We start from the raw sequence: 57,671 nt of genomic DNA, 5'->3' as shown, positions 1-57,671 counted from the left end.
GAAAAAAGCCATGCCCCCTTATAAAAAGGAGTTTTTCAAGTTTTGCATGAATGAACAAGAGGAAGCTTTGAAAGAGGAAGTTTTTGCCGGTCTGGTTCCTGAATCAGGAAAAGTTTATACTCAGATGGCTCTTCATTGGTTTGATAAGACAAAGGCAGCTTATGTGGATTTTAGTAACATTTTATGTCCTGTTCTCGTCATTTCAGGAACCAAGGATAAGATGACTCATCCTAATATTGCTAGAAGAACAGCTAAGAACTACCGTGATTCTGTTCTCGTTTCCTTAACAGGTGCAGATCACATGTATGAAAGTGGCAAATACCAGCAGAAGACCTTGAAGGTTATTAAGGGTTGGAGTCAGCAAAATGATTTTGTGGATTAGTCACGAAAGATAATCAGAAGAAGTTGGAAGGCAATTCCAGCTTTTTTAGTTTTCATTTGAAACGTCTTTTTGAAAATTTAGAAAATTTAGTCACAAAGAGTCCTCACTATGGTATAATTGAAAAAAAGTATGTATTGGAGAACACCCATGGCGATAATAATGGATGGTAAGGCCCTAGCTGTTAAAATGCAGGATCAATTGCAAGAAAAGGTAGCACGTCTAAAAGAAAAGGAATGGATTGTGCCAGGACTAGTGGTAATTATGGTTGGAGACAACCCAGCTAGTCAAGTTTATGTGCGTAATAAGGAACGTGCTGCTAAAAAGGCTGGCTTCCATAGTCAGACGGTCAATCTTTCTGAGAGTATTAGTGAGGAAGAGTTGATTGAAGTTATTGAGCGCTATAATCAGGATCCGCTTTTCCATGGTATCTTGGTTCAGTTGCCACTGCCGAATCATATTAATGAAATGCGTATTCTTTTGGCTATTGATCCTAAAAAAGATGTCGATGGTTTCCATCCTATGAATACTGGTAATCTTTGGAATGGTCGCCGTCAAATGGTTCCTTGTACACCGGCTGGGATTATGGAAATCCTTCGTGAGTACAATGTTGAATTGGAAGGTAAGACAGCAGTTATTATCGGACGTAGTAATATTGTTGGTAAACCTATGGCTCAGCTTCTTCTAGAAAAGAATGCAACAGTTACCTTGACCCACTCACGAACACCGCATTTGGCTAAGGTTTGTAGCAAGGCAGATGTCTTGATTGTAGCTATTGGACGTGCAAAATTTGTAACAGGAGAATATGTCAAAGAGGGTGCTGTTGTCATTGATGTGGGAATCAACCGTGATGAAGAAGGCAAACTTTGTGGTGACGTTGATTTTGATCAAGTGAAAGATAAGGTTGGCATGATCACGCCTGTTCCAGGTGGTGTAGGCCCTATGACTATTACTATGTTGATGGAACAGACCTATCAAGCTGCTCTTCGTAGTGCGAAAGGATAGTTTATGAAAGTTGATGACGATTTAGCTAGGCAAGTGATAACACCTCGCTTGAGAGAGTCTCACAAGGGTTCTTACGGTCGAGTGCTTTTAGTTGGTGGGCTTTATCCTTATGGTGGTGCCATCATTATGGCTGCCATAGCTTGTGTCAATAGTGGGGCAGGCTTGGTCACAGTGGCTACGGATCGTGAAAATATCACAGCCCTTCATGCTCATCTCCCTGAAGCCATGGCTTTTGACCTTAGAGAGACTGAAAGATTCCTTGAGAATCTTAGGGCAGCTGATGTGGTATTAATCGGTTCTGGCCTAGGTGAAGATGGTGTAGCTAGTCAGGCTATGGACTTGGTGCTGGCAAATATTAGGGCAGATCAAAATTTGGTTGTTGATGGTTCAGCTCTCAATCTTTTGGCTAAGAAAAATAAGAAGGACCTACCAGATTGTCACCTTACTCTCACCCCACATCAAAAAGAATGGGAACGCTTGTCAGGTTTAAGGATTCCAGGGCAGACAGTTTCCAACACTCAAAAAGCCTTGGGAGAGTTCCGAGCTGGGACAATCCTGGTTGCCAAGAGTCACAAGACGGCTGTCTATCAGGGTGAAAAAGTAGCTCATTTAGAAGTTGGTGGGCCTTATCAAGCCACAGGAGGAATGGGAGATACCTTAGCTGGTATGATTACTGGTTTTCTGGCCCAGTTCCCTTCAATTGATCGCTATAATGCTGTCACAGTAGCTACCTGGCTTCACTCAGCTATTGCTGATGATCTGGCTAAAAATGCCTATGTGGTTTTGCCGACACATATCAGTAAAGCCATTCCTAGCTGGATGAAAAAGTTGTCAATATAATCTAAAAAACGTGTCTTATATTGAGGCAAGTTTTTTTAGATTTCGACATTTTTTTAAGTTTGCTAAAGCTTATTTGTGATAAAATAAAAGAGAATTTTTATGAGAACATAGAGGAAAAAAAGTGACATCATTTTCGAAAAAACTCAGTCAAAAATGGGAAAAACGGCGCCAAAAACAAAAAGAAAAACGAGCGAATAAACCTAGAAAGCCAGTAAACATTTCACGTCGTGTTTACTTGCTTTTTGGTGTAGTCTTTGTCCTTTTTTTGTTGCTTTTTGCACGTTTGACCTATATGCAGGTTTATAACAAATCGTTTTATACTAAGAAATTAGAGGATAACTCCAAGTATACGGTTAGAATTGCAAGCGAACGTGGGCAAATCTTTGATGCTAAGGGGGTCGCTCTTACGACCAACCAGAGTAAGGACGTTATCACCTTTACACGTAGCAATTTGGTGTCATCAGATACTATGAAGAAGGTCGCTGAAAAGTTAGCGACCATGGTAACACTAACGGAGACGAAGGTAACAGCACGCCAGAAACGCGATTTCTATCTAGCAGATTCTGCTACCTACAAACGTGTGGTTAATGATCTTCCAAAGGACAAGAAAACAGATAAGTTTGGTAATAAATTAGCTGAAGCTACTATTTACAACAATGCTGTTGATGCCGTTCCTGATGAAGCAGTGGATTACACTGAGGATGAGCTTAAGATTGTCTACATTTACTCACAGATGAATGCTGTTTCTAATTTCTCAACAGTCACATTGAAAACAGGAGACTTGACGCCTGAACAAATTGCGATTGTAGCAGCTAAACAGAAGGAACTTAATGGTATTACGGTTGCTAAGGATTGGGAGCGTCATACGGTTGATTCAGCCTTGTCTCCTCTCATCGGGAAAGTCTCAAGTTCAGAAGCAGGTTTGCCACAAGAAGATGCTAAGGAATACCTCAAAAAAGGTTATGCCCTTAATGACCGTGTAGGAACTTCTTATCTAGAAAAAGAATATGAGGAGAAGCTACAAGGGAAACATACTGTTCGTGAGATTACAGTAGACAAGGAAGGCGAAGTTGCTAGTGATAAAATCACTCAAAAGGGAAGTAAGGGTAACAATCTGCAGTTGACCATCGACCTTGATTTCCAAAAGGGAGTTGAAGATATCCTAGGTCAACAGCTTTCTTCAGAGATTTCAGAGAACAAAGCTACCTATTCTGAAGGAATGTATGCCGTTGTTATGAATGCTGAAACTGGTGCTGTACTTGCCATGGCGGGGCAAAAACATGAACAAGGAGCACAAGATTTTAAAGCAAATGCCTTAGGAACAATCACTGATGTCTTTATTCCAGGATCTGTTGTTAAGGGAGCAACCCTAACTGCTGGTTGGCGTTCAGGTGCCATCTATGGAAATCAGGTCTTGACTGACCAACCAATCAACATTGCTGGTTCAGCCTCGATTACGTCTTGGTTTACAGATCAAGGTAGCCGTCCTATTACCGCGACACAGGCTCTAGAATATTCATCAAATACCTATATGGTGCAGATTGCAATCAAACTACTTGGCCAACAGTATGTTCCAGGCATGGCCTTGTCGACTGACAATATGGATAAGGCCATGACGACACTTCGTGATACCTACGCTGATTTTGGTATGGGGGTATCTACAGGACTTGATTTGCCTGGAGAATCAGAAGGGTACATTTCTAAGAATTACAATGTAGCCAACGTTTTGACAGAGGCCTTTGGTCAGTACGATTCTTATACAACCATTCAGCTGGCTCAGTATGTTGCTTCAATTGCAAATGGTGGTAAACGTGTAGCACCTCATATTGTGGGAGGTATTTATGATGCTGGTACTAATGGTAGCTTAGGAGCTCTAGCTTCAACGGTAGATACACGTGTATTAAATACCTTACCTCTTGATTCTGAGCAGATGGGGATTATCCAACAAGGCTTTAATGATGTCGTTAATTCTGGTTCTAGCCTTGCGACTGGTAAAGCTATGGCAAGTTCTATCATTCCAATTAGTGGTAAAACAGGGACAGCCGAAACCTATACGACAGACAGCTCAGGTAACACAGTAAAAACATATAATCTTAATGCCGTAGCCTATGCGACCGCCAAAGATGGTACGAAGTTGGCTGTTGGAATCATGTACCCACATGTTCTTGATTGGAAGAGTAAAAGCCCCCAAGTTGCAGTCAAAGCTATCATGGAACTTTATCAAAATACTCACTAAATATGAAAATCTCTCGTGCCTTGCACGAGGGATTTTTCTGTGATATAGTGTTTGAGTATTTGTTCTTGGGTAAAGACATATCCATGACAGTGACAAAAGATAAGAGATGAATAAAATCATATAAAGAACAGGAGACCTTCATGCTTTATCCTACTCCAATTGCGAAGCTGATTGATAGTTTTTCAAAACTCCCTGGAATTGGGGCTAAAACAGCGACACGCCTAGCTTTTTATACCATTAGCATGTCTGATGAAGATGTCAATGATTTCGCAAAAAACCTCTTGGCAGCCAAACGTGAATTGACTTATTGTTCGGTCTGTGGTCGTTTGACAGATGATGATCCCTGTAACATTTGTACAGATGAAACGAGAGATCGTACTAAGATTTTGGTTGTTGAAGACTCCAAAGATGTTTCAGCTATGGAAAAGATTCAGGAATACCGTGGTCTCTACCATGTGCTTCAAGGGCTTATTTCCCCTATGAATGGTGTTGGACCAGATGATATTAACTTGAAAAGTTTGATTACTCGTCTTATGGATAGCGAGGTTGACGAAGTTATCATTGCTACTAATGCAACAGCAGATGGTGAGGCAACATCTATGTATATTTCACGTGTCCTCAAACCTGCGGGAATCAAGGTGACTCGTTTAGCGCGTGGTTTGGCTGTTGGTTCTGACATTGAGTATGCTGATGAAGTGACCTTGCTAAGAGCTATCGAAAATCGAACAGAACTTTAGGAAAAGTGTTGGTAAGTCCAGCGCTTTTTGTTTGCAGTAAGTAGGTTTCTCATTAAAAATTTGGTAAAATAAAGTAAACGCTTTAATGACGAGGGATCATGATGCAAATTGAAAAGATTTTAAACAACAATGTTGTTCAGGCTTTGGATAATAATGTGGAATACATTGTCATGGGCAAGGGACTGGGCTTTCAAAAGAAGGTCGGAGACTTTGTTGATAAGGAAAAGATTGAAAAGACTTTTGTTTTGGAAAATACAGAGGCATTAGATGAATGGTCTCGTGTTTATGTCAATTTGCCTGAAGGTGAAATGCAGGTCTTTTTGAATATCCTTACTTTTGCTGAAGCTGTCTTACAAACCAAGTTTGACCCCTCTTTTTTCATCGCCCTAGCTGACCACCTACATTACGCCATTGAAAGAAGTGGAGAAGGTATTTCTCTGCAGAATCCCTTGGCTTGGGAGGTTCGAAAATTTTACCCTCGGGAGTATGAGATTGGAAAACAAGCTCTTCGTTTGATTGCCAAGGATTTAGAAGTTAAATTGGCAGATGATGAGGCTGCCTCTGTCGCTTTACATTTTGTCAATGCACAAAAGGATGCGGGTCTCCATGAAAAAGACCGGCAGATGACTCAAATTGTGGTTGGAATTAGTGACATTGTCCGTCTTCAATTTGGTTGTGATTTGGAGGAGGATAGTTTCTCTTATAACCGATTTATTACACATCTTCGCTATCTAGCGCAACGGATTGTGAGTGGGGTTAGTGGTGGTAAAAATGATGCTTTTCTTTACGAGCAGGTTAGGGTAAATTATCCAGAATCCTTTATCTGTACCCAAAAGATTGCTAACTATATTAAGACAGGTTATACTTTTGAATTGAGTTTGGACGAACAGGTCTATTTAACCATTCATATTCAACGTCTTAAGGATAGTTTGGATAAGTAAGCGATTCACGGAGAGGCCATACAAAAAGCAGACAATTAGGCTTAAGTCTGCTTTTTCTGTGTCCTTATGGTATAATGAAGTGATTAATATTAAACTAAAAATACTCAAAGTTAGGATTCTATGTATTTGGGTATTTCTATAAAAAGCTAATGAGTTAGTGAAAGGAAGCGAGCGGTTCTGTGCTTGAAGTGAGCATAGCCGTTCCTAAAGAATCTTATGTATATTGAAATGATTGACGAGACTGGACAAGTCTCTGAGAAATTAAAAGAACAAACCTTGGAGTTGCTAGATTTTGCAGCACAAAAACTTGGTAAGGAAGACAAGGAAATGGCGGTTACATTTGTAACCAACGAACGCAGCCACGAACTAAACTTGGAATATCGTGATACAGACCGTCCAACGGATGTTATTAGTTTGGAGTATAAGCCTGAATTAGATATTAGTTTTGATGAGGAAGAATTGGCTGAAAATCCTGAATTAGCTGAAATGATGGGAGAGTTTGATAGTTATATCGGTGAACTCTTTATTTCCGTTGATAAGGCTCATGAACAAGCTGAGGATTATGGACATAGTTTTGAACGTGAGATGGGTTTCTTGGCTGTTCACGGTTTTCTCCATATCAATGGCTATGACCATTACACCCCAGAAGAAGAAGCGGAAATGTTTGGCTTACAGGAAGAAATTTTGACTGCTTATGGACTTACGCGACAATAATCCACAAAAAAAGTGGAAAAATAGAGAATTTACAGCTAGTTTTGAGTTTGCTCTGACAGGAATAATAACGGCTTTCAAAGAAGAACGCAATATGCGCAAGCACTTGGTTTCAGCTATTTTGGTGGTATTGGCTGGCTTGATTTTCCGTGTGTCTGCGACAGAATGGCTCTTTCTTTTGATGGCAGTTTTTCTCGTAATTGCCCTAGAGATTGTTAATTCTGCCATTGAAAATGTTGTCGATTTAGCTAGTAATTATCACTTTTCGATGCTAGCCAAAAATGCCAAGGATATGGCCGCTGGAGCTGTTTTAGTGGTTTCTTGTTATGCAGTCATTACGGGGATGATTGTTTTCATACCTAAAATTTGGCACTTAATTTTCAATTAAAACGAAATAGGAAAGAAGTTATATGACATTTAAATCAGGATTTGTGGCTATTCTCGGCCGTCCTAATGTAGGAAAATCAACGTTTTTGAACCATGTTATGGGGCAAAAGATTGCTATCATGAGTGATAAGGCTCAAACAACCCGCAATAAAATTATGGGAATTTACACAACCGATAAGGAACAGATTGTCTTTATCGATACCCCAGGGATTCACAAGCCTAAGACGGCTCTTGGGGATTTTATGGTGGAATCTGCTTATTCAACCCTTCGTGAGGTTGATACAGTCCTCTTTATGGTACCAGCGGATGAGCCTCGTGGTAAGGGTGATAATATGATTATCGAACGCCTCAAACAAGCTAAAGTTCCAGTTATCTTGGTAATCAATAAGATTGACAAGGTCCATCCAGATCAGCTCCTAGAGCAGATTGACGATTTCCGTACACAAATGGATTTCAAGGAGATTATTCCGATATCTGCCCTCCAAGGGAACAATGTTTCCCACCTTGTGGATGTCTTGAGCGCTAACCTTGAGGAAGGGTTCCAATATTTCCCAGCGGACCAAATCACCGATCACCCTGAGCGTTTCTTGGTATCAGAGATGATTCGTGAAAAAGTCCTTCAGTTGACACGTGAAGAAATTCCACACTCCGTTGCGGTTGTCATTGATGAGATGAAGCGTGATGAAGACACGGATAAGATTCATATTCGTGCGACAATCATGGTTGAGCGTGACAGCCAAAAAGGGATTGTTATTGGTAAACAAGGTTCCATGCTCAAGAAAATTGGTACCCTTGCTCGTAAAGATATTGAAGTCATGCTCGGGGACAAGGTCTTCCTTGAAACCTGGGTTAAGGTTAAGAAAAATTGGCGTGATAAAAAACTTGATTTGGCCGATTTTGGTTACAATGAAAAAGAATATTAAAAAGCTGGGCACTTGCTCGGCTTTCTTGCTAGAAGGAGGAGCAGATGCCTGAGTTACCTGAGGTAGAAACTGTTAGACGAGGTTTAGAACGGTTAGTAGTAGGTCGGACTATTTTGTCGCTTGAGGTCAAGGTTCCCAAAATGATTAAGACCTCCTACGATAGTTTTTTGACTGATTTACCTGGTCAAACCATTCAAGCCCTGCGACGAAGAGGCAAGTACTTGATTTTTGACTTTGGACAGTTGATTATGATTTCCCACTTGCGTATGGAGGGGAAATACCTGCTGTTTACAGATCAAGTTCCTACCAACAAGCATTTTCACTTATTTTTTAAGTTAGATGATGGCTCCACCCTCGTCTATCAAGATGTCCGTAAGTTTGGGACCTTTGATTTATTGGCTAAAAGTCAAGAGGAGGCTTATTTTACAAGGAAAAAGCTTGGTCCTGAGCCTACTAAGAAGGCCTTTAAATACGCTCTATTTGAGAGAGCCTTGATGAATTCTGCAAAGCCCATTAAAAGTCTCCTCTTGGAGCAAAAATTGGTGGCTGGTCTAGGAAATATCTATGTTGATGAGGTGCTTTGGGCGGCCAAGGTTCATCCTGAAACGCCAGCAAAGGAACTCAGCAAGGCAGCCATGAAGCGGGTCCATGATCAAACGATTGCCATTTTACAGCTTGGCATTGAAAAAGGCGGCTCAACCATAAGGACCTATCGTAATGCCCTTGGTGAGGACGGAACCATGCAGAACTATTTGCAGGTTTACGGAAAAACGGGACAGCCTTGTCCACGCTGCGCAAGCACAATTGAGAAAATCAAGTTAGGAGGGAGAGGGACACATTTGTGTCCTCATTGTCAGAAACGATGATTATTGGGTTAACAGGTGGTATTGCTTCAGGAAAATCAACGGTTGTTGAAATGATTAAAGAGGCAGGTTACAAGGTCATTGATGCTGATCAGCTTGTCCACGATATGCAGGCCAAAGGAGGCCGTTTGTATAGTGCCTTGCTTGATTGGTTGGGAGAGGAGATTCTCCTTCCTAATGGAGAATTGAATCGTCCTAAACTAGGGCATCTGATTTTTTCGAATGAGGAGATGAGACATCGGTCTGCTGAGATTCAAGGGACAATTATTCGAGAGGAACTAGCAACTCAAAGGGATTGTTTGGCCAAGAAAGAAGATGTTTTTTTCATGGATATTCCCTTACTTATTGAGAATGGGTATCAGGACTGGTTTGACCAGATTTGGTTGGTGGCAGTGTTACCTGAGGTCCAGCGCCAACGCTTGATGAAACGTAATCACTTAAGTTTTGAGGAAGCTAAGATGCGTATTGATAGCCAAATGTCTTTAGAAGAGAAAAAGCCTTATGCCAGCTTGGTTCTTGATAATAATGCTAGTCTCGATGATTTGAAGGAGAAAGTGAAGAGCGCAATAAATGATTTACCTAGCTCCTCATAGCTAGTCATTGTGATATAATGGATAGTGAATTTTAGAAAGAAGATGATTATTTGCGCCAAAAAGAGCTTAAGAGTACTGATTGGCAACGTAACCTTAAAATTGCATGGATAGGAACCTTTTTTACTGGAGCTAGTTTCTCCATTGTTATGCCTTTCATGGCCCTCTACATTGAGGAACTAGGTGTTAAAGGAGACATGGTTGAATGGTATACTGGTTTGTCTATTGCCATCTCTGCTTTAGCCTCAGCCCTGGTTTCTCCTATTTGGGGACGCTTGGCTGACCGTTATGGCCGAAAGCCCATGATGATTAGAGCCAGCATGGTGATGACTTTTACAATGGGAGGTCTTGCCTTAGTCCCAAATGTTTTCTGGCTGCTTTTCTTAAGAACGCTGAATGGTTTGTTTGCGGGGTATGTCCCAAATGCCACAGCTTTAATTGCTAGTCAGGTTCCTCAGAACCGTTCTGGCTATGCCCTGGGGACCTTATCTACGGGTCTAACGGCAGGTGTTCTGATTGGCCCTTTGTTAGGTGGTACCTTGTCTGAGGCGTTTGGTATGAGAGGGACCTTTTTATTGGTGGGCCTCATTCTATTTATCTGCTGCCTCTTAACTGTCTTTGGTTTGCGAGAGAATTTTCAACCTATCGAAAAGGGAGAGATGATGACTCTTTCTCAGGTTTTTGCGAAAATTCCCAGCAAATCTATGTTGATTGGTCTTTTTGTGACCAGTATGATTATCCAGATTTCTGCCCAATCGATAGCGCCTATGTTGGCCCTTTATATTCGTTATTTAGGTCAGAGGGACAATATCCTTTTTTACTCAGGTTTAATTGTTTCTGCTATGGGCTTCTCTAGTCTCTTGAGTACCCCTTTTCTGGGAAAATTGGGAGACCGTATTGGGAATCATCGCTTGCTTTTAATGGGGCTATTTTATAGCTTCCTCTTGTATTTCCTTTGTGGTTTTGCCGGTTCAGCCTTGCAATTGGGTATCTTACGTTTTGCCTATGGCTTCGGTGTGGGTGCCCTTATGCCTAGTGTCAATTCTTTATTGACCAAGATGACACCCAAGGAAGGAATCTCAAGAATATTTAGCTTTAATCAAAGCTTTTCATACATTGGACAAGTTTTAGGTCCTTTTGTTGGTTCAGCAGTTGCGACTGGACTAGGTTATCGCTGGGTCTTCTTTGTGACCGCAATAATTGTCTTTGGAAATTTTGTCTGGTCCTTAATCATCTTTAGAAAATCGCTAGGAGTCAAGAATATAGGTGAGAGTTAAAATCAATTTAAAGTGTAGTGAATGTGGGAGCATCAACTATCTCACAAGTAAAAATAAACAAAATCATCCTGAGAAAATTCAGGTACCCAAATTCTGCCCCAAGGATAGAAAAGTAACCTTACATGTTGAATCTTAAAGGGTTCTATGGTAGAATAAAAAGGACTTTTTCGGAGGAATAACTATGTACGACTTATTATTAACGCTGCTCTTGGTGATGTCAGCTATTATTGTGATTGCGGTATTCATGCAGCCACAAAAGAATCCAAGTAGCAATGTCTTTGATGGTGGTGGGTCAGAAGCACTATTTGAACGTAGTAAACCACGTGGTTTTGAAGCCTTTATGCAACGCTTTACAGGAATCATGGTTTTTCTATGGATTGTAGATGCAATCGTCCTTTCCATTCTCTCAAGTAAGTAATGAGCTGACTGAGGTTGGCTCATTTTTTGCGTTATAGTCAATAAATAAAAGAAAAGGAAATCATGAAAGAATCTATTATAAATTATTTGAAGGAGCATGGGAAATCCAGTGTAAACGACATTGCCCAGGCTCTTAATCATGCTGGGGGAGAAAAGTTTCCTCAGCTCATCAAGGCCATATCAGCCATGGAAAGTAAGGGGCAGTTGCGTTTTAATCGAGATGGCTCTGTTTCCTTGCGTCCTAAGAAAGAAAATCCAAATCAGGTGACTGTTGAAGGTGTTTTCCGTGCCAATAAGAACGGTTTTGGTTTCTTGCATGTCGATGACAGTGAAGATGATATGTTCATTGGTCGTAATGATGTTGGCCATGCCATTGACGGTGATACTGTTGCTGTTGTTATCAAGAAGCCAGCGGATCGTTTGCGTGGGACGGCAGCAGAAGCACGAGTTGTTGAAATTGTAGAACGTTCGCTTAAGACTGTTGTAGGAAAATTTATCCTTAGCGACGAGAAAGAACCTTATGCTGGTTACATTAAGTCTAAAAATCAAAAAATTCAGCAGCCAATTTATATTAAGAAAGAACCAGTTGCCCTAGACGGTACTGAAATTATCAAGGTTGATATTGAAAAATACCCTAACCGTCACTATGATTATTTTGTAGGAAGTGTTCGTGACATTATTGGTCATCAGGGGGATACTGGTATTGATGTCTTGGAAGTCTTGGAATCAATGGATATTGTTTCAGAGTTCCCAGAAGATGTCATGGCGGAAGCAGAAGCTGTGCCAGATGCACCTAGTCAGGAAGACCTCCTTGGTCGTGTTGACCTTCGTCAAGAGGTGACCTTTACTATTGATGGAGCTGATGCTAAGGACTTGGATGATGCGGTCCATATTAAACGTTTGCCAAATGGTAATTTTGAGCTTGGTGTTCATATTGCCGATGTGTCCTACTATGTCACTGAAGGTTCAGCTCTTAACCGTGAAGCCGTAGCACGTGGGACTTCGGTTTATGTGACAGACCGTGTGGTGCCAATGTTGCCTGAGCGTCTTTCAAATGGTATTTGTTCACTAAATCCCAATGTTGATCGCTTGACTCAGTCAGCCATTATGGAGATTACTCCAAAAGGTAAGGTGGTTAATCATAAGATTTGTCAATCTGTGATTAATACAACCTTCCGTATGACCTACAGTGATGTCAATGAGATGTTGGCTGGAAATCCAGAAAAGATTGAGCAGTTTAAGCCAATCATGGACTCTGTATCAGCTATGGCAGAACTGCATAAGATTTTAGAAGACATGCGTGAGCGTCGTGGTGCCCTTAACTTTGATACATCTGAAGCTCGTATCTTGGTAAATGAGAAGGGGATGCCAGTGGATATCGTGGTGCGTGAACGTGGAACAGCCGAGCGAATGATTGAATCCTTCATGTTGGCTGCCAATGAATGTGTGGCGGAGCATTTCGCTAAGGCTAAGTTGCCATTTATTTATCGAATCCACGAGGAACCAAAAGCTGAGAAATTGCAACGCTTCATGGATTATGCCTCTATCTTTGGTGTTCAAATCAAAGGAACTGCCAATAAGATGGATCAACTAGACTTGCAAGAGTTCATGGCGCGAGTTCAAGGCAAACCTGGAGCAGAGGTCATGAATATGATGTTGCTTCGTTCTATGCAACAAGCCCGCTATTCAGAACACAACCATGGGCACTATGGACTTGCGGCTCAGTACTATACCCACTTTACTAGTCCAATCCGTCGTTACCCAGACCTCTTGGTTCACCGAATGATTCGTGAGTACACTAACAATATGTCTCAAGAAACACGTGAACATTTTGAAGAGGTTATTCCTGAGTTAGCGACATCATCTTCAACCCTTGAACGCCGTGCCATTGATGCCGAACGTGTCGTTGAAGCGATGAAAAAAGCGGAATACATGGAAGAGTTTGTTGGTCAAGAATTCGACGGTATTGTTGGAAGTGTGGTTAAATTCGGTATGTTTGTGGAATTGCCAGACACCATCGAAGGTTTGGTTCACATCACGACCCTTCCAGAATTTTACAATTACAATGAACGCACCATGACACTTCAGGGTGAGAAAACTGGTAAGATTTTCCGAGTTGGTCAGCCTATCCGTGTCAAATTGACACGTGCGGATAAGGAAACCGGAGACATTGACTTCCAATACCTTCCAAGTGAGTATGATGTCACTGAAAAAGTGGATCACAAGGCTCGTCAGGAACGTGAAGAGAAGGCGAAAGCCTTCCGCAATAGAGGTCCACGTCGTGACCGTCAAAATGGAGACTTCGAACGTCGTGGTAAACGTGGGGATAACCGTAACCGTCAAGATGGTAATGGTAGTAAAGGCTCTTATGACGAAAAACGTAAGTCATCTAAGAAACCAGACAAACGTAAAAATCAAAACCGTCCTCATAATGATAACAAGGGACGTGAGAGTGGTCGTCGTAAGAAAAAAGGGAACAAACCTTTTTACAAGGACGTTGCTAAAAAACGAAAATAGGATGAGAATGGAGGGACTGCTATGCCAAAGGGTGAAGGCAATGTTGTTGCTCAGAATAAAAAGGCTAGACATGACTATAGTATCGTTGATACTATTGAAGCGGGTATCGTACTGACAGGGACAGAAATTAAGTCTGTTCGTGCGGCCCGCATCCAACTTAAAGATGGCTATGCCCAAATCAAAAATGGTGAGGCCTGGTTAATCAATGTCCATATTGCTCCTTTTGAGCAAGGAAATATTTGGAATCAAGATCCAGACCGTACGAGAAAGTTGTTGCTCAAGAAGAAACAGATCACCAAACTTCAAAATGATCTTAAGGGGACAGGAATGACCCTAGTTCCCCTTAAGGTCTACCTAAAAAACGGTTTTGCTAAGGTATTGCTCGGTATTGCCAAAGGGAAACACGATTACGATAAACGTGAGTCTATCAAGCGTCGTGAACAAGAGCGTGATATTAAACGTATTATCAAGAGTGTTAACCGTTAAACCGCCTATCATCTAAGACTACTATAGTCCTAGATGATTTTTTGTTTTTGGCTTTAAGACATGATATAATGAGAGTACCATGCGGTCTTTAGTTAGGATACTAGCTATACCTGACTCTAGCTGTGATACTGTAAAGGAGATTAGCGATGCCAGTAGATGCTAAAACAAAATACAAGGCCAAGAAGACTAAGATTGTTTTCTTTGACATTGACGACACCCTTCGTGTTAAAAAGACAGGCTACATTCCTGAATCTATTAAGGCTGTTTTCAAAGGGCTTAAAGAAAAAGGAATTTTGACGGGGATTGCCACAGGACGTGGCTACTATGGTGTCGTTGAGGATATTCGAGACCTAGAGCCCGATTATTTTGTAACCATCAATGGAACTTATGTGATTAATCGAAAAGGGGAAGAAATTTATAACCAACCCCTCGCTCGTGAGGTTACAGAAGCTTTTGTTGCTTGGTGCAAAGAGATTGAAATTGCTTGGGGCTTTGCTGGTAAGGATAAGCCAGTTGTCTCAGAGCGTTCAGATTTGATTGATAATGCTATGAAACCAGTCTATGGTCTTTGTGATGTGGAGCCAGACTTTCACTTGTCGAATGATGTTTACCATATGTGGACTTTTGCGGAAAATGATGGTGACCTTGAATTACCAGAAGAACTCGCATCCCATGTCCGTATGGTACCCTGGCACGAACACTCCTCTGACGTCGTAGCAAATGGTATCTCAAAGGCCTCTGGTGTCGAGCATGTCTTGGAGCATGAAAATCTTAAACCAGTCAATGCCATGATGTTTGGTGATGGTCCAAACGATATGGAAATCTTTGACTATGTTGGACTTAAGATTGCGATGGGTAATGCCACACCAGAATTGAAAGAAAAAGCAGATTACGTTACAGGAACAATAGAAGAAGATGGCATTTTCAATGCCTTGGAGGAACTCGGATTGGTAGAAAAAGAACTTCATTTCCCACAACTTGACTTGGATACAGTAGAAGGTCCAGTCGCAACAATTAAAACAAATCATGGTAATTTGGTCATCAAACTCTTCCCTGATCAGGCACCATTAACAGTTACTAACTTTGTCAATTTGGCCAAGAGTGGCTACTATGATGGTGTAATTTTCCACAGAATTATCAAGGACTTTATGATTCAAGGTGGTGACCCAACTGGTACTGGTATGGGTGGTGAGTCAAGCTTTGGTGGTAGCTTCCAGGACGAATTTTCTGAAGAGCTCTATAACCTCCGTGGTGCGCTTTCTATGGCTAATGCTGGACCAGATACAAATGGTAGCCAATTCTTCATCGTTCAAACGTCTGAAATTCCTTATGCTAAAAAGGAACTCGAACGTGGTGGATGGCCAGCACCAATCGCAGAAGCTTATGCTGAAAATGGGGGAACACCTCACCTAGACCGTCGTCACACAGTTTTTGGTCAATTAGTAGATGAAGACTCTTACAAGGTGCTTGATGAAATTGCCAATGTTGAGGTTGGGGCTCAAGATAAGCCACTTGAGGATGTTGTAATTGAAACAGTTGAGGTAGCAGACTAAGATGAAAATTGGAGACAAGCTTAGGGGTGTTATCACAGGCATCAAGCCTTACGGTGCCTTTGTTTCATTGGAAAATGGTACCACAGGCTTGATTCACATCTCAGAGATTAAGACAGGTTATATCGACAACATCTACAATACCCTCAAGGTAGACCAGGAGGTCTTGGTTCAAGTTGTTGATTTTGATGAATTTACACAAAAGGCCAGTCTTTCTTTGAGAACCCTTGAGGAAGAAAAAAATAAAATCCCTCATCGTCATCGTTTTTCAGATAGTCGTTTGAACTATGGCTTTAAGCCTTTGGCAGAAGCAATGCCAGGATGGATTGAAGAAGGCCTTGATTATCTTAGACAAGAGCATGAGGAGAAATAGCAAAAGCTGACTCACGATGAGTCAGCTTTTTATATGGCTTTTGAATTTGAGTGCAAACGAAAAGGTCCTCAACTTAATTGAAGACCCTTCTGGATTAATTAAACATCAAAATAGAGCAATTCTTTTGGTGTGTGTGTGAAGACTTCAAAGCCGTCTTTTGTAACATAACCACAGTCCTCGATACGAACACCAACTTTTTCAGGAATGTAGATACCTGGTTCAACAGAGAAGCACATACCTTCTTCGATAACCAAGTCATTTCCTTCCATGATTGAAGGAAATTCGTGGACATCCATACCAAGACCATGTCCTAGACGGTGGTTGAAGTATTCGCCGTAACCAGCCTTTTTAATAACATTACGTGCTGCAGCATCGACTTCGCTGGCAGTTACACCTGGTTTAATCATATCTAGGGCAGCCTGTTGAGCTTCTAAAGTCAAGTGGTAGATTTCTTTTTTGAAATCATCGGGTTTTCCAACAGCGACTGTTCGCGTCATATCTGAAGCATAGCCATTCACCATACAGCCCAAGTCGAAGAGAAGAAGAGCATCTTTTTCAATTTTGTTGCTTCCAGGAATGCCGTGTGGGTTGGCTGCATTGTTACCAGTCAAGACCATAGTTTCAAAGCTCATTTCATAGCCCAAGCGTTTGATGCCAAATTCGATTTGAGCAATGATGTCTGTTTCAGTAACATCGAGAGAAATATTGTCGAAACCGATATTAACAGCTTTATCAGCATAATCACCGGCAACAAGCATTTTTTGAATTTCATCAGCTGACTTGATAACGCGCATTTTTTGAATGAATGGTGTCAGGTTTTCAAAGCGACCTTCAAAGACCGATTGCAATCCTTGGAACTTGGTCACATTAAGATTGTCAAACTCTGCATAAATAATAGGGCTGTCTGTGCTTGCTAGGCCAGCTTTGATTTTTTGCCATGGATTTTCAGAGTCTACATAACCAAAGACTGGGAAGTCGAGTACAGCAGAGGCACGTGCAACCTCAAGAGCAGGTACAAATAGGGCAGGCTCACGATTTTCATAGACGAAGAGGAACATTTGGCGTTCATGTGGGTCACAATCAAAACCAGTAAGATAATTGACAGTTACAGGATCTGAAACAATAGCTAGCCCTGCTTTATTTTCATTCAAAAAATGACGAATGCGATCAAGTTTAGACATAGAAAAAAACTCCTTTGTATTTGTTACACTCATTCTGTCACTTTTATAAGGAAAATGCAAGCTGTTTTTTTGGCTTTTCATTAAATCATTTACTTTCATTGAGACTTTTTTAGGCTAGTTTTGTAAGCGATGGATAGTCTTGGAAACACGAAATGAGAGGCCTTTTTCTGAAATGGCTTTCTTCCTCATAACCACAAAGAAGGAATCCCTTTCATTTTTTTGTAAAAAATCAGTCAAAATAATTGAAAGTGTTTTCAGAATCTGATACAATTAGCATGAAAGAGTGAGCGTAAAATGAGAAAGGAAGTGTTTTTATGAATACTGATGAAACAATCACTATTTATGACGTTGCGCGTGAGGCAGGCGTTTCGATGGCGACTGTGTCTCGTGTGGTAAATGGAAATAAAAATGTAAAAGAAAACACCCGAAAAAAAGTGCTTGAGGTCATTGATCGTTTGGATTATCGTCCAAATGCGGTTGCGCGTGGCTTGGCGAGTAAGAAAACCACTACTGTAGGAGTTGTCATCCCAAATATTGCAAATAGCTATTTTGCTACTTTAGCAAGGGGGATTGATGATATTGCAACGATGTACAAGTACAATATTGTCCTTGCTTCTAGTGATGAAAATGACGATCACGAAGTTACCGTGATTAACTCTCTATTTGCCAAACAAGTAGATGGTATCATCTTCATGGGTTACCACTTGACGGAAAAAATTCGTGCAGAATTTTCTCGTACCCGTACTCCGATTGTCCTAGCAGGAACAGTGGACCTCGAGCACCAATTACCGAGCGTTAATATCGACTATAAAGTTGCCGTTGAGGATTCTGTAACGCAACTTGCCAAGAATAATGAAAAGGTTGCCTTTGTATCAGGACCACTAATTGATGATATTAATGGCAAGCTTCGTCTAGCTGGTTATAAGGCTGGACTTGAAAAGAATAATTTGCGTTACAATGAAGGTCTTGTCTTTGAAGCCAAATATAGCTATAAAGATGGCTTTGATTTAGCACAACGTGTTTTGAACTCTGGTGCCACTGCTGCCTATGTTGGAGAAGATGAATTGGCTGCAGGTCTCTTGAATGGCCTCTTTGCTGCAGGTAAATCAGTTCCAGAAGACTTCGAAATCATCACAAGCAATGACTCACCAATTACAAGCTACACACGTCCAAACCTTTCTAGTATTAATCATCCTCTCTATGATTTAGGGGCAGTTAGCATGCGTATGTTGACTAAAATCATGAATAAGGAAGAACTTGAAGATAAAGATGTTATTCTTAATCACGGTCTTACCTTACGTCAGTCAACAAAATAAAAAAGGAGTTGGGACTTAAGTTTGTCTCAACTTCTCTTTTTTAGAAAAAGGGAGAACCAATGACTTTTGAGGATGCTTATTTTAAACAGAAGATCCTAAAACAGGATAGCCTAGAGCCTTTTGGTTTTACAACTACTAAGCAAGGTTATGAGTTCAGAAAAACACTGATAGCTGATGAACTTGAAGCTCGATTGCTTATTGATTTAGAAGGTAAGTTGACGGGACAGGTTGTTGATATCGATCTTGATGAGCCTTATGATATCTTCAGGAGTCCTCAGGCCACTGGAACTTACGTTGGTCAAGTCAGAGAAGCTTATGGAGAACTTCTCTCACAGCTAGCTGATTCTTGTTATGAAAATCAATTGTTCTCATCTCCACAAGCTAATCGCCTAGCTCAGTTTTTAGTTCAAGAATTTTCAGACCAAGCAGACCATCCTTTCGAAAAGGAACCAAGCTATTTGTCCTTTAGGGTTGATGGTAAATGGTATGCCTTGTTTTTTCCTCTTAAGGGAGAAAAACTAGGGCTTGATGGAGAAAAGGCGGATTTAATTTATGATGTGGTTAACCTGAAGGTTAATCCAAAGCAAATGGATAAGCTCTTGGAAATGGATGGGGTTTTTCCTAGCTACCATATGTCCAAGAAGACCTGGATTAGTCTTGTTTTAGACGAGACATTGTCGGACCAAACCATTATTGAACTTCTTAGTGACAGTCGCTTCCTAGTGGCCCCAAAACATCTTAGAAAGGCTTTTGAGCCTCATTATTGGATTATCCCGGTAAATTTGAAATACTACGATATTGGAGAGGAGTTCTCCGCAAATGAGGAGCTTCTTTGGACACAGAAAGCTAGTATGCAAAAGGGAGATTTGGTGGCTATCTATATTACGGCACCTACCAAGGCCATCCGTTACCTCTGTCAGGTTTTAGAAGCGAATATCCCTAATCAAGGTTATCGTGAAGAGGCGAGTATTAAGGAGTTGATGCGGATTAAACCCTTATACACCTTTAATGACACCGAATTTGACAGTGAAAGACTAAAGAGTTTAGGTATCAAAACTGTTCGAGGTCCAAGACATATGACAGATGAGTTAGTTCAGTCCTTATCCCCTTACCTAAAAGAAAAATAGAAGGAGGACATCATGCGAATTTTGATTGCACCTGATTCGTTTAAGGAAAGTTTGTCTGCAAAGGAGGTCGCCTTAGCTCTTAAATTGGGCTTTGAAAAGGCCTTACCCGACACTGAGTTTGATCTCATGCCAATAGGTGATGGTGGCGAGGGCACCTTAGATGCTCTTGCTGAAAATCTAAATCTTGAGAAGAAAAGTATCGAGATTCCTCATGCCTATACAAGTGACGGAAGTGTTTCTTTTGCCAGCAATGGCCAGACTGCCATTTTTGAAATGGCTGCGATTTGTGGCTTGGAACAGATTCCTAAGGATAAACGAAATCCTCTAGCTCTAACGACACAAGGCGTGGGCGAACTAATTGTTCATTTGGTTCAATCTGGCATCCGAGATTTTATCATAGGCGTAGGTGGGTCTGCTACCAATGATGGTGGTATTGGTATGGCATATGGATTGGGTTATCGTTTTTATGACTCTCAGGGACAGGAGCTTGAGCCAATAGGTGCTAATCTTGGTCTTATTAAAAAGGTATCCTCTAAAAATAAGATTGATTTGTCTGGTGTTACTATTCATCTGATTACTGACGTAGATAATCCCTTGTGTGGTCAAGATGGAGCGACCTATATTTTTGGTGGACAAAAAGGCCTAGCTCCTTCACAATTTAAAAAGGTTGACCAAGACATGACACAATTCTACGAAAACTTTGCTCCTGAGGTTTTAAAACTGGCTGGTTCAGGAGCCGGAGGAGGCATGGCAGCGGGTTTAGTAGCCTTTGCAGGCGCAGAAATTAAATCAGGGATTGACTTTGTACTTGATTGCGTTGATTTTGATCAACGTGTGAGGGAAGTTGATTTGGTCATAGTTGGTGAAGGACGTATGGATAGCCAGTCCTTGTCTGGTAAAGCACCGGTCGGGGTGGCTAGGCGGACACCATCAGCTATTCCCGTCATTGCTGTCTGTGGTAGTTTGAAGGATGACCTGCCTGATTTTCCAGTAGCAGGTATCTCAGCTGCTTTCCCTATCATTGGACAAGTATTAGAGTTAGACCAAGTTTTAGCTACGGCTAAGGAGAATCTCTATCGCACAGGACTCAATATTGGGAATCTCATCAAGCTCAGTAAAACATTGTGATATAAGAAAAAGCTGACTTTGCATCAGCTTTTATTTTCCGAATAGTTTAGCAAAAAATCCCTTTTTTTCAAGGCAAGGTTCAGTTTCACTAGGAGCAAGGATATCAGGATAGAGTTCTGAAAATAACACTTTATCAAGATTCTCTGCTTGATTACTATGTACGATAAGACCGTATGGCGAATGGGCCTTGGCCTCGTCAACGATAGTTGCAGAAATATTTAGTGCTTGAGCGGTCTTGATATAGGTAAATTGTGTCTGGTCAGCTAATTTTGGCGAAAGTTTGAGACTAAGATTAGGGTAAACGGCTAATAAGTCTTTTAATATTTGCGGAAAATTGTCAATTACAGTTTTCTTTTCGGTATTTTCCAATAGAACAGCTAGGACTACACGTTCCGCATAGGTTCCAAAATACTGACGAAGTTCATCGGGATTTAGGCGTTTTTCGCCACTAGCGCATTGGAGCACTTTGTTTTCAAGTGAAGTCATAGGAATCTCCTCTTAGTTTTCTACTTGTATTATACAATATTTTGAATTCCTTTTCATTTGAGTTGCTTTCTGAGATTTTCAAAAACAATTGAAAATATTAAAAAATAGAAAATCGCTAGAAAATTCTGGTTTTAATTTGCTTAAGCCTTGATATTATGGTAATATATAGGTGTAAAAAATTTTAACTCATAAGGAGAGTATTGTAATGTCAATTATTACTGATGTTTACGCACGCGAAGTCCTTGACTCACGCGGTAACCCAACACTTGAAGTAGAAGTTTACACTGAATCTGGTGCATTCGGTCGCGGTATGGTTCCTTCAGGAGCTTCAACTGGTGAACACGAAGCAGTAGAACTTCGTGATGGTGACAAAGCTCGTTACGGTGGTCTTGGTACTCAAAAAGCAGTTGATAATGTAAACAACGTTATTGCTGAACACATCATCGGATTCGACGTACGTGATCAACAAGGTATTGACCGCGCAATGATCGCTCTTGACGGTACTCCAAACAAAGGTAAACTTGGTGCCAACGCTATTCTTGGTGTGTCTATCGCTGTAGCACGCGCAGCTGCTGACTACCTTGAAGTTCCACTTTACAGCTACCTTGGCGGATTCAACACTAAAGTTCTTCCAACTCCAATGATGAACATCATCAACGGTGGTTCTCACTCAGACGCTCCAATCGCTTTCCAAGAATTCATGATTGTACCTGCTGGTGCACCAACATTCAAAGAAGCTCTTCGTTGGGGTGCTGAAATCTTCCACGCACTTAAGAAAATCCTTAAAGAACGTGGACTTGAAACAGCCGTAGGTGACGAAGGTGGTTTTGCACCTCGTTTCGACGGAACTGAAGATGGTGTTGAAACTATCATCAAAGCTATCGAAGCTGCTGGATATGTACCAGGTAAAGATGTATTTATCGGATTTGACTGTGCATCATCTGAATTCTACGATGCAGAACGTAAAGTTTACGACTACACTAAATTTGAAGGTGAAGGCGCTGCTGTTCGTACTGCTGCAGAACAAATCGACTACCTTGAAGAATTGGTTAACAAATACCCAATCATCACTATCGAAGATGGTATGGACGAAAACGACTGGGACGGTTGGAAAGCTCTTACTGAACGTCTTGGTGGTAAAGTTCAATTGGTTGGTGACGACTTCTTCGTAACTAACACAGCTTACCTTGAAAAAGGTATTGCAGAACACGCTGCTAACTCAATCCTTATCAAAGTTAACCAAATCGGTACTTTGACTGAAACTTTCGACGCTATCGAAATGGCGAAAGAAGCTGGATACACAGCAGTAGTATCACACCGTTCAGGTGAAACTGAAGATTCAACAATCGCTGATATCGCAGTTGCAACTAACGCTGGTCAAATCAAGACAGGTTCATTGTCACGTACTGACCGTATCGCTAAATACAACCAATTGCTTCGTATCGAAGACCAACTTGGTGAAGTTGCAGAATACCGTGGTTTGAAATCATTCTACAACTTGAAAAAATAATTCTATAGTCATATAGAATAAAAAGAGATTCCTTAGGAATCTCTTTTTTGTGTTTCTAAAGAATCTTAGATTGTGTTATGCATTGTCTCTAAATAGAAACTCTAAACATAAAAAGTCCCCTCAATCAATAGGATTGAGGGGACTTCGTCTTAGAATAGACCTTTAATCTTGTCTAGAGCTCCACTAACCATTTCGTTACCTGAAACAAGTGACTTAGCTTGGTCAAAGTATTCGCCCAAATCATCTTTATTGTCATCGACAAACTTTTTAGCAGCTTCGAAATCTTTCTTTTCGATCATTTCTTTTACTTGGTTAAATAGGTCCATTGGATTCATATCTGTTCTCCTTTATAAGTTTTCTTACAAACTCTATTTAATCACGCTTATAGTAAACTAGCAAGAAATATGTTTGAGGCGAGTGCTATGAGGATTATGATTTTCTAGTTAAGTACGATTGATAATTGTTTAATCTAAAAAGGCAGTCCAAATAGGACTGCTTTTAAGGCTTATTGTTGTTCCGTTGAAGAGCTACTAGACTCTGATTCACTTGAACTTGAGCTTGATTCAGATTCTGCAGGATGTAGTTCCTTGTAAGATGGGGTCTTGAATAGATCAGCTGTCGATTTATTGCCTTTTTGTTTGTAGAGGCTGGTTGATTTATCTTTCAGCTTTTTATTGATTTCTTTTAGTTGATCAATCTGTTTAGTGTAGGAAATCTTGCTAGAATCAACATGCTTCAAACCGTTTGGCGTATAGAAACGAAGAAGGTCACCTGTTTGAACAGCGTCACTCATCGAAAGCTGAGTTGCTACTGCCTTACGAATGGCTTCGTTATCTTTTTTAGTTGTCTCATCAGGGTTGGTAATTTCTTCCCCTGTTTGAGTGTTATAAAGTCGACCAGAGTAGCTGGTGTATTGAGGAGTAACATATTGACCTGAGGTTCTAAATGCGACGGTTTGCTTATTATCAGGAGATAGGAGGTCTTGTCCCATCTGGATATAAGAGCTAGTGTCAACGCCAAGAACGTGAAGGAGAGTTGGAAGGGCATCAACCTCACCACCAAAGGTGTTAGAGATACCACCACCAGTATAGCCTGGAATATGAATCATGTAAGGAACACGTTGAAGCATGGCTTTATCATAGTTTGACCAAGTTTCAGGGTTCTTACCGAGAAGTTCAGCAAGATTGCTGCTTCGTGTATCAGAGATACCATAGTGGTCACCGTACATGACAATAATCGAGTTGTCGTAAAGACCGGTTTCCTTAAGGTAATCAAAGAAGTCTTTGATTGCTGAGTCAAGATAGTTAGCTGTTGCAAAATATCCGTTGACTGTTTCGTCTTTTGTTTCAGCGAGTGGGAAACCTTGTTCCTTTTCATCGCCTGAGAGTGAAGTGTATGGGTAGTGGTTAGATACTGTAAGGTATTTAACGTAGAAAGGTTGTTGCATTTGTTCCAGATATTTGATGGAATCTGGGAACATGTACTTGTCATTTAGACCATACTGGAAGGAGTTTTCATCAGTTTTTTCAGTGAAGGCTGATGAGTCAAAGAAGTAATTATACCCCCATTGTTTATAGGTATTATTACGATTCCAGAAGGATCCAGTGTTTCCATGGAAAACAGCTGATGTATAATCGCCTGTTTGAGCTAGGATAGATGGTGCAGCATAGGCTGTATTGGTACCGCCATAGTTTACCATGTATGAGCCTGTGCTTAGTCCAAAGAGAGACGTTTCCATCAAGGTTTCAGCATCAGAAGTTTTACCTGATTTAACTTGGTGGAAGAAGTTTGAAAAGGCTAGAGTTTCATTTGAGTGATAAATGGAATTGATGAATGGTGTAACCTCATAGTCTTGACCGTCTACTTTGAGCTTGTAATCGATGAGGAACTGTTGGAAGCTTTCCAAGTGAATAACGATGACGTTTCTTCCTTTAGCAATTCCGTAATACTTAGGGTCAGGTGCCGCATAGTGCTCCTTAACGTAAGCCTCAACCTTTTTCATATCCTCAGCTGTTGCAGATGACCGAGCCTGTGAAGCTTGATAAGTTAAGTTACCAGAATAGGCTGTGAAGAAGGGAAGCCCCATAGCACGGACAATATAGTTATTTGAGAAACCACGTGTCAACAACTCGCCACGGTTAACTTCCGCTAAGAAGAGGTTAACTGAGAGTAGGAGTGTTGATAGTGCAGTAACTGCGAAACTAGCTCGTTTATTAAATGGCTTGCTGTCCATTTTAAGCTTCTTCCTGAAACCAGCATAGATGAAGAAAGGTACATCAATCAGGTAGAAGAGATAGCTTGGCTCAAGAAGGTTCTTGGCGGAGTCTCCTAGTCCTGCTGCCGAACTAGAACTTGCTAGGATGGTATTTACAGTGATGAAGTCTGTAAACTCTCCAAAGTAAATCACATTAGCGATAAGTAAGAGGTTAAGGATGACATAGATAGCAATGGTAATACTATAAAAGAAACGTCGTTTCTTGAAGTATAGTCCTAAACCTAGAAGCATTAATCCTAGTGGAATAGGGTTAATCAGCGAAAGCATAACCTGATATCTGCTTTCCAACTCAAGATTAATGTTGACGTAATAAGCGAATATGGTTTTTAGCCAGTAAAAGAAGAGTAACAAGAGGATAAATCCAAGTCTTGATGAAACTCCTTTCCAAAAGGCTTCAGTAATTTTTTTCAAAGTAATACTTCCTTTGATTCTATATTATCTTAATCATTATACCAAATAAGATAATGACTCTCAAAAATTTACTGCCATTGAGTGTGATATTCCTTGACATATAATTGATAAAATCTAGTCACGAAACAGAAATAATAGCATTTTTTTGGTATAATAGTAACATGAGTATATTGACGGTAAGTCCCTTTGCGGAGAAAAAAATCAAACAAGGAAAACAGCTTCTTTTAGCCGAAGATTTTCCAAATATAACTGAAAATAATCAGTTGGTTTATCTATATAGCCAATCCAAAGACTTTTTAGGAACGGGCTATTTGTCAAGTCAAAATAAGGGGATAGGATGGTTTCTGTCCCCTAAAAAACAACAATTGACAGTGACTTATTTTCAAGGACTTTTTGAAAGGGCTAAGGCCAAACGTCAATCCTATTATGATAATGAGTTGACGACAGCTTTTCGTCTTTTCAACCAAGATGGTGACGATTTTGGTGGTCTCACAATTGATTTATATGGGGATTATGCCCTCTTTTCATGGTACAATGCCTTTGTTTATTCCTTGAAAAATGATATTGTAGATGCTTTCCAAATGGTCTTTCCTGAGGTCTTGGGAGGCTATGAGAAAATCCGCTTCAAGGGTCTTGATTTCGAATCAGACCATCTTTTTGGGCAAGAGGCGGCTGATACCTTCACCATTTTAGAAAATGGGGTAACTTATGAAGTTTTCCTCAATGATGGGCTAATGACGGGGATTTTCCTTGATCAGCATGAAGTGCGTGATGGCTTAGTTAATGGCTTAGCTTTGGGAAAATCAGTTTTGAATATGTTCTCCTATACGGCAGCTTTTTCAGTGGCTGCAGCTATGGGGGGAGCGGTTGAAACGACATCGGTTGATTTGGCTAAGCGTTCACGTGAATTATCGACGGCTCATTTTGAAGCTAATGGCTTCAGTATGGAAAATCATCGCTTGGTCGTGATGGATGTCTTCGATTATTTCAAATATGCAAAGAAAAAAGGCTTATCTTATGACCTTATCGTCATCGATCCGCCAAGCTTTGCTCGAAATAAGAAACGCACTTTCTCAGCAAATAAGGATTACCACAAGTTAATTGCACAAAGTCTTGATATTTTATCAGAGCATGGGACAATCATCGCAAGTACCAATGCTGCTAATATGACAGTGCAACAGTTTAAGAAACAACTACGTAAGGGCTTGGGAGATGTTTCAGCGGACTTCGTTAACCTGCAACAATTACCAGCGGATTTTACCGTCAATCCTAATGATCCAACATCAAATTATTTGAAAGTATACACAATAAAGGTAAATAAATGAAAATTGTAGTTCCGATTATGCCAACTAGTTTAGAGGAGGCACAAGCGCTTGAACTGTCTCGTTTTGAGGGGGCAGACATTATTGAATGGCGTGCAGATTTTTTAGATAAGGATAGTATCTTAACGGTTGCTCCGGCTATTTTCGAGAAATTCGCAGGCTTTGAGATTATCTTTACCATCCGTACAACGCGTGAGGGTGGTAGGCTTGAGTTAACGGATGCGGAATATGTCGCACTGATTAAGGATGTAGCTGCGATTTACTCGCCAGATTATATTGATTTTGAGTATTTCACACGTAAGGCTGTCTTTGATCAAATGCTTGAATTTTCAAACTTGGTTTTGTCTTATCATAACTTTGAGGAGACACCTGAAAACCTCATGGAACTTTTGTCTGAGATGGCAAACTTGACACCACGAGTGGTTAAGGTGGCAGTTATGCCTAAGAATGAGCAGGATGTTCTCGACCTTATGAACTTCACACGTGGCTTTAAGGCCTTTAATCCTGAGCAGGAGTTTGTGACCATGTCAATGGGTAAACTAGGTCGTTTGTCACGTTTTGCGGGCGACTTGATAGGGTCATCATGGACCTTTGCCAGTCTTGATAATGCCAGTGCTCCAGGACAAATTAGTTTAGCAGACATGCGCAGAATCAGGGAGGTTTTGGATGCAGATTGATGGACACACACGCCTAGCAGCTGTTGTCGCCAATCCAATCAAGCATTCGATTTCGCCATTCATTCATAATTCGGCCTTTGAGAAGACACAAGTTAATGGTGTTTATGTGGCCTGGGAGATTCTGGAATCAGACCTAGCCGAGACAGTTGAAAATATTAGACGTTACGACATGTTCGGTATCAATTTGTCCATGCCATATAAGGAAGCAGTCATTCCTTTTTTGGATGAGATTAGTCCTGCAGCTCAACTGATTGGTGCTGTCAATACAGTTGTTAATCGTGATGGGCGTTTGATTGGTCATAATACAGACGGTTTTGGCTTTTTTGCTAGTCTAAAGAACTTTAGCCCTAAAGATGCCCATCTGATGATTTTGGGTGCTGGTGGTGCGGCTAAAGCTATTGTGACGCAGGCAGTTCTTGATGGTGCCAAAAAAGTAAGTGTCTATGTTCGCCCTCAGTCATTGGATAAGGCAAAAGAGAGCTTTAAGTCACTACTTGAACAGACAACTTGTCACTTGGAGTTTCATGCTTTAAATGATCTTAAGTATTTTAAAGAGGAACTAGGCCAAGCTCATTTATTGGTGAATGCGACGAGTGTAGGTATGGATGGCGCATCCTTGCCTATTCCTACAGATACAAAATTTCCTAAGGGACTCTTGGTTGCTGATATCATTTATCAGCCTTTTGAAACACCTTTCTTGGCCTTGGCTAGAAAACAGGGAATAGGGGCTGTGAACGGCCTTGGCATGTTGCTTCATCAAGCAGCAGGTGCCTTTAAATTGTGGACAGGCAAGGACATGCCAACAGACGCCATTTGGCAGGAATTAGAAAATATTTACAATAGCTAGGAGGGAACGACGATGAAACTAGAGGTAAATTTAACACATAACCCTTATGACATTATTATTGAAAAAGGAGCCCTTAAGACTGTCGGTAAATGGGTGAAGTCACTTTGGGAACCACAAAAGATTGCCCTTATTACGGACAATCATGTGGGAGCTCTATATGCAGAAAAAGTTAAGCTTAGCCTGGAGCACGAAGGTTTTGAGGTTGTCGTTTTTGATTTCCTAGAAGGTGAAGCGAGTAAAAATCTTAAGACTGTTAACAAGGCTTATGAGTTTTTGATTAAGAATGGCATGACTCGTAGTGATGGCATTGTTGCTCTTGGTGGTGGCGTTGTTGGAGACTTAGCAGGCTTTGTCGCTTCAACCTATATGCGTGGGATTCATTTCGTTCAGGTTCCAACCAGTCTAACTGCCCAAGTGGATTCATCTATTGGTGGTAAGACAGGTGTGAACACACCATTTGCTAAAAATATCGTGGGAACTTTTGCTCAGCCTGATGGGGTTTTGATTGATCCTAATGTTCTTGAGACACTTGGTAAACGTGAATTGATTGAAGGTATGGGTGAGGTTGTCAAATACGGTTTGATTGATGACCCTGAGCTTTGGCACTTGCTTGAAAGCATTGATGGTTCGGTTCACAGTATCCTAGAAAACTCAGAAACCATTATTTACCGTTCATGTAACGTTAAGCGTAAAATTGTGGTTGAAGATGAGTTTGAAGGTGGTGTCCGTATGTACCTCAACTTTGGTCATACGATTGGGCATGCCGTTGAACAAACAGCTGGTTACGGAAAAGTCATGCATGGTGAAGCGGTAGCTATCGGAATGGTTCAGATTTCTCGTGTTGCTGAGGAAAAAGGTCTAATGCCTCAGGGAATCACACGTCAAATTGCTGAGATGTGTGTTAAATTTGGTTTGCCAGTGGACTATGAGCCATGGCGTGTTGAAGAGCTCTATACAGCCCTCACACATGACAAGAAAGCCCGTGGTAATAACATTAAGACAGTTATCGTTCCCGAGATTGGTAAGGCAGCTATCAATCAGATTCCTTTAGTCGAAATGAAAGAGTACTTGGAGAAATAAATGAGATATTTAACAGCAGGTGAGTCTCACGGCCCACGTTTAACAGCAATTATCGAAGGTGTTCCAGCTGGTCTTCCCTTGACGGCTGAAGATATCAATACTGATTTGAAACGCCGCCAAGGTGGCTATGGTCGTGGTGGCCGTATGAAAATTGAGTCTGATAAGGTTGAAATCACTTCTGGTGTTCGTCATGGGAAAACAACAGGAGCTCCAATCACCCTTCACGTTATCAATAAGGACCATCAAAAATGGTTGGACATCATGGCTGTGGAAGATATTGAGGACCGTTTGAAAACCAAACGTAAAATCACTCACCCACGTCCAGGACATGCTGACTTGGTTGGCGGAATGAAATACCGTTTCGATGATTTGCGTAATTCCTTGGAGCGTTCTAGTGCGCGTGAAACAACCATGCGTGTGGCAGTAGGTGCTGTTGCTAAACGTATCTTGGCTGAGCTTGATATTGAAATTGCTAACCATGTTGTTGTCTTTGGTGGTAAGGAAATTGATGTGCCTGAGAATTTGACAGTAGCTCAAATCAAGGAATTGGCTCAACAATCAGAGATTTCAGTTGTTAACCAAGAACGTGAACAAGAAATTAAAGATTACATTGACCAAATCAAAAAAGAGGGAGACACAATCGGTGGTGTCGTTGAAACTGTTGTTGGCGGCGTCCCTGTTGGCCTTGGTTCTTATGTCCAATGGGATACCAAACTTGATGCTAAGATTGCTCAAGCAGTTGTATCCATCAATGCCTTCAAGGGTGTAGAATTTGGACTTGGTTTCAAGGATGGCTACCTCAAGGGCTCTCAAGTAATGGACGAGATTCTCTGGAATGAAGAGGATGGCTATACGCGTCGCACTAACAACCTTGGTGGTTTTGAAGGTGGTATGACCAACGGGCAACCGATTGTGGTCCGTGGGGTTATGAAACCTATTCCAACCCTATACAAGCCATTGATGTCAGTAGATATCGAAACACATGAACCATACAAGGCAACAGTCGAGCGTTCAGATCCAACGGCCTTGCCTGCAGCGGGTGTCGTTATGGAATCCGTAGTCGCTACAGTCGTAGCCAATGAAATCTTGGACAAATTCTCTTCTGACAACATGGAAGAATTGAAAGAAGCGGTAGCACGTCACCGTGCCTATGTGAAAAACTTTTAAGCAGCATCAGACAATAGATGGGAGTAGTAATGAGTAAGAAAACTATTTATATCGCAGGATTGGGCTTGATTGGTGGCTCCTTGGCCTTAGGGATTAAAAGGGACCACCCTGATTATGAGATTCTTGGATATAATCGCTCTGACTATTCCCGAAATATTGCGCTTGAGCGTGGTATCGTTGACCGTGCAACAAGTGATTTCAAAGAGTTTGCCCCACTTGCTGATGTGATTATCCTTGCAGTGCCGATTAAGCAAACTGTGGCCTACTTGAAGGAGTTGGCTGACTTGGAACTCAAAGATGATGTCATCATCACAGACGCAGGGTCTACTAAGTTGGATATCGTTGAGGCAGCTGAACGTTACCTAACAGGTAAAAATGTTCAGTTTGTAGGTTCTCACCCTATGGCTGGTTCTCATAAATCAGGGGCTATTGCAGCCGACGTGACACTTTTTGAAAATGCCTATTATATTTTCACACCGACAAGTCTAACAAGAGAGACAACTATTCCTGAGCTTAAGGATATCTTGTCGGGGCTTAAGTCACGATTTGTGGAGATTGATGCGGCTGAACATGACCGTGTAACCAGTCAAATCAGTCATTTCCCACATCTTTTGGCTTCTGGACTTATGGAGCAGGCAGCTGATTATGCTCAGGCTCACGAGATGACCAATCACTTTGCGGCTGGGGGCTTCCGAGATATGACCCGTATTGCAGAAAGTGAACCTGGTATGTGGGCTTCCATTCTCATGACCAATGGGCCAGCTGTTTTGGATCGTATTGAAGATTTCAAAAAACGTTTGGACCATGTGGCTGACTTGATTAAGTCTGAAGATGAGAATGCCATTTGGGAGTTCTTTGACAATGGTCGTAAGAAACGTAAAGAGATGGAAATTCACAAAAAAGGTGGCGTGGAAAGTGCCTTCGATATTTTCGTGGATGTGCCTGACCGAGAAGACGTTATCCTTAGCATTATGGAATTGCTACGAGGAACGTCTTTGGTTAACCTTCGTATTAATGAGGAAAATCGTGAGGATATTCACGGTATCCTACAAATTACTTTTAAAAATGAAAAAGATCGCACACATGCTAAGACTGTTATTGAAGCCAATACCGACTATCATGTGGTGATCGCCTAGGAGAATAAAATGACAAATATTTATGATTTAGCAAATGAGTTGGAACGTGGCATTCGTGCCCTTCCTGAGTACAAAACTTTGGTAGAGAAAAAAGAAGCAATTGCAGCTGATGCTGAAGCTAGCGCTCTTTTCAAAGAGTTTACTGATTTCCAAGAGGATTTCTATGCTAAAATGCAAGCTGGAACAATGCCAACAGCAGAAGAACAAGCAGCTGTTCAAGAATTGGGTCAAAAAGTAGAAGCTAATGCCCTTTTGAAAGAATACTTGGCTGCACAACAAGGTTTGTCTGTTTATTTGAATGATATTGAACGTATCATCTTCAAACCTTTGCAAGAATTGAATAGTTAATCAGAGAGGGTGTGTCAATTGACAGGCCCTTTTCTGCATTCAAAAGAGATTGTTTAAGGAAGAAACTAGAGACATTAAGGAGGAAAATGATGAGTCGTAAGATTGGAATTATTGGTATGGGAAACGTTGGAGCTGCAGTAGCTCATGGAGCAATTGCTAAAGGCTTGGCTGATAGTTATGTCTTTATAGATATCAATGAGAAGAAGGCCGAGGCAGATGCCCAGGATTTTAAGGATGCCATGGCAAATCTACCTAGCTATGCAAAAATTGTTGTCAATGATTATACGGCACTTGAAGATGCTGATGTGATTATTTCATCTCTTGGAAACATTCAGTTACAGCACAATGCTGGTGAGGACCGCTTTGCTGAATTTCCATTTACTCGAGAAGCTGTTTATCAGGTTTCTCAGGAACTTAAAAAATTGGATTTTAAAGGCATACTCTTGGTTATCTCGAATCCTGTAGATGCTGTATCAGCCCTCTATCAGGAATTCACAGGCTGGCCAAGAGAACGTGTGATTGGGACAGGGACTCTACTCGATACGGCGAGAATGAAGGCAGCGGTAGGAGACGATTTGTCAGTCAATCCCAAATCAGTATCTGGCTACAATCTTGGCGAACATGGGAATTCCCAATTTACTGCCTGGAGTCAAGTCAAGGTTAAAGGGCAAGACATTACAGAATTGACCAGCGAAGAAGAACGTCAAAATCTCTTTATGGCTTCCATGAAGGGTGGTCATAAGGTTTTTTATGGTAAGGGCTATACGTCTTACGGTATTGCCAGTGCTGCTCTTCGTTTGGTGACAATTATCCTTTCTGACGCTCAAGAAGAGGTGGCAGTATCTAGCTATCAAGAAGCTTATCAAACCTATCTTGGCTATCCAGTCATCCTAGGGCGTCATGGGGTGGCTGCTCCAGTTCGCTTGTCTTTGTCGGCTGAGGAAAATCGTCTTTTGGAGGAGTCTGCTAACTTGATTCGGAACCGTGTTCAAGAAGCAGTTGCCTTTCTGAAAGAAAAGTATGGCAATACTAGAGAGTGAATATTTTGACAATTCAGTCTATGGTTGGGCTTTCGATTATGGTATAATGAGAGTAACTATAAAATTTTCAGGAGTAACCTATGAAACTAGAAACCAAAGCCCAAGGTCTTCATGGCAGCTTGCGTATCCCTGGTGACAAGTCAATCAGTCACCGTTCTATCATGTTCGGAAGTCTTGCCAAAGGTGTGACAACTGTTCGTGATATTTTACGAGGTGAGGATGTCCTCTCAACTATGCAGGTCTTCCGTGATTTGGGTGTGACTATCGAGGATGATGGTGATGTGGTACGCATTCACGGTGTTGGTTTTGATGGTCTCAAGGCTCCTCAAAACAAGTTGGACATGGGGAACTCTGGAACATCGATTCGTTTGATTTCAGGTGTGCTTGCAGGTCAAGATTTTGATGTGGAAATGTTTGGAGATGATTCCCTTTCAAAACGTCCGATGGACCGTGTGACCATTCCCTTGCGTCAGATGGGTGTAGAGGTTTCTGGTCAAACAGACCGTGATTTGCCACCTTTGAAAATGCACGGTAGCAAGTCTCTTAAACCTATTCATTACCAATTGCCTGTGGCCTCTGCTCAGGTAAAATCTGCCCTTATTTTTGCAGCGCTTCAAGCTGATGGCGAATCTGTTATCATCGAGAAGGAAAAAACACGTAACCATACGGAAGATATGATTCAGCAGTTTGGTGGTCAGCTTCAGGTAGATGGCAAGGAAATTCGTATTTCTGGTGGCCAAACTTTCACTGCTCAAGAAGTTGTGGTCCCAGGTGACATTTCTTCAGCTGCCTTTTGGTTGGTAGCAGGACTTGTGGTACCTAACTCTAAGATTGTCTTGGAAAATGTTGGTATCAATGAGACGCGTACGGGTATCATTGATGTGATCAAAGACATGGGTGGTAAGATTACCCTTTCAGATATTGACCAGGTTGCAAAATCTGCGACCATTACGGTTGAAACTTCAGAACTTAAAGGAACTGAAATTGGTGGAGATATCATTCCACGTTTGATTGATGAACTTCCAATTATCACACTCTTGGCGACACAAGCTCAAGGTAAGACTGTGATTCGTGATGCTGAAGAACTTAAGGTCAAAGAGACTGACCGTATTCAGGTGGTAGCGGATGCCTTGAATGCTATGGGTGCTGATATTGTACCAACTGAGGATGGTATGATTATCACTGGTAAGACGGCTCTTCATGGGGCAGAGGTTAATACCTTGGGTGACCACCGTATTGGTATGATGACAGCTATTGCTGCCCTTTTGGTTCAAGATGGTGAGGTTGACTTGCAACGTGCGGAAGCTATCAATACAAGTTACCCAAGCTTCTTTAGTGACTTGGAAGGATTGCTCCATGGCTAAGGTTTTATTGGGCTTTATGGGAGTTGGTAAGAGTTCCGTCGCCCCATACCTGGATGGTCGTTTCGTGGATATGGATCAGGTCATCGAGGAGAAAATCGGCATGTCCATTGCTGATTTTTTTGCAAAAGAAGGTGAAGCAGCCTTTCGTCAGATTGAGTCTGAGACTTTGGAGGAACTCCTTCAAGAGGGAGATGACGTCATCATCTCTACTGGAGGTGGTGTCGTTGTGACGGAGCGCAATCGTCAGCTCTTGGCGAAAAATCGTAAGCATAACGTTTGGCTCCATGCTTCTTTCGATGTGGTCTATGATCGCATTGAAAAGGATACCAAGAATCAGCGCCCACTCTTTCTCAATCATTCCAAAGAGGATTTTAAGGCTATTTATGACGGTCGAATGGCACTCTATCAAGATTTAGCAGATTTGGTTGTCACAGTTGATAACCGAACGCCAGAAGAAGTAGCAAGGTTTATCAAATGTATGTAGGTTATTTGGGCCCTAGTGGGTCGTTTACGCATAATGCAGCCTTAAAGGCTTTTCCTAAGGCAGAATTGGTTTCTCTAGGTACCATTACCGAGGTTATCAAGTCTTATGAAGAGGGACGTGTGGATTATGCGGTCATTCCGGTGGAAAATTCCATTGAGGGCTCTGTTCATGAGAGTTTAGACTATCTCTTCCATCAGGCCGATATTCGTGCTGTGGCAGAGATTGTTCAGCCCATCAAGCAGCAGTTGATGGCGACGAAACATCATGAGAAAATTGAGAAAATCTTCTCACACCCACAGGCTATTGCCCAAGGGAAAAAGTATATTAAACAGCATTTTCCACATGCCAAGATTGAGACAACAGCCAGTACAGCCTTTGCGGCGCGTTTTGTCGCTGATAATCCAGATCAGCCATATGCGGCCATCGCTCCGCATGCAGCTGCTAAGGAATACGGTCTTCAAATCTTGGCTAAGGATATTCAGGAGATTGAAAAGAATTATACCCGTTTTTGGGTGTTGGGGAACACCGTTCCTGAGATTCCGCTCAATCAGATTGATTGCAAATTAACGCTGGCCTTGACCCTGCCTGACAATATGCCAGGGGCACTTTACAAGGCCTTATCAACCTTTGCCTGGCGAGGCATTGACTTGACCAAGATAGAAAGTCGTCCTTTGAAGACGGTACTTGGCGAGTATTTCTTTATTATTGATTGTGATTATACAAAGGAAAAGTTGGCTCAGTTCGCTCTTGAAGAGCTGACTGCAGTTGGAATTGGATATAAAATCTTGGGTGCTTACCAAGTCTATGAAATTTAAAGGGAAATCTTATGACCAAATCTAACAATGGACCGTTTACGCATCATGAACGGTTACGTTACAGCTATCTTTTAAAAAATCTTGCTCACCTGAATGGACAGCAGGCCTCAGAATTCAATTATCTTCAAGGAAAGTTGGATGCCTATGAAGCTGAGCGGCGGTATCAAGCGCAAAGAGAGGACTATCAAGCAGCATGGAGCCAGCCTTATGACAATCGTTCTGACTACTATCAAGAACGTGATTATGAGTCTGTCAATCAGCTAACTGAGGAAGGTTTGCCCGTCTATCGGGAGGAAGTCGCTCAAAGTAAACCTAAACGTAAAAAGGTTCAAAGACAAGCAACTCCTTCAGCAATGTCGGCTCCAAGGTCCAAGTCGCAAGTAGCCAAGAAGAAGCGACCAAAGAAAAAGAGAAGGCTCAAGAAAGTTGTTAAGCTGGTGCTTAGTTGCTTGAGTCTTGGAGTTGTGTTCTTAGTGATAGCCATGGCCTATCAATTTTACAAGGGAACAGACCTTTCTGCTGCAGGTAATAATGGTAAATCCTATCAGCCTGCCGTAGTTGAGACCTTTAATGGTAAGGATACCAAGGATGGGGTTAATATCCTTATTCTAGGTTCTGACCAGCGAGTTAGCCAAGACTCTACCGATGCCAGAACGGACTCCATCATGGTTGTCAATGTGGGCAATAAAGAAGGTAAGATTAAGATGGTTAGCTTTATGCGAGATACCTTGGTCAATATCAAGGGAGCTTCAGAAACCGACTATTCTCAGGACTTGAAACTTAATACGGCTTTCAATATTGGTGAGCAAAATAATCATCAAGGGGCAGAACTCATGCGTGAGACCCTCAAACGAAACTTTGACATTGATATTAAGTACTATGCCATGGTTGACTTTGAAACCTTTGCGACAGGGGTCGATACCCTCTTCCCGAATGGTGTGGAAATCAATGCGAAGTTTGCGACCATTGATGGTAAAAAAGTGTCATCAGTACAAGTCCCAGATGATTTGAAGATGGACAAGAATGGTCATGTGCCAAATCAAACCATTAAAGTTGGTAAGCAGGATATGGATGGTCGCACCCTTCTGAATTATGCTCGTTTCCGTAAGGATGACGAGGGAGATTATGGCCGTACCAAGCGCCAGCAACAAGTGATGCAGGCTGTTATGAAGCAGCTTAAGAATCCACTTAATCTCTTCAATGGACCTGAGGCTTTGGGGAAGGTTTACTCACTGACCTCAACCAATATGAGTATGACTGATATGTTGGATTTGGGACTTTCAAATGCTGGTAGTTTCAAAAAAGGGATCAATTCGCAAACCATTCCTTCGGATGGTGATTGGATTGACAGTTATGATTTGTATGGCGGTCAAGGGATTGAAATTGATTTTGATAATTATCAGTCAAAATTAAAAGAACTAGGATTTAGATAAGAAAACAAGCAGGTTCACACTGAACCTGCTTGTTTTTTGGTATTAAGAGCTTGTATAAGCGCCTTGTATAAGAGTTTTAGAAAATGATAGAGCAAATAGGTCATGATGACAAGAACGAAGACGAACTCTACCTTATAAACCAATTGGGTAGCTGGATTGACTAGTCCAAGACTGGTAGTGGCCGCCTTAAAAGCATTGACACTATTGACCAAGGGAAAGCTAAAAGCTGCAAAAAGTGGCATAAAACCATTTCTAACCAGTTTTACGAAGAGATCAAGAGCATAGAAAAAGAATGCTTGTGAGAATAAAAGTAGGGCAAGTAAAATGATAGTTGCAGGTCTTTGATTACTCTTGATTGAGCTGGTAATGAGAAGGGCCAGAGGTGCTGCTAAAATGGCAAGTATAGGCCGATATAGGTGAGGTATGGCTATCTGTCTCATTCTCCATAAAACAAGTGGAAAGAGGGCTAGAGTCGCAAATCCCGTTACTCCCAGAATAAGTCCCTTGATGCTAGTTGGAACACTAGCCGGTACTGTCACAAGACTGATAGCAGGGCCAACATAGACCACGAACCAGCTTGGATAGACTTGATTCAAAGAAAATGGGCGTAAAAAACGCAGACTGAAAAAAATAATATAGGCAATATAAAGTCCAAGGAGTCCAAGCCAAGTCACACTCAATCCTGTTTGAGCTAGTGGGAGGCGGCTGGCAAATAGAAAGGCAGCCATAAAGAAACTAGCAAAGGCCGAAGCAATGACTGGATTTCGCAAATCTTCTCTTATTTGTTCAAATCCAAGAATCAAGCGTCCCAGTATAAGTATAAAACCTATACTGGCTAAACACCAAATACCCTGAGCAATCAGGGTATAGTGGCTTATTTGATTGGATAAACTAAAGAGGGCAAGAACTAGACTAGATAGGGCCAAGGGAATTTTCTTAAAAAATACCATCATTGGTCCACCGGCCTTTCTAGCTAGCTGCAAGAATGTGACGAAGCTGCACCGCACTCGGAGATACAATTGGAAGGAAGACGCCTTCATTCCAACGACGGATAAAGCTTGACTCTGATTCTTTCAAATAGCCACGACCACCACTAGCCTGAAGTTCGAGGAGCAGGCTGTTGGCTACGACGTCGACAATATCGATACGCAATTGGAAAAGTTCACGTGGTTTGTCAATGAAATAATCGGCATCATTAAGACCTGCAAAGAGTTGGTCTTGGATAGCGAGAAGATTTTCACGTGTAGCTTCAAATTCCTCACGAAGAACGCTACGGTTACTGTTTAGACTAGCTTCAACCTCATCAAGAGAACGTTTGGCCAAACCAAAGGCAAGACCAAATTGGAAACCAAGGAAGTTCGGACGTGTTTTAGCAATATAGTCTGTACCTTCTTTTGAAAGGATCCAATTAGGATCTAACTTAACGTGATCGAAAGTAAGAGAGGCAGTGTTAGCACCTTGAAGGGAAACAAATTCCAAATCTTCAGAACGGCTGAGACCCTCAGCTTCAGATGGAATGGTGATAATCCAAGGTTGGCTACCATCTTTAAAGTCAGCAGCAAAGAGAGCAGCGAATTTATCAGAACGTAGGTTAGTTACCCAAGGCAAACGACCATCAAGATAGTAGTCATCACCTTCTTGACTAATGGTAACATTCAATTCTTCAATATCTGACAAGAATTTGACCGCATTTGACAAGCCAGTTCCACCAGCACGCTCACCGGTATACAATTCTTTCAACCATGTTTCACGAGGATAAGCATTGTCGCTAGCTAGGATATACTCGATGAAAGTACGGTGTCCCCAAGAAATAAAGGAAGCTGTCAAAGAGTGTTGTGCCAATTCATCAAGCACATCAACAACTTGAGTAGGACCACCACCTAGGCCATCAAACTCAGCAGGTACGCCGATTTTAAAGACGTCGTTTGCAGCAATTTTTTCAAGAAGTTGGTCCGCAATGGGTCCAGACTCTTGGTCAATATGGTCAGCGTTGGTATCCAACCAAGTAAGGAATTCTTTTGAAAAATGTGACATAGGCTTAGGTCCTCCTCTAGTTTATCCTTTGGTTTTGAATTAAGCGAATTCTTGAAGTTCAGGGTTGATCGGTGTTTGTGCGAGATTGTTAGCGTAGTTACACAAGCTAGCAAGGCTGACACCCAAGATAACATCAAGGGCATTTTGAGCAGTGTAGCCAGCTTCCAAGAAGTCATTGTAGGCTTCGTCACCAACAGCACCCTTGGTATTGATCACGGCAATAGTGAATTTAGCAAGGGTATCAAGTTTTGGATCGTCTTCGATTGGTGTACGGTTACGAAGAGCTTCCAAGAGTTGAGGTGTCATTTGGATTTGTTTGATTGAAAAGGCTGTGTGACCTGCCACACAGAAAGCACATCCGTTAGTAACAGCAGCTGTAATTTGAACAACCTCACGTTCAGTTGGTGTCAATGAATTGCGACGGTTGATTTCACCGACAGTACGGTAAGTTTCAAGCGCAGTTGGCGCATTAGCAAGGAGACCAATCAAGTTTGGAATGTATCCCCCATTAGCATCTTTGACTGTTTGAAGGACGTCTTTGACTTCTTCTGGTGCAGTTTCGATTGTATGAATGGTAATATCTGGCATGATTATTCTCCTTTATATAGAAACGACATCTAGACAAGTTGCTGAGTCGTTTAATTTTTTGTCATGGACCTATGATAGCACTGTATGACTTTTCTGAAAAATCTATATTATTTATGGCCAGCCATAAATTTAATTTATATGTGCTATAATGGAGGGTAGTAAAAGGCTTTTGAAGGTATGTTTAAGCCCCATAAAAGTAAAGAAAGTTGAATTATGTTAAATAAAAACGATATTGTAGAAGTTGAAATTGTCGATTTGACACATGAAGGAGCAGGTGTTGCCAAGGTGGACGGCTTTGTCTTTTTCGTGGATAATGCCCTTCCAGGTGAAGTCATCAAGATGCGCGTGCTTAAGCTCAAGAAAAATATCGGCTTTGGTAAGGTTGAGGATTATGTGACCCTTTCACCAAATCGTAATCAGGATATTGATGCGACCTACCTCCGTTCAGGGATTGCTGATTTTGGCCATATGACCTACGAGGAGCAGCTCAAGTTCAAGCGTAAACAAGTTGTGGACAACCTCTATAAGACAGCAGGTATCTCAGACGTAGAGGTCGCTGAAACATTGGGGATGGAGACGCCTTACGCCTACCGTAATAAGGCGCAAGTGCCCGTTCGCCGTGTTAAAGGTCAGCTTGAAACAGGTTTCTACCGCAAGAATTCTCACGACTTGATTCCAATTGAAGATTTCCTCATCCAAGACAAGGAAATTGATAAACTCATTGTCTTTGTCCGTGATCTTCTTCGCCGCTATGACCTCAAACCTTATGATGAGAAGGAGCAGACAGGGTTAATTCGTCATTTGGTGGTTCGTCGTGGCCACTATTCAGGTCAGATGATGCTGGTCTTTGTAACGACTAGACCAAAAATTTTCCGTATTGACCAAGTCATTGCTAAGATTACGGAAGCCTTCCCAAATGTTGTTTCTATCATCCAAAACATCAACGATAAGAACACTAACGCCATCTTTGGCAAGGAGTTCCGCACCCTTTATGGTCAAGACACCATCACAGACAGTATGTTGGGTAATGACTATGAGATTTCTGCCCAGTCTTTCTATCAGGTTAACACCGAAATGGCTGAGAAACTCTATCAAACAGCCATTGACTTCTCAGACCTAAACAGCGACAGCATTGTTATTGATGCCTATTCAGGAATCGGGACAATCGGTTTGTCGTTCGCCAAACAGGTCAAGGAAGTCTATGGCGTTGAAGTCATCGAAACAGCCGTCGAAGATGCTAAGAAAAATGCAGAACGCAACGGCATTACTAACGCCCACTATGTGGCGGACTCAGCCGAAAATGCCATGGCCAAGTGGAGCAAGGATGGCATCAAACCAGACGTTATCATTGTGGACCCACCACGCAAGGGCTTGACAGAAAGCTTTATTAAAGCCAGTGTTGCCATGCAACCTGAAAAGATTACCTACGTCTCATGTAACCCAGCAACAATGGCGCGTGATATCAAACTCTACCAAGAATTGGGATATGAATTGAAGAAAGTACAACCGGTTGATTTATTTCCGCAAACGCACCACGTGGAGTGTGTAGCTTTGCTCGTAAAAGCCTAGAACCTTTGAACGAAAGGGATAATGAAAAGCCTTGATTGCAAGGCTTTTTGCTTTATGGTGGGGAAGTATTAGAGTAAGTAATTTTTGGAGTGAGTGGAAGTGATAGTTAGGAATTCTCAAATTCTATTTCCATTTACACTGTGGGTACGTTTTTATTTCCATTGACAAGGAGTTTGAGGGAATAGAAACGTACCCACCTATATGAAAAAATCACGAAAGGTTTGATCTATGGAAATCAGTAGAAATTAGGTGATACAATAACACGTTATAAAAACCTTGAAATCAGTATGTTTCAAGGTTTTAAGTACTCTTACGGATAGCATTGGGAACATCTAACTTTCTTGAGGAGTAAAGTTTGTTTCTCAATATAGTAATCGTTAAATTGTGTCGAAGCGTTATATGATATGATAATTCCAAATAGTCCTTTGGGCTTTTTATGGCATTGTGATATTCTCTAAGAACACGAGATTGCTTCAATAATTTACAAAGTTATGGGGATTTCTCATAGCTTTTTTACTTTCTTCCTTGACAATTGAGCGAGTGTTCAACTATAATGATAATAGTTGAGTGGTTGTTCAACTGAATCATCGATTATTGAGGTATGAGATGTAATTTTTCTTCTCTATCACCAGTAATGCAAGCTTTATTAGCTGGCTTATTCAACTGGTTTTGTACCCTTATCGGTGCTAGTTTGGTCTTTTTTGTCAAAACCATTCATCAAAAATTCATGGATATGATGATGGGCTTGGCAGCGGGCATTATGACGGCAGCGGCAGTCTGGCCTTTGCTTGTCCCTTCTTTGGACTATAGCCAGTCAATAGCTACGAACAGATTTTACTGGTTGACGACGGCTGTTGGTTCTATTGTCGGGGGCTTATTTATCCGCTTTATTAATTATTTGGTTCCCGACCTACATTTGAATCATCAGATGAGTGATAAGGAAGGGATTTTGAATCCCAAAAGACCCTTATCAAAGACCATGCTGCTTTATCTGGCGGTAGTGTTTCATAATATACCAGAGGGCTTAGCAGTTGGTGTGGCATTTGCTAGTGTGGCAAATCTCGCAACTAGACTTTCCTTTACGTGAATGAGTGCCCTTGGATTGGCCTTGGGAATTGGCATCCAAAATATTCGAGAAGGCTCTGCCTTGTCCTTGCCACTACGGGTAGAAGGGCGAAGTAGGAAATCAGCTTTCTACTATGGCGCCATGTCAGCGATTGTTGAGTCGATTGCAGCTGTTTTAGGGGCCTATGCTGTTATGTCTATGACCCAGCTACTACCTTATGCTCTCTTATTTGCGGCGGGAGCCATGATTTATGTTGCAGTGGAAGAACTTGTGCCAGGTGCTCAAGAGCACAAGAATACCGATATTGCGACAGGTGGGGTTATGGCCGGATTTCTAATCATGATGTTACTTGATACAACTTTAGTATAGGAGGAATAGAAAATATGTCACAGTGTTTAACAGCTTGTAATCCAGATTTAATTCAAGGGGTCCATGAGACGGAGTTTGATACCGTTACATTGCTAAATATGTCCAATTTTTTTAAGGCGATTTCTGACCCAACTCGTTTGCGGATTTTACAAGCAGTACGGCAAAATCCAATTTGTGTCGGAGACTTAGCGATTGCGTTACAGATGACCAAGTCTGCTATTTCTCACCAACTACGCTATCTGCGGGACTGCCAATTGGTCAAGGGGGAGAAAAAAGGAAGGATGACCTATTATGAACTTGCGGACGATCATGTCGCAGCAGTCTTGTCTTTGACACTGAAACATTTGAAAGAGGAAAAACATGAAGAAAGAGTATGAACTTCGAGGAATTGACTGTGGCAATTGTGCTGCTAAGATTGAACGTGCTGTCAATCAATTGGAGCAGGTAGAATCTGCCACTGTCAATCTGATAGCTCAAAAGCTGATTTTGGAAACAAAAAGCGAAGATGGGATAGATAAGGAAATTATTGACTTGGTGGATGCTATTGAACCTGGAATCGAAGTTATCAGTGAGAAAAAGGAAGAGGCACTTCCAGAAAAACGAGATTGGGCGAAAGAGCTGCTACTTGCTGTTATGATTCTATTTGCCTTCGGCTTTTTCCTGCCAGAGGAGTATTTCTGGATTCGTCTGGTCTATTATCTGACCCTATATATCATTATCGGCCATAAGGTTCTTATCAAGATGGTTCAAAATATTCAACGTGGTAATCTTTTTGATGAAAACTTTTTGATGAGTATCGCGACCTTAGGAGCCTTTCTCTTGGGAGAATTTCCAGAGGCAGTAGCCGTCATGCTTTTTTATCAGATTGGGGAGTATTTCCAAGATAAGGCCACCTCTCAATCTCGTCAGTCCATTGCACGATTGATGGATATTCGGTCGGATAAGGCTTGGAGACTAGAGGGGGGAGAAACCGTTCAAGTAGACCCTGAAACAGTAAGGGTTGCGGACCATATTTTAGTTAAGCCTGGGGAGAAGGTGCCCCTAGATGGTCTGGTCAGAGAAGGTCGTTCTATTCTGGATACGTCAGCCTTGACAGGAGAATCACTGCCTAGGGAAATTGGCGTTGGTGAGGACATTACAAGTGGTGTGATCAATTTGACTAGTCCATTGGTAATTGAAGTGAGTAAGACTTTTTCGCAATCAACGGTCAACAAAATTTTGGAATTAGTTGAAAATGCAAGCAATAAAAAAGCGGAGACGGAACGGATGATCACACGTTTTTCGCGTGTGTATACACCAGTGGTTGTCGGAATCGCTTTTCTGCTTGCAAGCCTGCCTCCCTTGCTTGGTTTAGGGGAGTGGTCGACTTGGCTTTATCGGGCACTTACCTTTTTAGTCATTTCTTGCCCTTGTGCTCTTGCGGTTTCGGTACCAATGAGTTTCTTTGGCGGGCTAGGGGGAGCATCTAAATTAGGTGTCTTAGTGAAAGGTGGGAATTATTTAGAGGCTCTTGCCAAGTTGGATACGGTCGTATTTGATAAGACGGGGACAATTACAAAAGGTATCTTTGCGGTGGATACCGTTGTCAACGCAGAAGGTGTCGAGGATGATATTCTGTACCTCGCTGCCCATCTGGAAAGCTATTCCAATCATCCAATCGCAAACTCTATTCGAACAGCCTATGGACAGGAAGTGGACGAGAATAGGGTGAGTCAGATTACCGAGCTACCAGGGCAGGGCATGTCCGGTAGGGTAGATGGCAGACAGCTCTATCTTGGGAATGCTAGATTAATGGAAGTTCAAGGGATTGCTTATCCAGCTATTGACAGCACAGGAACAGTTCTCTATTTGGCAGAGGACAGTCATTTTCTAGGCTATTTCCTTATCACAGACCAAGTGAAGGAGACGAGCATCGAGGCCTTGAAGGATTTACAGGCAGTCGGAATTAAAAAGACGGTTCTCCTTTCAGGCGATCGTCAGGCAGTGGTTGATGAATTTGCACAGCAATTTGCCTTTAATGATGCATTTGGAGATTGCTTGCCTCAGGATAAGGTGAGTACATTTGAGGAAATTCTGACTCAGTCTCAGCAGGCTGTTGCCTTTGTTGGAGATGGGGTGAATGATGCACCGGTTCTTGCTAGGGCAGATGTTGGTATTGCTATGGGAGGGCTAGGTTCGGACGCAGCCATTGAATCAGCAGATGTTGTACTGATGGATGATGACCTTGGAAAACTTCCTCAAGTCATTCGACTGGCAAAAAAGACAGTCAGAATAGCCCAACAAAACATGACCTTGGCTATTGTAGTTAAACTAATTTTCTTGGTTCTAAGTGGATTGGGAATTTCTAATATGTGGGAGGCCATCTTTGCAGATGTTGGTGTAACGCTACTAGCAGTATGGAATGCATTGAGGGTCTTGAGGATAGATACCTCCACTTTGTCAAAGTAAGTGAACTGATGTTAGTATGATTTTATGGACACGTTTTGGTAGAATAGTATCTAACCAAAGGAGATGTCCAAATGAGCCAAAAATATACCAAAGAGTTCAAGGAAACTAGTGTTCAATTACATGAAGCAGGACACGTGGAGTGTGTAGCTTTGCTTCTACGAGCTGATTAAACAAGGATTTAGCAAGTGAAAGTCCTAAAGTAAGGAGTTGAAATATGAAATTCCATGAATTTGGGGATAAGAATTTGCCTTCTATCTTACTGATACATGGCGGTGGTAGCTCTTGGTGGAACTATCTTCGTCAAGCACGAATCTTGTCAGAAGAATACCGTGTTATTCTACCCACTTTGAATGGCCATGGCGAGGAATATCAACTTGATTATGTTTCTACTGAAGATTCTGCCTTAGAAATCCTAGACTATATCAAAGAGAATTGTGATGGAAAACTGTTTGCTTTAGGTGGAGTTTCACTTGGAGGTCAAATTGCTATGGAACTTTTGTCCTTAGATAGCGATATAGCTGAGAAAGCTATCATAGACGGAAGTATCTGTATTCCTCAGCCAAGGTTGGCGAGATTTAGCATCTTTTTGGTATCTTTATTTGGTAAACTGATGTTTAGTAAATCCTCTTGTAAACTTCAGTTAAGCTTAATGAATAAATTCTATCCCCAATTAGCTTACCCAGACGAGATAAAAAATTTTTATATGGAGGATATGCCAAGGACGCCTATCAAAACATTAGTGACCATCTCTTCAACTTATATGGGGCATTATAAGTTGAAGAGTAGGATTTCTAAAAGTAAGGCGCAGGTTCTCTATATTTATGGTGAAAAAGAATTGAAATGTGTTAAGGAGTCAGCTAGGTTATTTGAGCAGCTGCATCCCAACACTATCTTGTTTGAGGCAAAAGGATATAATCACGGCTATTTATCAGCCTACCTACCTCAAGAGTGGATTGACTTGGTTGTTCCATTTTTGGAGAATAACGATTGATTATACTTTATTAATTTAGAAAGCAGAGTTTCATGGAAGTCAAAAAATATACTCCCCTCAATTCCTTAAAAAAGATAGCAGATAACCTATGGATTGTGGATGGGGAAGAAGTACTGATGGATTTCAAATTCTTCAAAGTGCCTTTTTCAACTAGAATGACAGTTATCCGTCTACAGAATGGTGGTCTTTGGGTGCATTCACCGACTAAGCCTAATGACAATTTACTTTTTGAAATCAAGAAATTGGGTGAGGTAAAACACCTTATTGCACCCAATGTCTTACATTATAGTTATATAGATGAATGGCATCAACTATTTCCTGAAGCAAAAGTTTGGCTAGCTAGTGGTGTTCAAAAGCGTGCCAGAAAATCGGGAATGAGTTTGGATTATGGTCAAGAATTAAGCAAGGCCAATTGGAACGAAGAAATTCTTTTTACAACATTTGAGGGAAGTTTTTATGTGAAAGAGGTTGTTTTTTTCCATACTGAAAGTTCAACTTTGATTTTAACGGATCTTATTGAAAACATAGAAACTGAGAAATTATCGCTTTTTGAAAAGCTACTTTTTAAAATAGGTGATAATCACCATCCAAATGGTAAAACACCAAGAGATTTAAGAATAAGTTTCTTATTTGGCAAAAAACAAGCTTTGAGGAGTTATCACAAAATAAAGAAATGGGAACCTAAGAATATTATTATTTCTCATGGACCGTGTATGCTTGGACAAGCAAAAGAGATGTTAAACCAAGCGTTCTTTTGGCTAGAGAAATAGGGTTCTGTGGTTAAGGGAACTTGTCGAAAGACAAATACGAATACTTCGACCTTTGTATTTAAAAGTTACATTCATTCGCCGCACGCAAAATAACACCCCACAAGCTACAACTTGTGGGGCATTTTCTTTTATTAGTTTTTCTCTTACAAAATAAGGTCTGTTTTTTCAACTTTGTAAAGGGCAATTCCCATGATTATGGTCAAGACAAGAAGAATTAAAACAGCAGGGGTCCAAGAGTTAAAGAGTTGTTTGCTTGAACCGAACAAGACTGGACCAAGGGCTGCAAAGATATAGCCTCCGGTTTGGGCTAAACCTGATAGTTGGGCTGTTTTTTCAGGCGTGCTAGCCTTCATTGAAAAGGAAACCATCATGTAAGGGAATAGGACGCTAGCAGAACTTCCGATTAGGAGGTTAAGGACCAACCAATACACAAAGCTGTTTGTATTGACTAGAAGCATAGCCACTCCGATAAGTCCTGCTAGGACGGTAGCCACTAGCATCAAATGGCGGTTGCGATCAGAAAGTTTCGTGATTAGGCTAGGAACAATCATAGAGAATGGAATACTCGTCAGTGTGAAAACGGAAGCTAGAATTCCGGCATTGGCTTCGCCGACACCGGCTTGTGTAGCCATGGTTGGAAGCCAAGTGATAGTGGTATAGAAGAAGAGTGACTGTAATCCAACGAAAATAATGATGGCCCAGACCTTGCCACTCTTATACCAGCTGCCTGAATTTTCGCTGGTAGAAGTTTCTTGTTCTAAGTAATGATTGTGACGGACATTAGGAAGCCAAACTACAAGAGCCAGGGCACAGACTGCTGTCAATACCCAGACCAAGCCTTGCCATGAGGTTGCCTTAGTGATTGGAACGGCTACCGATGAAGCCACAGCTGTGGACAAGCCCATGGCTGTAATGTAGAGTGTGGTTAAGAATCCTAACTGATTTGGCTCATTAGCTTGGATGAGGCTTGGGAGAAGGACGTTGATAAAGGCAATCCCAGCTCCGACTAAAAGCGTCCCCACATAAAGGAGGGGAAGATTGAAGGTACGCAAAGCAGAACCAAGTGTCATCACAATTAAAACACCGAGGAAGAGTCTTTCAATACCAAAGCGTTTGGCCCAGCTAGCCGCAAAAGGAGAGAATATCGCAAAGGTCAAGAGAGGCAGACTTGTCAAGAGACCGAGAGAACTGACCTCAACGCCTAGACCAGAAGCAATGTCTGATAAGACCGTAGACAAGGTTGTGAACGGGGCCCGCAAAACAATCCCTAGAAGAAGGATCCCAGGGATTAGAAAATGTGAATGTTTCTGTTTCATAAACTATCTCCATGTTTAATAAGGGTATTTAAATTGATAAGCATATGATACTAATGCGTCACTTCCATCTTACCATAAATGAAGGGGGTGATGAAAGCGATTACGTTGGATTATCAAGAAAGAATTTTTAGTTTTAAAATCCTATTCTGCTGATTATCAAATAGCATAATCTGATTTTTAAAAGACCGAACATGTAGTCCAGCCTCTTTTCAATGTCTTCTTAAATTTCATACCCCATAAGGAGTCCGCCTTCTTCAGCATAAAAACTACAGAGTCCAGAAGTAGGAAGGACTTCGATGCTTGCTTGGGCAAATTTTTCACGAACCAATTCAGAGAATTGCTCGATAAATTTTTCATTGTTGCGGTGGGCAATCGTAATGTGGCCTCCAGCATAACCAGCCTTGAGGAGTTCATCAAAGGCAGCTTTGATAGCTTTCTTTTGACCTCTGGCTTTTTGAAGCAACTCAAGAGTACCTGTCTTACTAGCTTCACCGACCATACGGATATTAAGGAGTCCAACAACGGTGCCAACTAGTTTACTTAGACGACCATTCTTCACCAAATTATCGACCTTTGCCAAGACAAAGAGCAACTTGGTTTTAGACTTGTAGCTTGTGATAGCATTAACGACTTGGTCAAAATCAAGGCCTTCAGCGACTAAGTGATTGAGTTTACGAACGATAAGGTCGACCTCACCACCAGCTGACAGGCTATCAATCACGTGAATCTTAGTATCAGGATGCTCTTCCAGATAAATTTTCTTAGCGATTTCAGCACTATTGTAGCTACCAGAAAGGGTTCCAGTGATCGTCACGACGACGATATTGTCCGCTCCTTCAAAGGATTTCATATAATCATCAGGACTCGGACAGGCAGACTTAGAAGCAGTCGTAGTCGCATACATTTCCTCCATCATTTGATCAATATTGAGTTGGATATCATCCCTGTAAATGGTCTCGCCCACTTGGATAGTCAAAGGAACACTGACAAACTCCGTATCTGGTGCCAGATTGTCCAAAGAACGGTAGTCACAGCCTGAATCCGCAATAATTTTCCATTTCATAGGTTACACCTCATATCTGCATAATGTACATTGACAAGTTATTTGTCTTCTTTTACAATTTTATCATGAAGTGCTTTGCTATCAAAGCAGATCTCATCAGGTGTGACAGATAGAAAGTGAATGTTATGGCAGAAAGAAAAATCTCAGAGAAATCCTTGGAAAATCTCAAACGATTTAACCAAGAAAACAAAGCAATTACACGAGAATCCATTGAAATTTCTCTCCTGCAATTGTTGGAGAAAAAAGACTTTAAAAAGATTACCATATCGGAACTGGTTGAGCGTGCGGGTGTATCTCGTGCTGCCTTTTATCGCAATTATGGTTCTAAGGAAGAGATTTTGAAATCTATTTTTGAGTCTAGCATTGCAAAGATTACTAAGTCTTTGGACGGCTATAATCTTAAGACTGATCTCTATCAGGTCTGGGTTTATCTCCTTAAAGAAGTCAAAAAAGAAGCCAAAATCATCAGTCTTGCCATTGATTATAATTTTGAGCAGGTATTGACCAAGGCAGTTTATGATTTTTTGGAAAAACGAAATGGTAGCTCATCAAATGGTGCTGGTAGTTACCTCAATTCCTTCTGGAGCTCGGCTATTGTTTCAGTGATTTCCAAATGGGTCAAGGATGGCATGAAGACCCCAGCGGAAAAGATTGCCAAACTTGGTCTCCCGCTTTTTCCACAAAAGAGGAAGTAGTAATCGCTGAGAGGCGGTTTTTAAGTAAACTGCACCTCTCCATTACTAGTTCAAATGAATAGATAGAACTGTGCACAGATTATACCAAAGGACAAGAACGATGATCGAAGAACGAATTCTTGCTGCTAAGCAGTATGTTAAAACCTTATTTGCTGATCGAGCGGATGGCCATGATGTGGCGCATACCCTTCGCGTCTATACCAATGCTATGAGAATCGCACAAGCAGAAGGTCTATGTAATCTGGAGATAGTGGGCTTGTCAGCTCTTCTTCACGATGCTGATGATGATAAATTGTTTCAAACAGAGAATAATGCGAATGCTCGCATGTTTCTAGAAGAGATTGGTGCTCCTAAAAAGCAAATCGACCAGATTTGTCGGGTTATCAATGCTGTTTCTTTCAGCAAAAATCGCGGTAAACATCCAGAATCGTTAGAAGGCAAGATTGTCCAGGATGCAGACCGCCTGGATGCGATAGGAGCTGTAGGAATTGCGCGAACTTTTTCCTATGGTGGCCACAAAGGGAGACCCCTTACTGATACCGTCCAACATTTCCACGACAAGTTGCTCCTCTTAAAAGATGAAATGAACACGGAGACTGCCAAACAAATGGCAGAAAGTCGCCATCAATTTTTAATCACCTTTCTAAAAGAACTAGAGAAGGAATTGGACTGAGTGAAATATTGAAATTAACTTTTATAAAAGACTTATTTGAAAGAAAGATATGCTAAATCAACTAATAAAGAAACCTATTTTAAGTTGTTCAATTATATTTGTTATCTGCTCAGTAGCAAGGCTAATTGAATACTTCTATATGAGGACGGATGAGACCTTCTTATCTGAGAATTTTCTACATAAGATTTTTGGAATTCTTCTACTGTGGGGAGTCCTTTCAATTTGTAATTTAAGATGGAAAGATATTGGTTTCAGTCCTGACGGAACCGTGAGTGGTATAGGGAAGGGCCTGCTCTTTGGTTTAGTGTGTTCCGTCTTTGCATATACAGTTGAGTGCATTGTTCTCTTGTTTCTTCATGGCAATGTTCACTTATCGTTTTACGCCAGTGGTTTTTCCTTAACAAACGAAAAAGTATCTCAAGAAGGAATCTTACTTATTCTCTCAAGTGTGTTGTTTAACCTGATAAACGTATGGATGGAAGAAGGAGTTTTTCGTGGCCTTTTCACAAAAATTCTTGAAGGGCTTTCGTACCGCAAGAGTCTATTCTTTATAGCCTTCCTATTTGGAGTATGGCACTTGGTAATGCCCTTAAGAGATTATCTTCAAGGAGAATCGTCACTTGTAAATCTCATCGCCATGGGCATTGGCTATGTTATCTTAGCGGGAATGATGAGTATCAAATGGTCCTTACTCTACAAAATAACAGGTTCCTTGTGGTTTGGGTTAGGAGATCATTTTTTTAATAATCTTGCTTCAAATCTAGTTCATGTGGTTTCAAATTCTGAAGCAGATAGTTTGCAGATTGTGAGAATCCTTCTATGGCAATTGCTATCATTTGCTATAGTGTTATGGGTTTATCAAAAGAAAAACTGAAAGTCAATCCGCTTGCTATTACAACTAATTGGAGGTTCAGTATGCCAATATATGAATTTTGTGCAGAGAATGTGACTTACTTAGAAAAAGCTTTTCAAGCCGGTGCTCAACGCGTGGAGTTGTGTGATAATCTGGCTGTTGGAGGCACGACACCTTCTTATGGTGTCATAAAGGCGGCTGTTGGGTTGGCCAAGGATTATCAGGCTAAGGTGATTGTGATGATTCGTCCACGAGGGGGCGACTTTGTCTATAGCCAGCAGGAATTAGCTATCATGCTAGAAGATATCAAGTGTGCGCGTGAATTGGGTGTTGACGGCTTTGCACTAGGTGCTTTAACTTCAGAAAACCAACTCGATACAGAAGCTCTAAAGACCTTGCTAGATGCTAGTCGAGGCTTAGAGGTCACCATGCATATGGCCTTTGACCAAATCCCTAAAGCAGACCAGCCGAGTGCTATCCAGTGGCTCAAGGAAAATGGAGTGACGCGTCTGCTCACCCGTGCTGGAACTCCTGAGACTGCTCTAGACTTACGCTTGAAACGTTATGCAGAATTGGTTCAGCTAGCAGACGGTCAGTTGGATATTTTAGCAGGAGGTGGTATCTCTGTGGCTAATCGTGACCAATTTCTTGCCATAGCTGGTCTTGAGCAAGTTCATGGAACACGTGTCGTCTTTTAGATTTACAATGGAACCAGCTTCTTGGCTAGGTTCCTTTCGATTTTTGTGCAATGGGAGGCACTTTGCTTTTCTAGTCATTCTTTGGTAAGCTATTACTATAGCATAAAAAAATTGGGGGATGTATGTTAGATAATTTGTTAAAAAAGAACCCTATCTTGGGTGTCATTATTTATCCGTTATTAGGGCTAGGAGCTATTTGGCTTGGTCACTATTACTCACAGAGCCTTTCGCTATTGGAAAAAACGGGTGGTAAGCTTAAGGTTAATACTTTTGTTTACATTGCCTATCAATTAGGTGGGACCAAACTCGTCATGGGGTTATTTATTCTTTTAGCGCTTTTCTTTTTCTATCTGGGCTATACTTATCTTAAAAAACTTGGAAATAGTCAGAAATAATGATCAAGTTTATACACTAACTGCGGCTACTTGCTTGCAGTTTTTTCTTTTCTACAAGTCAACCAGAATCCCTAATTTATGCTAAAATGAAATTATTACGCTTCAAAAAGGAGATGAGATGAAAGCAGAAGAATGGTTAACCTATTTTATAAAGATTTATGGACGTCGCCCAAAGATGACAGAGGTCGATGAGGCGATACAAAATGGTAGTCTCTTAGCTAATCGAGCAGAGGTAGAGAGCTTATTGTTAGCATCTAAGAAGAGCTTTTGGCAAACCTTAAGTCAGTATGTTGTGACTCATAAGGTCGCAGCGTCAGTTCTTGCAGTTTCTTGTATGACGCTTCTTGGTGGTGGTGCCATTTTTGCTTGGCATTCCCTTCATTCACAAGCTCAACAAACGTCATCCCTTACGGCCTCTTCGTCAAGCAGTCAGACTGGTCAAACGTCTTCCTCAGACAAGTCTAAACAATCGAGTTCCAGAGCTTCTGAGTCGTCTTCAAACTCTAGTTCTCAAAGTCAGAATGCCTCATCAGAAGCTAAAATGCCTGCCATGGATGTGGATGCTATTCGAAATGGTGATTTTTCAAGCATCGAAGGTGACTGGGTTTCTGACGGTGGTCATGTTGTGACCATTACCAAGTCAGGGCTCACAAAGTCTGAAGAGACAGGAAGTACTGATGGCAAGACTGTCATTAAAGATTTCAATGGTCAGCCTATGTTTTATTTTGCGGACAATGGTCCAGGGCATGGGGTCAATCCTTTTGTGCCTGTGCCAGCCAATCAAGCAGCACCGTCTCCGGACAATTCTGTCAAAGACACAGATCGTTTGGTTCAAATTCCAGAGTCTGCTGGGCCAGGGGTGGTTTACACGTCTTATTACAGAGTGAAAAGCAAGAGACAGTCCAGCCAGACTAGCCCAACCAATACGACAGCCCTTTGGAATAGTGACAAGGCTGCCAAGCTCGCAAGTTACATGGTGGAGTTTGGGCACAAGATGAATCAAGAAAGTTATAGAAGGCTAACACCTAACGGAAGTGACGATTTCTTTGGTGCCATGTCTTTTGCTAAAAATAATCGCATTATTGTAGGTGAAAAGACAGAACAAAATGCCCCAATGACCAACCAACAAAAGGTAGACGTTGCCTTTTCTGACGATGGTACAGGGACAGCCGACTATATCATTGTAGACAGCTACGGGTATTCAGGTTCTGCCATGATTCTCTACCATTTCACCATCCATAAAGGTCAACCGGTGGTCCTAGTTTCCATGCAAAATCAGGGGAATCCTGAAAACATGTATTATATGTACCCTACCAATAATAAGGACATCCAAGAAGCCTTTGCCAATATTGTGAATGACAAGTAAAGGTTTTGGAGACTAGTAAAAGCCAATATCTTCAATCTAAAGCCTTGGTAACAAGGCTTTTTCTTGTGGATAAGTATCTTGAGAATGAGTAGTCAGCAAAATCTGGTATAATGAAGCCAAGGAGGCGCCTATGAAACATCTAAAAAAACAGACGCTAATTCTTTTATCTATCGCTAGCCTGCTACTTGTCGGTTTAGCAGTTTTTGCACATATCCACAAAAAGGAGGAAAAACCAAGCTACTCCAACCTTAATAGCAAGGCCAGTCTTAATGAGGTGCGTTCCATTCTCTCGAAACATTTGGACGAGGAGAGTGTGGATAACTTTATCAATCTCGTCACTGATTACAATGACACCGTGGGTTCTGTTGGTCTTTCTGGGAGTTTTGCGCCATTTACCAAAACAGACTATGATGTGGAAAAAATCAGTAGCCTGTGGACAGACAAGCATGGTGACTTTATCGGTACCAACTGCCGTATCAACACCTACACGCTACTGAAAGGCAAAATCAAGATTCCTCAAGTCAAAAGTGATACTGAGCTCCTTTTCCAAGACAAGGACGCCATTGACAAGGGCAAGCTCTTTAATGCCAAGGACCAGGCAAACTTTGACATTCTTTTTTCAAGGGTCAAGACCGAAGCTACCCAAGATGTCAAGGTTCACGCCAAGCATATGGAGGATTACTACAAACAGTTCACCTTTGATGACAAGGCACGCATGCTGTCGGTTGTTGTCCACGATAATTTGGATGGTGATTCCCTTTTTGTCGGTCACGTCGGAGTCTTGGTGCCTACAACGGATGGCTACTTATTTGTTGAAAAGTTAACCTTTGAAGAGCCCTACCAAGCCATTAAATTTGCCAGCAAAAAAGATTGCTACAAGTATCTGACAACCAAGTACAAGGACTATACCGGACCAGGTCTAGCCAAACCCTTTATCATGGACAATGACAAATGGGTGGATATGGACTAGGTTATCGTGAAGCGGAAGTTTTAATAGGGAAGAAAAAGGAAGCAAGATATGAAAAGAAAACAAGCCTTGTTGCTTTATCTAGCAGGGACCCTTGGACAAATCTTACTGGTCAGTCTCCTTGTTTGGCTGCTAAGAGCAGGAGGAGTTAGGGGTGATTATGGGACTCCAATTGGCCTCTTTACCCTTATGTTAGGTGGCTTGTCATCAGCCATTTGGGGAGCAATTATTAGTATCCGCTATTATCACTCCAGTTTTAAACAGCTTGTCAGAGATTTTTTCCAAGTCAAACAAGCTCCTCTTAACTATCTCTTAGTCCTCATTTTTATAGGTTTGGATTTTTTACCACAGGTCTTTAGTGGGGAAATGATTATTCCAACTTGGTATTTCCCCATAATTTTATTTGTAAAAGCCCTCGTCTTTGGTGGAATCGAAGAAATTGGTTGGCGCCATTTTTTCCAGCCTACTTTGCAAGAAAAGTTGACCTATCTAGTGTCTACGCTGTGTACCTTTGTAGCCTGGTCACTATGGCATTTACTCTATTTTTATATTGATGGGTCTATGGCCACGGTTCATTTGCTACCATTTTTGCTAGGCTTATTAAGCAATTGTTTCATCTTATCCGCTATTTATACAAAGACCAGAAGCCTTTGGCTTTGTGTGATGACACATGCGTTGATCAATGCTTTATCGCAACTGTCATCAACTGAGGAGAACCTTGGATTATCCCTTGTGATTAAGGTGTTGATAATCCTTCTTGCCATGAGAATTGCTAGTAGCAGTATGGAGAAAGTTAAATGCTAAACCGACTTTTTCTCACTTTGTTTCAATCATTATACATCAAAAGAGCAGTACAAGTTGACTACTCTTTTTTCTATGTAATACTCAAATGACCTTGCCCATCTTTTTGAGGCATGTTATACTAAAAAGGTATTGTCAAAATTTTCTGACATTACAGGTGGAAAGGAGGTCTAATGCCTTTTAAAATAACAAAACATCTTGTTTTTTCCCGCTACCTAAGCCTGCTCTGTTTGCTTCTGCTTTTGCTAGTAGCGTCAGTTTTTATAGCAGTTTCTTTAGGGGCGGTCACTATAGATATAGGTGATACCTATGGTGTCATCCTCAGAAAATTGGGGTTTCCGATTGCCAGTCATAACATAGCCAAGCCACTTGAAGCTATTATCTGGAATATGCGAGTTCCGAGGGTTCTTCTAGGGCTAGTAGTTGGTGCAGGCCTTTCCATGTCTGGGAGTGTCATGCAGTCAACCGTCAATAATCCGATTGCCGAACCCTACATTTTAGGCATCTCGGCAGGAGCAACTTTTGGAGCAACCTTGGCCATCATTTTAGGCCTTAAAGCTGTGGTAGGTTTGGGTGCCTTTGTGGGGGCTATCCTAGCGACGGTTCTTGTCTTAATCATTGCCTCTATGCAGGGGAGAGTGACCACATCTGGCCTGATTTTATCTGGAACGGTTGTTAATGCCCTCTTTATTGCCTTTGCCAATTTTATAATCTCTATTGGAGCGACAGCAGATAGTGTCATGACCATTAAGTTTTGGACTATGGGTTCATTGACAGGAACATCTTGGTCAGATTTGCTGCTTCCAGCAGTAGTGGTTGGTTTGGCCTTTCTCTTTTTCTCAACACAGTATCGTGTTTTTAATGCCATGATGATGGGAGATGAAGCAGCTTTGACTTTAGGGATCCCACTTAAACTCTATTGGTATCTTTATATCGCCATCGTTGCGATCATAACGGCCGTCTTGGTTTCTAGTTGTGGTATTATTGGCTTTGTGGGCTTGATTACCCCTCATATTGCCAGAAGTTTAGTCGGGACTAATTATCGTAAGCTTTTTCCAGTGGCAACTCTCCTAGGTTCCTTATTTGTGGTTTGGGCAGATGTCTTGGCTAGAATCCTCGTTAAAAATGCGGAGTTACCTATCGGTATCTTTACAGCCTTGGTTGGCGCACCTTTCTTTATTTATATTGTGACTAAAAATCGTAGGAAGGTGGTTTAGACTTATGGATGTAAAGTGTAAGGATATTCATTATTCGATTGGAGAGAAAAAAATCCTAAATGGTGTCTCTCTAGAGGTTGAAGGTGGGCAATTTCAGACCATACTAGGACCAAATGGGAGTGGTAAATCAACCTTGCTCAAAACCATTTACCGCCAGTTGAAACCAGATAGCGGTCAGATTTTACTTGATGGAAAAAGCCTAGATCAGGTAAGCCTAAAGGAAACTGCAAAAGAAATGGCCGTTGTGACACAGTTTAACACCCTTCAATTTGACTGCACGGTGGAAGAAATTGTCATGCTTGGCCGAACGCCCCACCTTTCCTTTCTACAAAAAGAAACGGAGCGGGACCACTTGCTCGTCCAGGATGCCCTAGACAAGGTTGGCATGTCTGAAAAGAAGACACGCTATTATT

General features: G+C 41.4%; 58 protein-coding genes and 1 pseudogene (2 of these 59 running past the window's edge). 50 read left to right on the top strand and 9 right to left on the bottom strand.

The features are described 5' to 3' along the window. From H7T99_RS06120 to H7T99_RS06035, 18 genes are all read left to right on the top strand, one after another. On the top strand, positions 1-382 hold the end of the coding sequence (locus H7T99_RS06120) for an alpha/beta fold hydrolase (RefSeq protein WP_037604020.1). The gene continues 395 nt to the left of window position 1, outside the view; the window shows 382 of its 777 coding nt (coding positions 396-777); its start codon lies off the left edge, out of view; it ends in the stop codon at positions 380-382. A gap of 147 nt (positions 383-529) precedes the next feature. Continuing rightward, positions 530-1,384, top strand: coding sequence for a bifunctional methylenetetrahydrofolate dehydrogenase/methenyltetrahydrofolate cyclohydrolase (locus tag H7T99_RS06115; protein WP_037604019.1), 855 nt, complete (start codon positions 530-532; stop codon positions 1,382-1,384). Between the two features lie 3 nt (positions 1,385-1,387). Further along, positions 1,388-2,224, top strand: a complete 837-nt coding sequence (locus tag H7T99_RS06110; protein WP_037604017.1) for an NAD(P)H-hydrate dehydratase — start codon at positions 1,388-1,390, stop codon at positions 2,222-2,224. Between the two features lie 121 nt (positions 2,225-2,345). Next, positions 2,346-4,460 carry a penicillin-binding protein PBP2B gene (gene pbp2b, locus H7T99_RS06105; protein WP_037604008.1) on the top strand — a complete coding sequence of 705 codons (2,115 nt, stop codon included), beginning with the start codon at positions 2,346-2,348 and terminating at the stop codon, positions 4,458-4,460. 140 nt (positions 4,461-4,600) lie between these two features. Then, positions 4,601-5,197 carry a recombination mediator RecR gene (recR, locus tag H7T99_RS06100; RefSeq protein WP_002889030.1) on the top strand — a complete coding sequence of 199 codons (597 nt, stop codon included), beginning with the start codon at positions 4,601-4,603 and terminating at the stop codon, positions 5,195-5,197. A 101-nt stretch (positions 5,198-5,298) separates the two neighbouring features. Continuing rightward, positions 5,299-6,138, top strand: a complete 840-nt coding sequence (gene licT, locus H7T99_RS06095) for a BglG family transcription antiterminator LicT (protein WP_037604007.1) — start codon at positions 5,299-5,301, stop codon at positions 6,136-6,138. A gap of 216 nt (positions 6,139-6,354) precedes the next feature. Continuing rightward, the gene (gene ybeY, locus H7T99_RS06090; RefSeq protein WP_002890437.1) at positions 6,355-6,852 is read left to right on the top strand and encodes an rRNA maturation RNase YbeY; all 498 of its coding nucleotides are present in this window, start codon (positions 6,355-6,357) and stop codon (positions 6,850-6,852) included. Beyond that, positions 6,833-7,237 (top strand): diacylglycerol kinase family protein, encoded by a 405-nt coding sequence (locus H7T99_RS06085; protein ID WP_002890438.1) that lies wholly within the window; start codon positions 6,833-6,835, stop codon positions 7,235-7,237. The genes ybeY and H7T99_RS06085 overlap by 20 nt, the downstream gene beginning before the upstream one ends. A gap of 22 nt (positions 7,238-7,259) precedes the next feature. Next, positions 7,260-8,159 (top strand): GTPase Era, encoded by a 900-nt coding sequence (gene era / locus H7T99_RS06080; RefSeq protein ID WP_037604006.1) that lies wholly within the window; start codon positions 7,260-7,262, stop codon positions 8,157-8,159. Positions 8,160-8,203: 44 nt separating this feature from the next. Further along, positions 8,204-9,025 carry a DNA-formamidopyrimidine glycosylase gene (mutM, locus tag H7T99_RS06075; RefSeq protein WP_037604005.1) on the top strand — a complete coding sequence of 274 codons (822 nt, stop codon included), beginning with the start codon at positions 8,204-8,206 and terminating at the stop codon, positions 9,023-9,025. Then, positions 9,022-9,615 carry a dephospho-CoA kinase gene (coaE, locus tag H7T99_RS06070; protein WP_037604004.1) on the top strand — a complete coding sequence of 198 codons (594 nt, stop codon included), beginning with the start codon at positions 9,022-9,024 and terminating at the stop codon, positions 9,613-9,615. The genes mutM and coaE overlap by 4 nt, the downstream gene beginning before the upstream one ends. Positions 9,616-9,665: 50 nt before the next feature. Continuing rightward, a complete protein-coding gene (locus H7T99_RS06065; protein WP_037604003.1) occupies positions 9,666-10,889 on the top strand; it encodes a multidrug efflux MFS transporter in 1,224 nt (407 codons plus the stop codon). Then, positions 10,879-11,025, top strand: a complete 147-nt coding sequence (gene rpmG / locus H7T99_RS06060; protein WP_002890443.1) for a 50S ribosomal protein L33 — start codon at positions 10,879-10,881, stop codon at positions 11,023-11,025. The genes H7T99_RS06065 and rpmG overlap by 11 nt, the downstream gene beginning before the upstream one ends. 45 nt (positions 11,026-11,070) lie before the next feature. After that, positions 11,071-11,307 carry a preprotein translocase subunit SecG gene (secG, locus tag H7T99_RS06055; RefSeq protein ID WP_002886135.1) on the top strand — a complete coding sequence of 79 codons (237 nt, stop codon included), beginning with the start codon at positions 11,071-11,073 and terminating at the stop codon, positions 11,305-11,307. A gap of 62 nt (positions 11,308-11,369) precedes the next feature. Next, positions 11,370-13,823 carry a ribonuclease R gene (rnr, locus tag H7T99_RS06050; protein ID WP_037604001.1) on the top strand — a complete coding sequence of 818 codons (2,454 nt, stop codon included), beginning with the start codon at positions 11,370-11,372 and terminating at the stop codon, positions 13,821-13,823. A 21-nt stretch (positions 13,824-13,844) separates the two neighbouring features. Continuing rightward, entirely contained in the window at positions 13,845-14,309 is a 465-nt protein-coding gene (gene smpB, locus H7T99_RS06045; protein ID WP_002885905.1) for an SsrA-binding protein SmpB, read from the top strand. Between the two features lie 146 nt (positions 14,310-14,455). Next, positions 14,456-15,862 (top strand): Cof-type HAD-IIB family hydrolase, encoded by a 1,407-nt coding sequence (locus tag H7T99_RS06040; protein WP_037603999.1) that lies wholly within the window; start codon positions 14,456-14,458, stop codon positions 15,860-15,862. 1 nt (position 15,863) lies between these two features. Continuing rightward, positions 15,864-16,232, top strand: a complete 369-nt coding sequence (locus H7T99_RS06035) for a S1 RNA-binding domain-containing protein (RefSeq protein WP_002886108.1) — start codon at positions 15,864-15,866, stop codon at positions 16,230-16,232. Positions 16,233-16,330: 98 nt separating this feature from the next. On the opposite strand, the gene H7T99_RS06030 is transcribed toward H7T99_RS06035, so the two are convergent. Continuing rightward, positions 16,331-17,413, bottom strand: a complete 1,083-nt coding sequence (locus tag H7T99_RS06030; RefSeq protein WP_037603998.1) for a M24 family metallopeptidase — start codon at positions 17,411-17,413, stop codon at positions 16,331-16,333. A gap of 314 nt (positions 17,414-17,727) precedes the next feature. On the opposite strand from H7T99_RS06030, the gene ccpA reads away from it, so the two are divergent. The 3 genes from ccpA to H7T99_RS06015 are packed head-to-tail and all read left to right on the top strand — an operon-like array spanning position 17,728 to position 20,984. Further along, positions 17,728-18,729 carry a catabolite control protein A gene (gene ccpA / locus H7T99_RS06025; RefSeq protein WP_037603997.1) on the top strand — a complete coding sequence of 334 codons (1,002 nt, stop codon included), beginning with the start codon at positions 17,728-17,730 and terminating at the stop codon, positions 18,727-18,729. 59 nt (positions 18,730-18,788) lie between these two features. Further along, entirely contained in the window at positions 18,789-19,856 is a 1,068-nt protein-coding gene (locus H7T99_RS06020; protein WP_037603995.1) for an MmcQ/YjbR family DNA-binding protein, read from the top strand. 12 nt (positions 19,857-19,868) lie between these two features. Further along, complete coding sequence (locus H7T99_RS06015) at positions 19,869-20,984, top strand: glycerate kinase (protein WP_037603994.1); 1,116 nt, start codon at positions 19,869-19,871, stop codon at positions 20,982-20,984. A 30-nt stretch (positions 20,985-21,014) separates the two neighbouring features. Here the strand turns inward: H7T99_RS06015 and H7T99_RS06010 are convergent, their stop codons facing one another. Then, positions 21,015-21,470 carry a YueI family protein gene (locus H7T99_RS06010; RefSeq protein WP_037603993.1) on the bottom strand — a complete coding sequence of 152 codons (456 nt, stop codon included), beginning with the start codon at positions 21,468-21,470 and terminating at the stop codon, positions 21,015-21,017. A 205-nt stretch (positions 21,471-21,675) separates the two neighbouring features. Between H7T99_RS06010 and eno the strand changes: the two genes are divergently transcribed. Continuing rightward, positions 21,676-22,980, top strand: a complete 1,305-nt coding sequence (gene eno, locus H7T99_RS06005; protein WP_002886048.1) for a surface-displayed alpha-enolase — start codon at positions 21,676-21,678, stop codon at positions 22,978-22,980. 149 nt (positions 22,981-23,129) lie between these two features. Here the strand turns inward: eno and H7T99_RS06000 are convergent, their stop codons facing one another. Both H7T99_RS06000 and H7T99_RS05995 read right to left on the bottom strand, forming a co-directional pair. Then, positions 23,130-23,315, bottom strand: a complete 186-nt coding sequence (locus tag H7T99_RS06000; protein ID WP_002890454.1) for a hypothetical protein — start codon at positions 23,313-23,315, stop codon at positions 23,130-23,132. A gap of 170 nt (positions 23,316-23,485) precedes the next feature. After that, positions 23,486-25,666, bottom strand: coding sequence for an LTA synthase family protein (locus tag H7T99_RS05995; RefSeq protein ID WP_037603991.1), 2,181 nt, complete (start codon positions 25,664-25,666; stop codon positions 23,486-23,488). Positions 25,667-25,827: 161 nt separating this feature from the next. Here H7T99_RS05995 and H7T99_RS05990 point away from each other — a divergent pair, with 161 nt between their 5' ends. The 12 genes from H7T99_RS05990 to H7T99_RS05935 all read left to right on the top strand — a co-directional run bounded on the left by H7T99_RS05990 (position 25,828) and on the right by H7T99_RS05935 (position 37,379). Continuing rightward, a complete protein-coding gene (locus H7T99_RS05990; RefSeq protein ID WP_037603989.1) occupies positions 25,828-26,991 on the top strand; it encodes a class I SAM-dependent rRNA methyltransferase in 1,164 nt (387 codons plus the stop codon). Continuing rightward, positions 26,988-27,665: a type I 3-dehydroquinate dehydratase gene (aroD, locus tag H7T99_RS05985; RefSeq protein ID WP_037603987.1), complete on the top strand. Its 678-nt coding sequence runs from the start codon at positions 26,988-26,990 to the stop codon at positions 27,663-27,665. The genes H7T99_RS05990 and aroD overlap by 4 nt, the downstream gene beginning before the upstream one ends. Beyond that, entirely contained in the window at positions 27,655-28,512 is an 858-nt protein-coding gene (locus H7T99_RS05980; protein WP_037603986.1) for a shikimate dehydrogenase, read from the top strand. Before aroD ends, H7T99_RS05980 begins: the two co-directional genes overlap by 11 nt. Positions 28,513-28,524: 12 nt before the next feature. Next, the gene (gene aroB / locus H7T99_RS05975) at positions 28,525-29,592 is read left to right on the top strand and encodes a 3-dehydroquinate synthase (RefSeq protein WP_037603983.1); all 1,068 of its coding nucleotides are present in this window, start codon (positions 28,525-28,527) and stop codon (positions 29,590-29,592) included. Then, positions 29,593-30,759, top strand: coding sequence for a chorismate synthase (gene aroC / locus H7T99_RS05970; RefSeq protein ID WP_037603981.1), 1,167 nt, complete (start codon positions 29,593-29,595; stop codon positions 30,757-30,759). It begins immediately after the preceding gene. 29 nt (positions 30,760-30,788) lie between these two features. Next, the gene (locus H7T99_RS05965; RefSeq protein ID WP_037603978.1) at positions 30,789-31,895 is read left to right on the top strand and encodes a prephenate dehydrogenase; all 1,107 of its coding nucleotides are present in this window, start codon (positions 30,789-30,791) and stop codon (positions 31,893-31,895) included. Between the two features lie 9 nt (positions 31,896-31,904). Further along, positions 31,905-32,243 (top strand): YlbF/YmcA family competence regulator, encoded by a 339-nt coding sequence (locus H7T99_RS05960; RefSeq protein ID WP_002890462.1) that lies wholly within the window; start codon positions 31,905-31,907, stop codon positions 32,241-32,243. Positions 32,244-32,332: 89 nt separating this feature from the next. Then, complete coding sequence (locus tag H7T99_RS05955; protein ID WP_037603976.1) at positions 32,333-33,283, top strand: L-lactate dehydrogenase; 951 nt, start codon at positions 32,333-32,335, stop codon at positions 33,281-33,283. 80 nt (positions 33,284-33,363) lie between these two features. After that, complete coding sequence (aroA, locus tag H7T99_RS05950; RefSeq protein WP_037603974.1) at positions 33,364-34,647, top strand: 3-phosphoshikimate 1-carboxyvinyltransferase; 1,284 nt, start codon at positions 33,364-33,366, stop codon at positions 34,645-34,647. Next, entirely contained in the window at positions 34,640-35,131 is a 492-nt protein-coding gene (locus H7T99_RS05945) for a shikimate kinase (protein WP_014634149.1), read from the top strand. Before aroA ends, H7T99_RS05945 begins: the two co-directional genes overlap by 8 nt. Beyond that, complete coding sequence (pheA, locus tag H7T99_RS05940; RefSeq protein ID WP_037603971.1) at positions 35,122-35,946, top strand: prephenate dehydratase; 825 nt, start codon at positions 35,122-35,124, stop codon at positions 35,944-35,946. The genes H7T99_RS05945 and pheA overlap by 10 nt, the downstream gene beginning before the upstream one ends. A gap of 11 nt (positions 35,947-35,957) precedes the next feature. Beyond that, a complete protein-coding gene (locus tag H7T99_RS05935; protein ID WP_037603968.1) occupies positions 35,958-37,379 on the top strand; it encodes an LCP family protein in 1,422 nt (473 codons plus the stop codon). A gap of 14 nt (positions 37,380-37,393) precedes the next feature. Here the strand turns inward: H7T99_RS05935 and H7T99_RS05930 are convergent, their stop codons facing one another. The 3 genes from H7T99_RS05930 to H7T99_RS05920 are packed head-to-tail and all read right to left on the bottom strand — an operon-like array spanning position 37,394 to position 40,001. Beyond that, positions 37,394-38,332 (bottom strand): ethanolamine utilization protein EutJ, encoded by a 939-nt coding sequence (locus H7T99_RS05930; RefSeq protein WP_037603966.1) that lies wholly within the window; start codon positions 38,330-38,332, stop codon positions 37,394-37,396. Between the two features lie 16 nt (positions 38,333-38,348). After that, positions 38,349-39,413, bottom strand: a complete 1,065-nt coding sequence (locus H7T99_RS05925) for an acyl-CoA dehydrogenase family protein (protein ID WP_037603965.1) — start codon at positions 39,411-39,413, stop codon at positions 38,349-38,351. 39 nt (positions 39,414-39,452) lie between these two features. Continuing rightward, positions 39,453-40,001, bottom strand: coding sequence for a carboxymuconolactone decarboxylase family protein (locus tag H7T99_RS05920; protein WP_002885920.1), 549 nt, complete (start codon positions 39,999-40,001; stop codon positions 39,453-39,455). A gap of 213 nt (positions 40,002-40,214) precedes the next feature. Between H7T99_RS05920 and rlmD the strand changes: the two genes are divergently transcribed. The 6 genes and pseudogenes from rlmD to H7T99_RS05885 all read left to right on the top strand — a co-directional run bounded on the left by rlmD (position 40,215) and on the right by H7T99_RS05885 (position 47,214). Beyond that, positions 40,215-41,570: a 23S rRNA (uracil(1939)-C(5))-methyltransferase RlmD gene (gene rlmD / locus H7T99_RS05915; RefSeq protein ID WP_037603964.1), complete on the top strand. Its 1,356-nt coding sequence runs from the start codon at positions 40,215-40,217 to the stop codon at positions 41,568-41,570. A 601-nt stretch (positions 41,571-42,171) separates the two neighbouring features. After that, positions 42,172-43,005 (top strand): annotated as a pseudogene (locus H7T99_RS10595) (ZIP family metal transporter). Between the two features lie 14 nt (positions 43,006-43,019). Next, complete coding sequence (locus H7T99_RS05900) at positions 43,020-43,382, top strand: ArsR/SmtB family transcription factor (protein ID WP_002890511.1); 363 nt, start codon at positions 43,020-43,022, stop codon at positions 43,380-43,382. Beyond that, positions 43,366-45,453 (top strand): heavy metal translocating P-type ATPase, encoded by a 2,088-nt coding sequence (locus H7T99_RS05895; protein ID WP_002890512.1) that lies wholly within the window; start codon positions 43,366-43,368, stop codon positions 45,451-45,453. The genes H7T99_RS05900 and H7T99_RS05895 overlap by 17 nt, the downstream gene beginning before the upstream one ends. A 214-nt stretch (positions 45,454-45,667) precedes the next feature. After that, positions 45,668-46,444 (top strand): alpha/beta fold hydrolase, encoded by a 777-nt coding sequence (locus H7T99_RS05890; RefSeq protein ID WP_037603963.1) that lies wholly within the window; start codon positions 45,668-45,670, stop codon positions 46,442-46,444. Between the two features lie 32 nt (positions 46,445-46,476). After that, the gene (locus tag H7T99_RS05885) at positions 46,477-47,214 is read left to right on the top strand and encodes a DUF4336 domain-containing protein (protein ID WP_037603962.1); all 738 of its coding nucleotides are present in this window, start codon (positions 46,477-46,479) and stop codon (positions 47,212-47,214) included. Between the two features lie 143 nt (positions 47,215-47,357). Here the strand turns inward: H7T99_RS05885 and H7T99_RS05880 are convergent, their stop codons facing one another. Then, positions 47,358-48,530 (bottom strand): CynX/NimT family MFS transporter, encoded by a 1,173-nt coding sequence (locus tag H7T99_RS05880; RefSeq protein ID WP_037603960.1) that lies wholly within the window; start codon positions 48,528-48,530, stop codon positions 47,358-47,360. 220 nt (positions 48,531-48,750) lie between these two features. After that, positions 48,751-49,593, bottom strand: a complete 843-nt coding sequence (locus H7T99_RS05875; RefSeq protein WP_037603959.1) for a DegV family protein — start codon at positions 49,591-49,593, stop codon at positions 48,751-48,753. Positions 49,594-49,718: 125 nt separating this feature from the next. Between H7T99_RS05875 and H7T99_RS05870 the strand changes: the two genes are divergently transcribed. The 10 genes from H7T99_RS05870 to H7T99_RS05825 form a co-directional block, all read left to right on the top strand. Further along, positions 49,719-50,288: a TetR/AcrR family transcriptional regulator gene (locus H7T99_RS05870; protein ID WP_037603958.1), complete on the top strand. Its 570-nt coding sequence runs from the start codon at positions 49,719-49,721 to the stop codon at positions 50,286-50,288. A gap of 100 nt (positions 50,289-50,388) precedes the next feature. Further along, a complete protein-coding gene (locus tag H7T99_RS05865; protein ID WP_037603957.1) occupies positions 50,389-50,961 on the top strand; it encodes an HD domain-containing protein in 573 nt (190 codons plus the stop codon). Positions 50,962-51,010: 49 nt separating this feature from the next. Then, positions 51,011-51,835, top strand: a complete 825-nt coding sequence (locus tag H7T99_RS05860; RefSeq protein WP_037603955.1) for a CPBP family intramembrane glutamic endopeptidase — start codon at positions 51,011-51,013, stop codon at positions 51,833-51,835. Positions 51,836-51,876: 41 nt separating this feature from the next. Then, entirely contained in the window at positions 51,877-52,512 is a 636-nt protein-coding gene (locus H7T99_RS05855; RefSeq protein ID WP_037603953.1) for a copper homeostasis protein CutC, read from the top strand. 122 nt (positions 52,513-52,634) lie between these two features. Continuing rightward, positions 52,635-52,907, top strand: coding sequence for a hypothetical protein (locus H7T99_RS05850; protein WP_021144457.1), 273 nt, complete (start codon positions 52,635-52,637; stop codon positions 52,905-52,907). A gap of 118 nt (positions 52,908-53,025) precedes the next feature. Next, positions 53,026-54,273 carry a DUF4767 domain-containing protein gene (locus H7T99_RS05845; RefSeq protein ID WP_037603951.1) on the top strand — a complete coding sequence of 416 codons (1,248 nt, stop codon included), beginning with the start codon at positions 53,026-53,028 and terminating at the stop codon, positions 54,271-54,273. Positions 54,274-54,403: 130 nt separating this feature from the next. Further along, complete coding sequence (locus tag H7T99_RS05840) at positions 54,404-55,243, top strand: DUF4300 family protein (RefSeq protein WP_037603949.1); 840 nt, start codon at positions 54,404-54,406, stop codon at positions 55,241-55,243. Between the two features lie 48 nt (positions 55,244-55,291). Continuing rightward, the gene (locus H7T99_RS05835) at positions 55,292-56,044 is read left to right on the top strand and encodes a CPBP family intramembrane glutamic endopeptidase (protein ID WP_037603948.1); all 753 of its coding nucleotides are present in this window, start codon (positions 55,292-55,294) and stop codon (positions 56,042-56,044) included. Positions 56,045-56,214: 170 nt separating this feature from the next. Continuing rightward, the gene (locus tag H7T99_RS05830; protein ID WP_037603946.1) at positions 56,215-57,258 is read left to right on the top strand and encodes a FecCD family ABC transporter permease; all 1,044 of its coding nucleotides are present in this window, start codon (positions 56,215-56,217) and stop codon (positions 57,256-57,258) included. 4 nt (positions 57,259-57,262) lie between these two features. Then, a protein-coding gene (locus H7T99_RS05825) for an ABC transporter ATP-binding protein (protein WP_037603945.1) crosses the window boundary here: on the top strand, positions 57,263-57,671 show its 5' portion. It continues 347 nt past the right edge of the window; 409 of the gene's 756 nt are visible here — the first part of the coding sequence; its start codon is at positions 57,263-57,265; its stop codon lies beyond the right edge, outside the window.

Origin of the sequence: Streptococcus sp. 17.1, from assembly GCF_016648655.1 — a bacterium.
GTDB classification, from domain to species: Bacteria; Bacillota; Bacilli; order Lactobacillales; family Streptococcaceae; genus Streptococcus; species Streptococcus salivarius_E.
The sequence above is the reverse complement of the archived record's forward strand: the minus strand, read 5'-3'. Positions and strand labels throughout refer to the sequence as shown.

What these genes read in the sequence shown, in the direction of transcription:
- H7T99_RS06115 (WP_037604019.1), top strand. Translation starts at nt 530, where the DNA reads ATGGCGATAATAATGGATGGTAAGGCCCTAGCTGTTAAAATGCAGGAT.
- H7T99_RS06110 (WP_037604017.1), top strand. Translation starts at nt 1,388, where the DNA reads ATGAAAGTTGATGACGATTTAGCTAGGCAAGTGATAACACCTCGCTTG.
- recR (WP_002889030.1), top strand. Translation starts at nt 4,601, where the DNA reads ATGCTTTATCCTACTCCAATTGCGAAGCTGATTGATAGTTTTTCAAAA.
- licT (WP_037604007.1), top strand. Translation starts at nt 5,299, where the DNA reads ATGCAAATTGAAAAGATTTTAAACAACAATGTTGTTCAGGCTTTGGAT.
- ybeY (WP_002890437.1), top strand. Translation starts at nt 6,355, where the DNA reads ATGTATATTGAAATGATTGACGAGACTGGACAAGTCTCTGAGAAATTA.
- H7T99_RS06085 (WP_002890438.1), top strand. Translation starts at nt 6,833, where the DNA reads ATGGACTTACGCGACAATAATCCACAAAAAAAGTGGAAAAATAGAGAA.
- era (WP_037604006.1), top strand. Translation starts at nt 7,260, where the DNA reads ATGACATTTAAATCAGGATTTGTGGCTATTCTCGGCCGTCCTAATGTA.
- mutM (WP_037604005.1), top strand. Translation starts at nt 8,204, where the DNA reads ATGCCTGAGTTACCTGAGGTAGAAACTGTTAGACGAGGTTTAGAACGG.
- coaE (WP_037604004.1), top strand. Translation starts at nt 9,022, where the DNA reads ATGATTATTGGGTTAACAGGTGGTATTGCTTCAGGAAAATCAACGGTT.
- secG (WP_002886135.1), top strand. Translation starts at nt 11,071, where the DNA reads ATGTACGACTTATTATTAACGCTGCTCTTGGTGATGTCAGCTATTATT.
- rnr (WP_037604001.1), top strand. Translation starts at nt 11,370, where the DNA reads ATGAAAGAATCTATTATAAATTATTTGAAGGAGCATGGGAAATCCAGT.
- smpB (WP_002885905.1), top strand. Translation starts at nt 13,845, where the DNA reads ATGCCAAAGGGTGAAGGCAATGTTGTTGCTCAGAATAAAAAGGCTAGA.
- H7T99_RS06040 (WP_037603999.1), top strand. Translation starts at nt 14,456, where the DNA reads ATGCCAGTAGATGCTAAAACAAAATACAAGGCCAAGAAGACTAAGATT.
- H7T99_RS06035 (WP_002886108.1), top strand. Translation starts at nt 15,864, where the DNA reads ATGAAAATTGGAGACAAGCTTAGGGGTGTTATCACAGGCATCAAGCCT.
- H7T99_RS06030 (WP_037603998.1), bottom strand. Translation starts at nt 17,413, where the DNA reads ATGTCTAAACTTGATCGCATTCGTCATTTTTTGAATGAAAATAAAGCA.
- ccpA (WP_037603997.1), top strand. Translation starts at nt 17,728, where the DNA reads ATGAATACTGATGAAACAATCACTATTTATGACGTTGCGCGTGAGGCA.
- H7T99_RS06020 (WP_037603995.1), top strand. Translation starts at nt 18,789, where the DNA reads ATGACTTTTGAGGATGCTTATTTTAAACAGAAGATCCTAAAACAGGAT.
- H7T99_RS06015 (WP_037603994.1), top strand. Translation starts at nt 19,869, where the DNA reads ATGCGAATTTTGATTGCACCTGATTCGTTTAAGGAAAGTTTGTCTGCA.
- H7T99_RS06010 (WP_037603993.1), bottom strand. Translation starts at nt 21,470, where the DNA reads ATGACTTCACTTGAAAACAAAGTGCTCCAATGCGCTAGTGGCGAAAAA.
- eno (WP_002886048.1), top strand. Translation starts at nt 21,676, where the DNA reads ATGTCAATTATTACTGATGTTTACGCACGCGAAGTCCTTGACTCACGC.
- H7T99_RS06000 (WP_002890454.1), bottom strand. Translation starts at nt 23,315, where the DNA reads ATGAATCCAATGGACCTATTTAACCAAGTAAAAGAAATGATCGAAAAG.
- H7T99_RS05990 (WP_037603989.1), top strand. Translation starts at nt 25,828, where the DNA reads ATGAGTATATTGACGGTAAGTCCCTTTGCGGAGAAAAAAATCAAACAA.
- aroD (WP_037603987.1), top strand. Translation starts at nt 26,988, where the DNA reads ATGAAAATTGTAGTTCCGATTATGCCAACTAGTTTAGAGGAGGCACAA.
- H7T99_RS05980 (WP_037603986.1), top strand. Translation starts at nt 27,655, where the DNA reads ATGCAGATTGATGGACACACACGCCTAGCAGCTGTTGTCGCCAATCCA.
- aroB (WP_037603983.1), top strand. Translation starts at nt 28,525, where the DNA reads ATGAAACTAGAGGTAAATTTAACACATAACCCTTATGACATTATTATT.
- aroC (WP_037603981.1), top strand. Translation starts at nt 29,593, where the DNA reads ATGAGATATTTAACAGCAGGTGAGTCTCACGGCCCACGTTTAACAGCA.
- H7T99_RS05965 (WP_037603978.1), top strand. Translation starts at nt 30,789, where the DNA reads ATGAGTAAGAAAACTATTTATATCGCAGGATTGGGCTTGATTGGTGGC.
- H7T99_RS05960 (WP_002890462.1), top strand. Translation starts at nt 31,905, where the DNA reads ATGACAAATATTTATGATTTAGCAAATGAGTTGGAACGTGGCATTCGT.
- H7T99_RS05955 (WP_037603976.1), top strand. Translation starts at nt 32,333, where the DNA reads ATGAGTCGTAAGATTGGAATTATTGGTATGGGAAACGTTGGAGCTGCA.
- aroA (WP_037603974.1), top strand. Translation starts at nt 33,364, where the DNA reads ATGAAACTAGAAACCAAAGCCCAAGGTCTTCATGGCAGCTTGCGTATC.
- H7T99_RS05945 (WP_014634149.1), top strand. Translation starts at nt 34,640, where the DNA reads ATGGCTAAGGTTTTATTGGGCTTTATGGGAGTTGGTAAGAGTTCCGTC.
- pheA (WP_037603971.1), top strand. Translation starts at nt 35,122, where the DNA reads ATGTATGTAGGTTATTTGGGCCCTAGTGGGTCGTTTACGCATAATGCA.
- H7T99_RS05935 (WP_037603968.1), top strand. Translation starts at nt 35,958, where the DNA reads ATGACCAAATCTAACAATGGACCGTTTACGCATCATGAACGGTTACGT.
- H7T99_RS05930 (WP_037603966.1), bottom strand. Translation starts at nt 38,332, where the DNA reads ATGATGGTATTTTTTAAGAAAATTCCCTTGGCCCTATCTAGTCTAGTT.
- H7T99_RS05925 (WP_037603965.1), bottom strand. Translation starts at nt 39,413, where the DNA reads ATGTCACATTTTTCAAAAGAATTCCTTACTTGGTTGGATACCAACGCT.
- H7T99_RS05920 (WP_002885920.1), bottom strand. Translation starts at nt 40,001, where the DNA reads ATGCCAGATATTACCATTCATACAATCGAAACTGCACCAGAAGAAGTC.
- rlmD (WP_037603964.1), top strand. Translation starts at nt 40,215, where the DNA reads ATGTTAAATAAAAACGATATTGTAGAAGTTGAAATTGTCGATTTGACA.
- H7T99_RS05900 (WP_002890511.1), top strand. Translation starts at nt 43,020, where the DNA reads ATGTCACAGTGTTTAACAGCTTGTAATCCAGATTTAATTCAAGGGGTC.
- H7T99_RS05895 (WP_002890512.1), top strand. Translation starts at nt 43,366, where the DNA reads ATGAAGAAAGAGTATGAACTTCGAGGAATTGACTGTGGCAATTGTGCT.
- H7T99_RS05890 (WP_037603963.1), top strand. Translation starts at nt 45,668, where the DNA reads ATGAAATTCCATGAATTTGGGGATAAGAATTTGCCTTCTATCTTACTG.
- H7T99_RS05885 (WP_037603962.1), top strand. Translation starts at nt 46,477, where the DNA reads ATGGAAGTCAAAAAATATACTCCCCTCAATTCCTTAAAAAAGATAGCA.
- H7T99_RS05880 (WP_037603960.1), bottom strand. Translation starts at nt 48,530, where the DNA reads ATGAAACAGAAACATTCACATTTTCTAATCCCTGGGATCCTTCTTCTA.
- H7T99_RS05875 (WP_037603959.1), bottom strand. Translation starts at nt 49,593, where the DNA reads ATGAAATGGAAAATTATTGCGGATTCAGGCTGTGACTACCGTTCTTTG.
- H7T99_RS05870 (WP_037603958.1), top strand. Translation starts at nt 49,719, where the DNA reads ATGGCAGAAAGAAAAATCTCAGAGAAATCCTTGGAAAATCTCAAACGA.
- H7T99_RS05865 (WP_037603957.1), top strand. Translation starts at nt 50,389, where the DNA reads ATGATCGAAGAACGAATTCTTGCTGCTAAGCAGTATGTTAAAACCTTA.
- H7T99_RS05860 (WP_037603955.1), top strand. Translation starts at nt 51,011, where the DNA reads ATGCTAAATCAACTAATAAAGAAACCTATTTTAAGTTGTTCAATTATA.
- H7T99_RS05855 (WP_037603953.1), top strand. Translation starts at nt 51,877, where the DNA reads ATGCCAATATATGAATTTTGTGCAGAGAATGTGACTTACTTAGAAAAA.
- H7T99_RS05850 (WP_021144457.1), top strand. Translation starts at nt 52,635, where the DNA reads ATGTTAGATAATTTGTTAAAAAAGAACCCTATCTTGGGTGTCATTATT.
- H7T99_RS05845 (WP_037603951.1), top strand. Translation starts at nt 53,026, where the DNA reads ATGAAAGCAGAAGAATGGTTAACCTATTTTATAAAGATTTATGGACGT.
- H7T99_RS05840 (WP_037603949.1), top strand. Translation starts at nt 54,404, where the DNA reads ATGAAACATCTAAAAAAACAGACGCTAATTCTTTTATCTATCGCTAGC.
- H7T99_RS05835 (WP_037603948.1), top strand. Translation starts at nt 55,292, where the DNA reads ATGAAAAGAAAACAAGCCTTGTTGCTTTATCTAGCAGGGACCCTTGGA.
- H7T99_RS05830 (WP_037603946.1), top strand. Translation starts at nt 56,215, where the DNA reads ATGCCTTTTAAAATAACAAAACATCTTGTTTTTTCCCGCTACCTAAGC.